62 protein-coding genes, 3 tRNA genes and 1 pseudogene (1 of these 66 running past the window's edge) are annotated in these 55034 nt (G+C 64.0%); 49 read left to right on the forward strand and 17 right to left on the reverse strand.

The window, feature by feature from the left end; translation table 11 throughout:
- Window positions 1–73, forward strand: a pseudogene (locus IEY38_RS18820) (IS6 family transposase); the annotation flags it as partial.
- 624 nt (window positions 74–697) lie between these two features.
- Here IEY38_RS18820 and coxB read toward each other — a convergent pair.
- Window positions 698–1459 carry a cytochrome c oxidase subunit II gene (gene coxB / locus IEY38_RS18825; protein ID WP_188980224.1) on the reverse strand — a complete coding sequence of 254 codons (762 nt, stop codon included), beginning with the start codon at window positions 1457–1459 and terminating at the stop codon, window positions 698–700.
- A 142-nt stretch (window positions 1460–1601) separates the two neighbouring features.
- Between coxB and IEY38_RS18830 the strand changes: the two genes are divergently transcribed.
- The 5 genes from IEY38_RS18830 to IEY38_RS18850 all read left to right on the forward strand — a co-directional run bounded on the left by IEY38_RS18830 (window position 1602) and on the right by IEY38_RS18850 (window position 5913).
- Window positions 1602–2993 (forward strand): heme o synthase, encoded by a 1392-nt coding sequence (locus IEY38_RS18830; RefSeq protein ID WP_188980226.1) that lies wholly within the window; start codon window positions 1602–1604, stop codon window positions 2991–2993.
- Window positions 2990–3691, forward strand: a complete 702-nt coding sequence (locus IEY38_RS18835; RefSeq protein ID WP_188980228.1) for a DUF7546 family protein — start codon at window positions 2990–2992, stop codon at window positions 3689–3691. Before IEY38_RS18830 ends, IEY38_RS18835 begins: the two co-directional genes overlap by 4 nt.
- 31 nt (window positions 3692–3722) lie before the next feature.
- Window positions 3723–3962 (forward strand): SelT/SelW/SelH family protein, encoded by a 240-nt coding sequence (locus IEY38_RS18840; RefSeq protein WP_188980229.1) that lies wholly within the window; start codon window positions 3723–3725, stop codon window positions 3960–3962.
- Window positions 3963–4234: 272 nt separating this feature from the next.
- Entirely contained in the window at window positions 4235–5176 is a 942-nt protein-coding gene (locus IEY38_RS18845; RefSeq protein WP_188980231.1) for an ABC transporter ATP-binding protein, read from the forward strand.
- Window positions 5173–5913 carry an ABC transporter permease gene (locus IEY38_RS18850; protein ID WP_188980233.1) on the forward strand — a complete coding sequence of 247 codons (741 nt, stop codon included), beginning with the start codon at window positions 5173–5175 and terminating at the stop codon, window positions 5911–5913. The genes IEY38_RS18845 and IEY38_RS18850 overlap by 4 nt, the downstream gene beginning before the upstream one ends.
- Before the next feature lie 17 nt (window positions 5914–5930).
- Here the strand turns inward: IEY38_RS18850 and IEY38_RS18855 are convergent, their stop codons facing one another.
- Window positions 5931–6470, reverse strand: coding sequence for a protein-tyrosine phosphatase family protein (locus tag IEY38_RS18855; protein WP_188980235.1), 540 nt, complete (start codon window positions 6468–6470; stop codon window positions 5931–5933).
- Between the two features lie 161 nt (window positions 6471–6631).
- Here IEY38_RS18855 and cofD point away from each other — a divergent pair, with 161 nt between their 5' ends.
- From cofD to IEY38_RS18880, 5 genes are all read left to right on the forward strand, one after another.
- Window positions 6632–7624, forward strand: coding sequence for a 2-phospho-L-lactate transferase (gene cofD / locus IEY38_RS18860; protein ID WP_188980237.1), 993 nt, complete (start codon window positions 6632–6634; stop codon window positions 7622–7624).
- Window positions 7624–8370, forward strand: coding sequence for a tRNA-dihydrouridine synthase (locus IEY38_RS18865; RefSeq protein ID WP_188980240.1), 747 nt, complete (start codon window positions 7624–7626; stop codon window positions 8368–8370). Before cofD ends, IEY38_RS18865 begins: the two co-directional genes overlap by 1 nt.
- On the forward strand, window positions 8367–9206 hold the full coding sequence (locus IEY38_RS18870; RefSeq protein WP_188980242.1) for a triphosphoribosyl-dephospho-CoA synthase: 840 nt from the start codon (window positions 8367–8369) through the stop codon (window positions 9204–9206). Before IEY38_RS18865 ends, IEY38_RS18870 begins: the two co-directional genes overlap by 4 nt.
- Entirely contained in the window at window positions 9203–9829 is a 627-nt protein-coding gene (locus IEY38_RS18875) for a DUF447 domain-containing protein (protein ID WP_188980244.1), read from the forward strand. Before IEY38_RS18870 ends, IEY38_RS18875 begins: the two co-directional genes overlap by 4 nt.
- A 190-nt stretch (window positions 9830–10019) precedes the next feature.
- Complete coding sequence (locus tag IEY38_RS18880) at window positions 10020–10211, forward strand: 30S ribosomal protein S17e (RefSeq protein ID WP_004516807.1); 192 nt, start codon at window positions 10020–10022, stop codon at window positions 10209–10211.
- Window positions 10212–10273: 62 nt separating this feature from the next.
- On the opposite strand, the gene IEY38_RS18885 is transcribed toward IEY38_RS18880, so the two are convergent.
- Window positions 10274–11335, reverse strand: a complete 1062-nt coding sequence (locus IEY38_RS18885) for an Mrp/NBP35 family ATP-binding protein (RefSeq protein WP_188980246.1) — start codon at window positions 11333–11335, stop codon at window positions 10274–10276.
- 165 nt (window positions 11336–11500) lie between these two features.
- Window positions 11501–11800: a hypothetical protein gene (locus IEY38_RS18890; RefSeq protein ID WP_170098241.1), complete on the reverse strand. Its 300-nt coding sequence runs from the start codon at window positions 11798–11800 to the stop codon at window positions 11501–11503.
- 216 nt (window positions 11801–12016) lie between these two features.
- Here IEY38_RS18890 and IEY38_RS18895 point away from each other — a divergent pair.
- The 24 genes from IEY38_RS18895 (at window position 12017) to IEY38_RS19010 (ending at window position 32676) form a co-directional block, all read left to right on the forward strand.
- A tRNA-Ser gene (locus IEY38_RS18895) sits at window positions 12017–12101 on the forward strand.
- Window positions 12102–12122: 21 nt separating this feature from the next.
- Complete coding sequence (locus IEY38_RS18900; RefSeq protein ID WP_005535607.1) at window positions 12123–12656, forward strand: 30S ribosomal protein S13; 534 nt, start codon at window positions 12123–12125, stop codon at window positions 12654–12656.
- Window positions 12656–13171, forward strand: a complete 516-nt coding sequence (locus IEY38_RS18905; RefSeq protein WP_004593562.1) for a 30S ribosomal protein S4 — start codon at window positions 12656–12658, stop codon at window positions 13169–13171. The genes IEY38_RS18900 and IEY38_RS18905 overlap by 1 nt, the downstream gene beginning before the upstream one ends.
- Window positions 13168–13557 (forward strand): 30S ribosomal protein S11, encoded by a 390-nt coding sequence (locus IEY38_RS18910; RefSeq protein WP_005535604.1) that lies wholly within the window; start codon window positions 13168–13170, stop codon window positions 13555–13557. Before IEY38_RS18905 ends, IEY38_RS18910 begins: the two co-directional genes overlap by 4 nt.
- A gap of 3 nt (window positions 13558–13560) precedes the next feature.
- Entirely contained in the window at window positions 13561–14340 is a 780-nt protein-coding gene (locus IEY38_RS18915) for a DNA-directed RNA polymerase subunit D (RefSeq protein ID WP_004593560.1), read from the forward strand.
- 104 nt (window positions 14341–14444) lie between these two features.
- A tRNA-Leu gene (locus IEY38_RS18920) sits at window positions 14445–14529 on the forward strand.
- Between the two features lie 24 nt (window positions 14530–14553).
- Window positions 14554–14904, forward strand: coding sequence for a 50S ribosomal protein L18e (locus tag IEY38_RS18925; protein ID WP_004516800.1), 351 nt, complete (start codon window positions 14554–14556; stop codon window positions 14902–14904).
- Window positions 14901–15338: a 50S ribosomal protein L13 gene (locus IEY38_RS18930; RefSeq protein ID WP_004593558.1), complete on the forward strand. Its 438-nt coding sequence runs from the start codon at window positions 14901–14903 to the stop codon at window positions 15336–15338. Before IEY38_RS18925 ends, IEY38_RS18930 begins: the two co-directional genes overlap by 4 nt.
- The gene (locus IEY38_RS18935; RefSeq protein WP_004516798.1) at window positions 15332–15730 is read left to right on the forward strand and encodes a 30S ribosomal protein S9; all 399 of its coding nucleotides are present in this window, start codon (window positions 15332–15334) and stop codon (window positions 15728–15730) included. Before IEY38_RS18930 ends, IEY38_RS18935 begins: the two co-directional genes overlap by 7 nt.
- A 12-nt stretch (window positions 15731–15742) precedes the next feature.
- A complete protein-coding gene (locus IEY38_RS18940; protein ID WP_004516797.1) occupies window positions 15743–15943 on the forward strand; it encodes a DNA-directed RNA polymerase subunit N in 201 nt (66 codons plus the stop codon).
- Window positions 15940–16113, forward strand: coding sequence for a DNA-directed RNA polymerase subunit K (locus IEY38_RS18945; protein WP_004516796.1), 174 nt, complete (start codon window positions 15940–15942; stop codon window positions 16111–16113). The genes IEY38_RS18940 and IEY38_RS18945 overlap by 4 nt, the downstream gene beginning before the upstream one ends.
- Window positions 16114–16115: 2 nt before the next feature.
- The gene (gene eno / locus IEY38_RS18950) at window positions 16116–17321 is read left to right on the forward strand and encodes a phosphopyruvate hydratase (protein ID WP_188980248.1); all 1206 of its coding nucleotides are present in this window, start codon (window positions 16116–16118) and stop codon (window positions 17319–17321) included.
- Window positions 17318–18136 (forward strand): 30S ribosomal protein S2, encoded by an 819-nt coding sequence (gene rpsB, locus IEY38_RS18955; protein ID WP_004593551.1) that lies wholly within the window; start codon window positions 17318–17320, stop codon window positions 18134–18136. The genes eno and rpsB overlap by 4 nt, the downstream gene beginning before the upstream one ends.
- A gap of 100 nt (window positions 18137–18236) precedes the next feature.
- The gene (locus IEY38_RS18960) at window positions 18237–18620 is read left to right on the forward strand and encodes a DUF5518 domain-containing protein (protein ID WP_188980250.1); all 384 of its coding nucleotides are present in this window, start codon (window positions 18237–18239) and stop codon (window positions 18618–18620) included.
- Window positions 18621–18678: 58 nt separating this feature from the next.
- A complete protein-coding gene (locus IEY38_RS18965; protein WP_188980252.1) occupies window positions 18679–19059 on the forward strand; it encodes a DUF5518 domain-containing protein in 381 nt (126 codons plus the stop codon).
- 70 nt (window positions 19060–19129) lie between these two features.
- Window positions 19130–20467, forward strand: a complete 1338-nt coding sequence (locus IEY38_RS18970; RefSeq protein WP_188980254.1) for a cytochrome P450 — start codon at window positions 19130–19132, stop codon at window positions 20465–20467.
- Window positions 20468–20841: 374 nt separating this feature from the next.
- The gene (locus IEY38_RS18975; protein WP_188980255.1) at window positions 20842–23022 is read left to right on the forward strand and encodes a PAS domain S-box protein; all 2181 of its coding nucleotides are present in this window, start codon (window positions 20842–20844) and stop codon (window positions 23020–23022) included.
- Window positions 23023–23089: 67 nt separating this feature from the next.
- Window positions 23090–24073, forward strand: a complete 984-nt coding sequence (mvk, locus tag IEY38_RS18980; protein WP_188980257.1) for a mevalonate kinase — start codon at window positions 23090–23092, stop codon at window positions 24071–24073.
- Complete coding sequence (locus tag IEY38_RS18985; RefSeq protein WP_188980259.1) at window positions 24070–24822, forward strand: isopentenyl phosphate kinase; 753 nt, start codon at window positions 24070–24072, stop codon at window positions 24820–24822. The genes mvk and IEY38_RS18985 overlap by 4 nt, the downstream gene beginning before the upstream one ends.
- 171 nt (window positions 24823–24993) lie before the next feature.
- Complete coding sequence (locus IEY38_RS18990) at window positions 24994–26484, forward strand: midas domain-containing protein (RefSeq protein WP_188980261.1); 1491 nt, start codon at window positions 24994–24996, stop codon at window positions 26482–26484.
- A gap of 264 nt (window positions 26485–26748) precedes the next feature.
- On the forward strand, window positions 26749–28095 hold the full coding sequence (locus IEY38_RS18995; protein ID WP_170098231.1) for a ribonuclease J: 1347 nt from the start codon (window positions 26749–26751) through the stop codon (window positions 28093–28095).
- A gap of 4 nt (window positions 28096–28099) precedes the next feature.
- A complete protein-coding gene (gene idsA3, locus IEY38_RS19000; RefSeq protein ID WP_188980263.1) occupies window positions 28100–29140 on the forward strand; it encodes a geranylfarnesyl diphosphate synthase in 1041 nt (346 codons plus the stop codon).
- A gap of 87 nt (window positions 29141–29227) precedes the next feature.
- Complete coding sequence (locus IEY38_RS19005; RefSeq protein WP_188980265.1) at window positions 29228–30163, forward strand: ArsA family ATPase; 936 nt, start codon at window positions 29228–29230, stop codon at window positions 30161–30163.
- Between the two features lie 773 nt (window positions 30164–30936).
- Window positions 30937–32676, forward strand: coding sequence for a glutamate--tRNA ligase (locus tag IEY38_RS19010; RefSeq protein WP_188980267.1), 1740 nt, complete (start codon window positions 30937–30939; stop codon window positions 32674–32676).
- On the opposite strand, the gene IEY38_RS19015 is transcribed toward IEY38_RS19010, so the two are convergent.
- On the reverse strand, window positions 32663–35110 hold the full coding sequence (locus IEY38_RS19015; protein WP_188980269.1) for a PAS domain S-box protein: 2448 nt from the start codon (window positions 35108–35110) through the stop codon (window positions 32663–32665). The two genes, IEY38_RS19010 and IEY38_RS19015, sit on opposite strands and share 14 nt — an antisense overlap.
- Window positions 35111–35365: 255 nt before the next feature.
- Here IEY38_RS19015 and IEY38_RS19020 point away from each other — a divergent pair, with 255 nt between their 5' ends.
- The 8 genes from IEY38_RS19020 to IEY38_RS19055 all read left to right on the forward strand — a co-directional run bounded on the left by IEY38_RS19020 (window position 35366) and on the right by IEY38_RS19055 (window position 42816).
- Window positions 35366–35737 (forward strand): Hsp20/alpha crystallin family protein, encoded by a 372-nt coding sequence (locus IEY38_RS19020; RefSeq protein ID WP_188980271.1) that lies wholly within the window; start codon window positions 35366–35368, stop codon window positions 35735–35737.
- A 167-nt stretch (window positions 35738–35904) separates the two neighbouring features.
- Entirely contained in the window at window positions 35905–36888 is a 984-nt protein-coding gene (locus IEY38_RS19025; protein ID WP_188980273.1) for an alpha/beta hydrolase, read from the forward strand.
- A 49-nt stretch (window positions 36889–36937) separates the two neighbouring features.
- Window positions 36938–37267, forward strand: coding sequence for a 4Fe-4S dicluster domain-containing protein (locus IEY38_RS19030; RefSeq protein WP_004593526.1), 330 nt, complete (start codon window positions 36938–36940; stop codon window positions 37265–37267).
- 202 nt (window positions 37268–37469) lie between these two features.
- The gene (locus IEY38_RS19035) at window positions 37470–38324 is read left to right on the forward strand and encodes an electron transfer flavoprotein subunit beta/FixA family protein (RefSeq protein WP_188980274.1); all 855 of its coding nucleotides are present in this window, start codon (window positions 37470–37472) and stop codon (window positions 38322–38324) included.
- Between the two features lie 2 nt (window positions 38325–38326).
- Complete coding sequence (locus IEY38_RS19040; protein WP_188980276.1) at window positions 38327–39991, forward strand: electron transfer flavoprotein subunit alpha/FixB family protein; 1665 nt, start codon at window positions 38327–38329, stop codon at window positions 39989–39991.
- The gene (locus tag IEY38_RS19045; protein ID WP_188980278.1) at window positions 39984–41645 is read left to right on the forward strand and encodes an FAD-dependent monooxygenase; all 1662 of its coding nucleotides are present in this window, start codon (window positions 39984–39986) and stop codon (window positions 41643–41645) included. Before IEY38_RS19040 ends, IEY38_RS19045 begins: the two co-directional genes overlap by 8 nt.
- Before the next feature lie 11 nt (window positions 41646–41656).
- A complete protein-coding gene (locus tag IEY38_RS19050) occupies window positions 41657–42016 on the forward strand; it encodes a hypothetical protein (protein WP_188980280.1) in 360 nt (119 codons plus the stop codon).
- A gap of 68 nt (window positions 42017–42084) precedes the next feature.
- Window positions 42085–42816 carry a GNAT family N-acetyltransferase gene (locus IEY38_RS19055; RefSeq protein ID WP_188980282.1) on the forward strand — a complete coding sequence of 244 codons (732 nt, stop codon included), beginning with the start codon at window positions 42085–42087 and terminating at the stop codon, window positions 42814–42816.
- Here the strand turns inward: IEY38_RS19055 and IEY38_RS19060 are convergent.
- From IEY38_RS19060 to tmcA, 5 genes are all read right to left on the reverse strand, one after another.
- Window positions 42813–43787, reverse strand: a complete 975-nt coding sequence (locus IEY38_RS19060; protein WP_188980284.1) for an LLM class flavin-dependent oxidoreductase — start codon at window positions 43785–43787, stop codon at window positions 42813–42815. The genes IEY38_RS19055 and IEY38_RS19060 overlap by 4 nt on opposite strands.
- 74 nt (window positions 43788–43861) lie before the next feature.
- On the reverse strand, window positions 43862–45463 hold the full coding sequence (locus IEY38_RS19065) for a class I adenylate-forming enzyme family protein (protein ID WP_188980455.1): 1602 nt from the start codon (window positions 45461–45463) through the stop codon (window positions 43862–43864).
- A gap of 123 nt (window positions 45464–45586) precedes the next feature.
- The gene (locus IEY38_RS19070) at window positions 45587–45751 is read right to left on the reverse strand and encodes a hypothetical protein (RefSeq protein WP_170098218.1); all 165 of its coding nucleotides are present in this window, start codon (window positions 45749–45751) and stop codon (window positions 45587–45589) included.
- Window positions 45748–46245: a DUF456 domain-containing protein gene (locus IEY38_RS19075; RefSeq protein WP_188980286.1), complete on the reverse strand. Its 498-nt coding sequence runs from the start codon at window positions 46243–46245 to the stop codon at window positions 45748–45750. Before IEY38_RS19075 ends, IEY38_RS19070 begins: the two co-directional genes overlap by 4 nt.
- Window positions 46242–48563 carry a tRNA(Met) cytidine acetyltransferase TmcA gene (tmcA, locus tag IEY38_RS19080; protein ID WP_188980288.1) on the reverse strand — a complete coding sequence of 774 codons (2322 nt, stop codon included), beginning with the start codon at window positions 48561–48563 and terminating at the stop codon, window positions 46242–46244. Before tmcA ends, IEY38_RS19075 begins: the two co-directional genes overlap by 4 nt.
- Here tmcA and IEY38_RS19085 point away from each other — a divergent pair.
- From IEY38_RS19085 to IEY38_RS19110, 6 genes are all read left to right on the forward strand, one after another.
- Window positions 48562–49575: an NAD(P)H-dependent flavin oxidoreductase gene (locus IEY38_RS19085; RefSeq protein ID WP_188980290.1), complete on the forward strand. Its 1014-nt coding sequence runs from the start codon at window positions 48562–48564 to the stop codon at window positions 49573–49575. The genes tmcA and IEY38_RS19085 overlap by 2 nt on opposite strands.
- A 213-nt stretch (window positions 49576–49788) precedes the next feature.
- Window positions 49789–50151, forward strand: a complete 363-nt coding sequence (gene rpl7ae, locus IEY38_RS19090; protein WP_004593501.1) for a 50S ribosomal protein L7Ae — start codon at window positions 49789–49791, stop codon at window positions 50149–50151.
- An 11-nt stretch (window positions 50152–50162) separates the two neighbouring features.
- Window positions 50163–50390 carry a 30S ribosomal protein S28e gene (locus tag IEY38_RS19095; RefSeq protein WP_004516764.1) on the forward strand — a complete coding sequence of 76 codons (228 nt, stop codon included), beginning with the start codon at window positions 50163–50165 and terminating at the stop codon, window positions 50388–50390.
- A 2-nt stretch (window positions 50391–50392) separates the two neighbouring features.
- The gene (locus IEY38_RS19100; protein WP_170098214.1) at window positions 50393–50749 is read left to right on the forward strand and encodes a 50S ribosomal protein L24e; all 357 of its coding nucleotides are present in this window, start codon (window positions 50393–50395) and stop codon (window positions 50747–50749) included.
- Window positions 50749–51213 (forward strand): nucleoside-diphosphate kinase, encoded by a 465-nt coding sequence (gene ndk, locus IEY38_RS19105; protein WP_005535544.1) that lies wholly within the window; start codon window positions 50749–50751, stop codon window positions 51211–51213. Before IEY38_RS19100 ends, ndk begins: the two co-directional genes overlap by 1 nt.
- 66 nt (window positions 51214–51279) lie before the next feature.
- Window positions 51280–51537 carry a glutaredoxin family protein gene (locus IEY38_RS19110; RefSeq protein WP_188980292.1) on the forward strand — a complete coding sequence of 86 codons (258 nt, stop codon included), beginning with the start codon at window positions 51280–51282 and terminating at the stop codon, window positions 51535–51537.
- Here IEY38_RS19110 and IEY38_RS19115 read toward each other — a convergent pair.
- From IEY38_RS19115 to IEY38_RS19145, 7 genes are all read right to left on the reverse strand, one after another.
- Window positions 51510–52223, reverse strand: coding sequence for a hypothetical protein (locus IEY38_RS19115; protein WP_188980294.1), 714 nt, complete (start codon window positions 52221–52223; stop codon window positions 51510–51512). The two genes, IEY38_RS19110 and IEY38_RS19115, sit on opposite strands and share 28 nt — an antisense overlap.
- 48 nt (window positions 52224–52271) lie before the next feature.
- Window positions 52272–52676 (reverse strand): peptide-methionine (R)-S-oxide reductase MsrB, encoded by a 405-nt coding sequence (gene msrB, locus IEY38_RS19120; RefSeq protein WP_188980296.1) that lies wholly within the window; start codon window positions 52674–52676, stop codon window positions 52272–52274.
- Window positions 52677–52711: 35 nt separating this feature from the next.
- A tRNA-Thr gene (locus IEY38_RS19125) sits at window positions 52712–52785 on the reverse strand.
- 32 nt (window positions 52786–52817) lie between these two features.
- Window positions 52818–53285: a GNAT family N-acetyltransferase gene (locus IEY38_RS19130; protein WP_188980298.1), complete on the reverse strand. Its 468-nt coding sequence runs from the start codon at window positions 53283–53285 to the stop codon at window positions 52818–52820.
- Between the two features lie 87 nt (window positions 53286–53372).
- On the reverse strand, window positions 53373–53948 hold the full coding sequence (locus IEY38_RS19135; RefSeq protein WP_188980300.1) for a CBS domain-containing protein: 576 nt from the start codon (window positions 53946–53948) through the stop codon (window positions 53373–53375).
- A 67-nt stretch (window positions 53949–54015) separates the two neighbouring features.
- Window positions 54016–54789 (reverse strand): GTP cyclohydrolase III, encoded by a 774-nt coding sequence (locus tag IEY38_RS19140; protein WP_005535527.1) that lies wholly within the window; start codon window positions 54787–54789, stop codon window positions 54016–54018.
- 108 nt (window positions 54790–54897) lie between these two features.
- Window positions 54898–55034, reverse strand: partial view of a DUF7344 domain-containing protein gene (locus tag IEY38_RS19145; protein ID WP_188980302.1) — the final stretch only. 202 nt of this gene lie beyond the right edge of the window; only the last 137 of its 339 coding nucleotides appear in the window; its start codon lies beyond the right edge, outside the window; its stop codon occupies window positions 54898–54900.

The raw sequence follows: 55034 nt of genomic DNA on the forward strand, positions 1-55034 counted from the left end.
ACACCACTACAACCACGAACGACCGAACCAAGCACTCGACGGACGAACGCCAGCTGAGGAGATTCAGAACTAGACAGTGCCCATTTTACCAGTTGTTATGAATCGCCGACAGATCCTCTCAATCTCAGCACTTTCCATACCTCTCTCCGGTTGTGCCGAGTGGGATAGTAATGGCACAACCGAAAGTAACTCCCCAACACCGGAGGCGACAGAAACGCCGGGCAAAACCGCCACTGAGACCGGGACGTCGCCTTCCACGGTATCGACACCGGAGTGTTGGCCCTCGATGTGTGACGGGTCAAAGCTCGTAGAAGTCCAAGTCGTCGGTGGGTTCTCGGGTACTGTTGTCCTATTAGCCACATGCCAGAACAAGGAACTTTCAATTCCATCGGGGGAATCAGTCCAGATTAACCGCGATACGGACGCTCAGACCTGTCGAATTGTGCTCTCTGTTGACGGCAAGCAGGAATTCAGTGACACGGTCAACAGCCACCAGAGCGTGGATCTGACAGTCGGTTCCGACGGCGAAGTAACTGACAGATGGATCGTTCAGTAACGGACTGGCGGGCCGCTTTGGCTCTCTTACTCGACTTGGTCTGACTCCCAGTCACCGTACGGAAATACACGGTCTGCTGGACGGGTGGAATGGTCCGCAGTTCGGTCAGTTCTCGGACGGAAAAAGCCGCTCAGTTACGCGTTACTCGCCGCTGCTTTCGGAGTCGCCACCGCTCTTCTGCTCTGCCAGCCAGTCCTCGTATTCGTCCTGTGGGACGACCTCAACGGTCCCGAGCATCTGTGAGTGTCCAGAGCCACAGTATTCAGCACAGTAGAGCTGATAGGTGCCAGTGTTATCTGCGTTGGTCCGGAGGCGGTTGTACTGGCCGGGGAACGCGTCTGATTTCAGTCCAAGTCCAGGCACGTGGAACGCATGTAGCCAGTCTTTCGACGTAACCCGCAAGGATACGTCCTGATTGGCCGGTATCTTCAGGTCCGTCGTGGTGGTCACCTCCGCTTCACCGTCCCAGCTCGACTCGTTGTAGTAGAACGTCCAGCCGTACCGCTGGGCTTCGACAGTGATGAGTTCTGTGTCCTGTTCCTGCAGTGCGGCCTGGTCACCGGCCTCGGCGGTGACGTACGGGCTAGCCATCACCTGGTAGGAGGCGACGCCGACAAACAGGAGAATGATCGCCGTCGCGATGGTCCAGGTGACTTCGAGTCGGCGGTTCTCCTGCGTCGGAAGCGCCTCTTCCTGATTACGGAATCGCCAGACGGTATAGACCAGAATCCCTTCGACGAGGACCGTAATCGGGATCGCCACGTACAGGAGGTTCATGTTCAGCCCCCAGATGAGGCTATCCGTCGTCGAGTCCTGAATCTGTGCGGCGGCGGCCGGCTCGGCGGCGAGCGCGAGCAACGCAGCACCGAACAGAGCGACCAGACCGGCACGTTTCCGGGTCATGGATGCGGCTTAGGATTTCGGGGATAAATAACTGCTGTCTTCGCCGCAGGCTCCCGATTTGCAGCAATAGGGCAGCGGAGCGGCTCCAGACAGAGACAGCGGAATCGCGAGGTCTAAGTGGCCAGCATCGAAGGATACAATAATGGCAGAGAGCCGGACCTTCACCGGGCTGCTCGCCGCGACCGCCGTCGGCGTGTACTTGCTAGTTCTCGCCGGCGCGACAACGACGCTTACGGATGCGGCGGCAGCCTGTACTACATGGCCGCTGTGTGACGGACCGGTCGACGTAACGAACACGGCCCTATTAGTCGCCTGGGGACATCGACTCGTCGCAGCCGCCGTTGGACTCCTCGTTGTGGCTGTGGCCCTTATCGGGCTCCGATCCGGCTGCCGCGGCCGTGTCAAGGCAGCTATCCTCCTCGGCACCGCGCTGTACCCGGTCCAGATAGCGCTCGGCGCCGTCGTCGCGACGAGCACAGAGACGGCACTCCCCGGTGCCCACCTCGCTCTGGGAATGGGCATCTTCGGCTCGTTCGTGCTGGCTCTCGCGTGGCACCTCGAAGCTGAGACGGGCAGTGATGACGAGACCCCCGTGAAGAACCCGACGCCCGCGCCGGAACCGACCGCCGACGACACCCCCGACCGGACCCCGGCGCTTACGTTCCGCGAACGGCTCGTCGGGACTGCGTCTGCGTACTTCCGCCTGATGAAGCCCCGACTGATGTGGCTTCTGTGTCTGGTCGCTGCGGCTGGGATGGCACTCGCCGCCGGACAGACGCTCACTGTTCGGACGGTGCTGCTCACGCTCGGGGGCGGCGTCCTCTCTATCGGGGCGTCGGGGACGTTCAACCACGTCCTCGAACGCGACATCGACAAGCGCATGGACCGGACCTCGGATCGTCCCATCGCGACCCACCAGATCCCGGTCCGGAACGCGCTGGCCTTTGGCCTGCTCCTGTCGCTTGCGTCACTGTGGCTGTTCTGGCAGGTGAACGCGCTCGTAGCGGTCCTCGGACTGACCGCGATTGTGTTCTACAGCGTCATCTACACGCTCGTGTTGAAGCCCAACACCGTCCAGAACACTGTCATCGGCGGAGCCGCCGGCGCACTGCCAGCGCTCATCGGCTGGGTTGCCGCTGACGGATCGGTCGGCCTCCCGGGCGTCGTTCTCGCGGTGGTTATCTTCCTCTGGACGCCAGCCCACTTCTACAACCTCGCGCTCGCGTACAAGGACGACTACGAGGCGGGCGGTTTCCCGATGATGCCGGTCGTCCGCGGCGAGACGGAGACGCGCAAGCACATCGTCTACTATCTCGGGGCGACGCTCATCTCAGCAGGTGTTCTGGGCGTGCTCACGTCGCTTGGCTGGCTGTACGCCGTCACGTCGGTGTTGCTGGGTGCGGTGTTCCTCTGGGCCGTCATCCTGCTCCACCGCGACCAGACCGAAGCGGCGGCGTTCCGGGCGTTCCACGCGTCGAACGCATACCTCGGGGCGGTCCTGATCGCCATCGTCGTCGACGCACTGGCACTATGAGCACCACGACAGCGACTCTCAGAGATGCAGTCCCGGACACGCGCTCGCTGGTGACCTGGGCAGCCGTGTTGAACGCGGAGTTCATCCTCGTTCTGGGCTACGTCCTCAACACGGCCCAACCCGCGACGGACCCGTTCCTGCTGGTGTTCCCGTTCATCTGGCTCAACATCGCCGGTCTCGTGTTTCTGCGAGTGCGGCCGGAACTGACCGACCGCCGTCGGACGGTTGGCAGTGCGGTTATCGCTCTCGGCTATCTGCTCGTACTGGGGTACGTTGGCGGCGTGTACGGCACGGGTGGTCAGGGGACCGGCATCCGATTGGTCACGCAAGCCCCACCGGGATTCTCGCCGACGATCGTGTTCAGTGGTGCGACCCTCAGTGTGGTGCTCATCCCCTGGAAGGTCGCCGGCTATCTGGCGCTGTCGTATCTGGTGTTCGTGACCGCTGTCGACGCAAGCGGCGGTGCGGTGGGCGGCATCGTCGGCCTCTTTTCGTGTGTCTCCTGTGTCCTCCCGATCATTGCGTCGATACTGGGGGGCTTCGTGGGTGTCGGGGCAACACTGTCACAGGCGGCCCTGTCCCAGTCGTATGGGCTCTCGACGGTGGTGTTCGTCACCTCGGTCGGACTGCTGTACGGCGTCCACCGCTTCGATGTGACACTCGTCGGTCGGCTCCGAGCACTAATCGACCGACCATAGAGCTTTCAGGCCGACAGGCGTAAGGGCCGGCATGAGTTCTGTCGAAATCGAATACTGTGTTCCATGTGGGTTCCGCGAACGAGCGGTAAACGTCCAGCAAGCGATTTTATCCGGACTCGAGCGCGAACTCGACAGCGTCCGACTGGTCATGGGCGACCACGGCGTGTTCAGAATCAGCGTCGACGACGAAACCGTCTACGACAAAGCCGAGGCCAGCGACGAGTTCGACGTAGACGCTATCGTACGTGAGATCCGATCGCACGTCACGTAGCAGGCCCCACAGTGATAGTGTGCCCAATACCGCGGTGGAGCTACCAACAGTTTGTGACGACCTAGCGCACAACAAACTATTTATTGTTTTGCTGTGACATCTTCGGCAAATGGCGACGAAAACCGAGTTCTGTGACCACTGTGAAGAGACGAACCCGGTCGTCACGGACAAGCCGTGGCTCCCCGCTGTCTGTCTTGAGTGTGGCCGCAACGTGTAGCCGATAGTCGCGCGAGAACGGAACTGCTTTCGGCCACCCGACCGGACGAGGGCGCATGGACGAGGTACTGGTCGCGTCGGATGTCGGGCGGCGCTACGGCGAGACGGTCGCACTCGACGGCGTGTCGCTGACGGCGACCGCTGGAGAAGTGCTCGCGCTGGTCGGTCCCAATGGGGCTGGCAAGACCACGCTGGTACGAGCGTTGACCGGAACGACGGACGCGACTGGCGAGGTACAGCTGTTTGGCCAGTCGCCCAGAACGGTCGCCCGCGACCGAATCGGGCTGTTACCACAGTCGTTTTCGCCCCACGAGCGGCTGACAGCGCAGGAACTGCTGGAATACTATGCTGGCCTGTACGACGATACCCGCGATGTCGAGGCCGTGCTCGACGATGTCGGTCTGGCCGATACCGCGAGCACCACGTACGAGAATCTCTCGGGCGGGCAGCAGCGACGGACCTGCGTCGCGACGGCGCTGATCAACGACCCAGATCTGCTCGTACTGGACGAGCCGACGACCGGTATCGATCCGGCCGGTCGGCGTGACCTCTGGCGACTGTTGGAGGGACTCGCCGACCGCGGCGTGACGATACTCGTCACGACACACTACATGGAGGAGGCCCAGCGGCTCGCGGACCGCGTTGGCCTCCTCGCAGACGGGACGCTCATCGCACTCGACTCGCCGGAGCAGCTCGTGGCCGAGCACGGTGGCGACAGCCAGCTCATCGTCGATGGCTCCTTCGACGAAGCTGCCGTCTCAGCCATCGACTACCCGGCGGAGACAGCGATCCGGAACGGCCGGCTGGTCGTCTACGGCATCCGCCCGGAGTCTATTGGCAACATCACTGAGCAACTGGGGCAGGCGGGCATCGAGTACGACAGCCTGACCTGGAAACAGCCGGACCTAGAGGACGTGTACCTCGAACTCACCGGGACGGCTGTCGGCCAGCGCGGTGAACCACAGCAGACGGAACCGGTCGCGGGTGGTGCTCAATGAGCCGGTTGGGGCGACTCACGGCAGAGACGCGCGCGGCGTCGCTGGCCTTCCTCCGGCGACGGACGGCCGTCTTCTTCACGTTCTTTTTCCCGGTCATTATCGTCGTTATCTTCGGCGTACTGGTCCAGACTCAGCCGGGCGGTGGCGGGCTGTTCACGGAGCCGCCGAGCTTCTACGCGCCGGGGTATCTGGCCGTCGTCGTCCTGTTTACCCCGCTCTCCCGCGTCGGCAGCGAAGTGGCGCGACATCGGGACGGCAACCGCTTCGAGAAGCTGGCGACGACGCCGCTGACCCGGACCGAGTGGCTGCTGGCACAGACGCTCGTCAACGTCGTCATCATCGGTATCGCCGGTCTCCTGATTCTGGGCCTGATGGTGTGGCTCACCGGCGCGACCATCCAACCTTCGGGGCTGTTGCTCCCCTTCGTCGGCCTCGGCGTCGCGCTGTTCTGTGCCGTCGGCGCGATGCTGGGCAGTCTCGCGGACTCACAGGACGGCGTCATCGCAGCGAGCAACGGCCTCGCGCTCCCGCTGCTCTTTCTCTCGGAAACGTTCGTCCCACAGACACTCCTGCCTGCGTGGCTGCCGACGTGGCTCTCGCCGCTGACGTACTTTTCGCGCGGCGTCCGTGCGGCGACGACCGGCACTGGCGATGCGCTCGGCCCGCTTGCCGTTCTCACCGCCTGCGCTGTCGTCGGCTTTGTGATCGGTGCGCGGTTGCTCCCACGGACAGACTGAGCGCCGACCAGAATTTTCTACAGACGCGCGACTGATGATAGCAGGTCGGAAAGCTCTGCTGCAGTCGCGTTGCCCGATTTGATAGCGTCTCTGGGGTCACGACCCATCTCCTGGACGGTCTCGATGGCGCGGTCCGGGCCGTAGTCGTAATGATACACTAGCCATGCGGCGAGTACCTGTCCGGTCCTGCCGATGCCGGCCAGACAGTGAACGACGACCCGTTCCTCTGATTCGCAGGCGTCAACCAGAAACGGCAGGATCTCGTCGTGGAGGCGGTCTTGAGGAATAAGTCGGTGGTCGGGAACCGGTACGTGGCGGACTGATGACGTTCCGAAGGCCTCCCGATAGCGCCGGAGGTTAGCCCCAGCGTCGTCGAGCTGTTGGCCGGGAAGCAGACAGCAGATCCGCTCGATGTCGTGTGCCTGCATGTGTTCGATCCAATCATCGATAGCGTCCTGCTGCGTGGCGGCCGTATGCCAGCCGGGCGCACAGGAGCCGTAGACGTACTCTTCGTTGGAGGTTGCAGGCGCGAAGCGGTGTGGATTCACGATGGGCATAGCACCCGTTATCCTGCCTATCCTACCGACCCTCTTCACTCTACCCACCCAGTTCTCAGCTGTGATTCTTCGAATAGAAGTCGGTCTCTGCGGGACCACGTTCCAGCCACATCCAGTTTCAGTGACCACGTTTATACTGTCAGTTCCCCCTACGTCGAGACATGGTGACGTTTCTTGCCGGCGGGACGGGAACGCCGAAGCTCCTCGCCGGTGCCGACGACGTGTTTTCGCCGACGGCGACGACTGTCGTCGCCAACACCGGTGACGATATCGAACTGGGGGGCCACCTCGTCTGTCCGGACCTCGATACCGTCCTGTTCCTCGACGGTGAGGTGCTCGATCGAGAGACGTGGTGGGGGATCGCCGACGACACCGCCGAGACACACACTGAACTGACGCGGCTGGCCGACGCCGCCGGGCTCGACGGTGGCCCACGATACCTCCCTAACGACGCACAGACTGCGGGCCGAGACATCGCCCGCTGGCGGCGCTTCTCCGGCGTTGCGGAGTTTATGCATATCGGCGACCGGGACCGCGCAGTCCACGTCACGCGGACCTCGCTGCTTGATGAAGGGTACTCACTGACAGACGCGACGCGGACGCTTGCGGACGCGTTCGAGTTGGAGCGGACGCTGTTACCGATGAGCGACGACCCTGTCGCGTCTATCATTCACACCCCGAACGGCCAGATGCACTTTCAGGAGTGGTGGGTAGGACACGACGGAGAACCCTTGGTCGAAGACGTGGAGTTTCGTGGCTCCGAGGCGGCCAGTGCGACCGACGCAGTCCTGACCGCACTCGACGATACCGTTGTCATTGGTCCGTCGAACCCTGTGACTTCGCTCGGACCAATGCTCGCTATCGACGCCATCGAACAGGCACTGCACGAGACAACGGTCGTCGCCGTCTCGCCGTTCATCGAAGACACGGTGTTCTCGGGGCCGGCGGCTGACCTGATGGCCGGCGTCGGACTTGAGCCAAGCACCGCCGGCGTGGCCGAGGCCTACCCTTTCGCTGACGCGTTCGTACTTGACGACGACGATTCGACGCCGCTTGACGTACCGGCTGTCCGAACCGACACGACCCTCAACGACGCGGCCGACGCCGAGCGGGTGAACCGCACGGTCGAGACCGCTCTTTCGGAGGTGGCCTGATGTTCGAGCCGCGCGTTGCCCTCGCAAGTCTGAGCGGGGAGGCCGACGCGTCGTGGGCCCGCGCGGTCGAATCCCACGTCGGGTGTGCGTTCCTCGGCGGTATCGCGCTCGACGAGCGGACCCGCGAGGCCGCCCGAGCGATGACGGACCGCGACCGCTCCGAGTTCCTGCCGGACGATCCGGTCGCGTTCGTTAACGATCAATTGGCTGCGCTGGCGGATGCACCGCTGCGCCCGGCGTTCAATGTCCGAAGCGCGACACGTGACCCTGTAGCGCGTGCCGCCACCGTCTGTCAGCGCCACGACGCCATCATCGAGATCAATGCCCATTGCCGGCAGGACGAGATGTGTGCCGCCGGTGCCGGCGAGTCGCTGCTCCGGCAACCGGAACGACTGGCGGAGTTCGTGGAAGCAGCAGCGTCGACAGGGGCGCCAGTCTCGGTGAAGGGGCGTGCCGAACTCGATGGTGTTTCGCTCCCAGGCGTTGCACAGACCATCGAAGATGCCGGCGGTGACATGTTCCACATCGACGCGATGGACACGGAGTCAGTCATCGCCAACGTGGCTGCCGCCACCGACCTGTTCGTCGTGGCGAACAACGGCGTTCGCGGGACGGCGACCACACGAGAGTACCTCTCGTACGGCGCTGACGCCGTCAGCGTCGGTCGTGCGAGCGACAGGCCGGAACTACTCGGCGAAGTCCGAAAAACGACAGCGGAGTGGTTCACGTCGGAGGTGTCACCATGACCGAGCGGCCTGTTGCAGAGAACGCCCAGCTAGCACTGCTGCTGGAGGTCTCCGGCACGCCGAAACCGGGTAACGTCGACCGCGAGCGCGAGTACGACGACCTCCGGTTCGAGCACTTCATGGCCGGCGCTGTGGGGGCTCGGTCGGGTCTCGACCGTGCGGCCGAGGGCGACCCCATCGGCCCCGCGTTCGAGACAGCCATCGAAGGAATGGCAGGCCAATCCGGTGGGAATACACAATTCGGGGCGCTGCTGGTGCTCACACCGTTAGTGGCCACGGCCGCTGACGGGCGACTGTCACCGTCCGGCGCGGACGCCGTAGTCCGTGAGACGACCGTCGAGGATGCGGCGGCGTTCTACCGCGCCTTCGAGCACGTCGATGTGGCTGTCGACGACCCGCCCGACGGTCTGGAGCCGCTCGATGTCCGCCGCGGAAGCGGCGCGATCCCGGAACTCCGCGAGCGCGAGATGACGCTGTTCGACGTGATGGAGTCAAGCGCCGATGTCGATGGCGTAGCCGCCGAGTGGGTCTCCGGCTTCGAACGCGTGTTCGAGGCCAGCGAGAGGCTACTGGACGGGTCTGGGCCGGTCGCCGACCGCGCATCAGACGTGTTCCTCGAACTGCTCGCGGCGGAACCGGACACGTTCGTCGTCACGCGACAAGACCGCGAAACCGCCGAGGAGGTCCAAGAGCGGGCACAGGCCGTCCTCGACGGCGATGAAGACGCAACCAATCTCGCCGAGGAGTTCGTCCGGCGGGACATCAACCCTGGAACGACTGCGGATATCGTTGCCGGTGCGCTGTTCGTCGCGCTGGAACGGGGGCTCGACGTGTGACGGGGGCTCCTTCGACAGGCGATGGTCCGGCTTCTGGTAATTCTGAGACACAGTGGCCTGTCACGCTCGCTGGCGTCTCCGAGACCGTCGTCACCACACTGGGACCGAACGAGCGCTGGAACGTCGCGGCGCTGGGCGTCCATGCGCCGGACGGCGACGGCCCGGCCACGGCGACGACGTGGGGCCGGACCCGGACCTGGCGGAACTTCCGGGAGCGCGGGGACGGCTATGTTCAGTTCACGCGCGACCCAGTCGACTTCGTCGAGGCGGCGCTGTCGGTTCGGGAGGAAGACGACCCAGTTATCGACAGCGCGGATGCCTGGGTAGAAGTCAATGTCGAACAGCGCACTTCCGGGACGGAGGGCGACACGCAGTGGGTCGAGTGGGCGCTACACCCCGTCGATAGCACTATCAAGCGACGGGTCGTCCCGACGACGAACCGCGGCCACGCCGCCGTCGTCGAGGCGACCGTCGCGGCCTCGCGGCTGGACGTACCGAGCTACGACCGCGAAACGTTGCTGGACCGTCTCGCGTACTTCGAGTCCGTGGTCGAAACGGCCGGCAGCGAGCGCGAACGGGCGGCCTTCGAGCGCGTCCGCGATTTAGTCGACGCCGACTGGTAAGGATTCCACGCGGAATTTGGGGCAGACAGGCGACACACGGCGACCCGTGACAGACTGTGTCGCACTCCCGTGTACCCTGTCACGGCGACGGTCAGTGCATGGTTGCGGGTCGTCCCACCCCTACTGATAAACATTCGCGTGCGTGGTCCGTTCCGAACCCTTTTTGAGTGCGACCAAGCAAGTAGCGCGCATGGCAATCAAACCCGCCTACGTCAAGAAGACCGGGACGCTCCTCATGGAGCGATACCCTGACGCCTTCGGTGCAGACTTCGAACACAACAAAGACGTCGTCGAGGAACTGACCAACATCGAGTCCAAGGGTGTCCGCAACCGCATCGCCGGCTACGTCACCCGGAAGATGAACAACCCGGTCGAAGCGTAACTCGGTTCTTTCTCTCTGTCTCCCGCGATATCTGAGCGGCTGCTCCCCTCAGCCACTGCCCGCTACTGTTCGGGCTGGGCGCGCTGGCTGTCGCTCTGTCGCTTCCGGTGGATGATGCCCTGCATGTTCGCGGTGCGAGCGGCGATGTCGCGGAACGACTCGCCAACGTCGCTGTCCTCGTCGAGAACGAGCGGTTCCCCGGTCGAACCTCCCTCCCTGACTTCGGGGTCGAGCGGGATGTCGCCGAGGAACGGCATCTCCGTTTCGTCGGCGAACTCGCGGCCGCCGCCGCTGCCGAAGATGTCGTGCGTGCCACCACAGTCCGGACAGACGAACGACGACATGTTCTCGACGATGCCCAGCACGGGGGTTTCGTGGCGACCGAACATCCGGAGTCCCTTCCGGGCGTCGTCGAGCGCGACCTCTTCCGGCGTGGTGACGATGACAGCCCCGGAGACGGGCACCTGCTGGAGCATCGTCAACTGCGTGTCGCCGGTCCCCGGTGGCAGGTCGACGACCATGTAGTCGAGTTCGCCCCAGAGCACGTCATCCCACAGTTGCGTGAGGACGTTGTCGACCATCGGACCACGGAAGATGACCGGATCGTCCTTGCCGACGAGGAAGTCCATGCTCATCAGCTTCATTCCGTGTTTCTCGACGGGAATGATCTCCTCGTCCTCTGTCGCACGCGGCTGCTCGTCCGCATCGAGCATCCGCGGGACGTTCGGCCCGTACACGTCGGCGTCGAACAAGCCAACCCGGGCACCAAGCCGCGAGAGGCCGGCAGCGAGGTTCACTGCGACGGTCGACTTGCCGACGCCGCCCTTGCCCGAGGCGACGGCGATGACGTTCTTGACCTTCGGCAGCGGGTCCTCCGCTTCCGGGACGCCGCGGTCGACACTCGCCGAGAGGTCGATCTCGCGGTCCATGTCGCCCAGCGCCTCGCGGACCTCGTTCGCGATGCTCGTCTCCGTCGGCGAGTACGGCGCACCGAGCGCCAAGTCGATGCTGACCTCGTCGTCAGTCACGTCGATGCTGTTGATCAGCCCGAGCGAGACGATATCGTCCCCAAGATCCGGGTCCTCGACCGCTTGCAGGCGCTCGCGTACGTCATCTGTATTCATGCACAGGGTTAGGCTCCGGAGGTGCGATAAGGATTGTGACACCGCCGGACACGGCAGTAACCGAATTGGCGGCATCGAGATGTGCTGGCTCCAGTTATCGTAGCTCCCGCGTACGCAAGCGCACGAGGTCGAGTAATAAAGATCGGTACAGCAGCCGTCTCGGACTCAAGGGCGTCGAAACACGTAGACGCCGCCGTCGTCAAGTTCGGCGCGTAGCTCACCGCTGTCGTGGTCGAACACGAGCCGCTCCGGCGTCCCGGCAAAGGAGTGTAGCGGCATACCGGTGTCTATCGCGCCGTCGGGGGCCACTGTGACGTGTGTGCGGCCGCCGAAGTCGGCCCGGAGCGTTCCGTCGTCCGCCTCGGTCACGGCGTCCGGTCCCGCGAACCGTTCCAGCTGGCCGCGAACCGCCGTTCGGTCGGTCGGGTCGATGCCACCGCCGCCGTCGGTGATATGTCGGCGCATACGTTGACATGTGGTCCCAGTGACGAGTGTATTATGCCGGCCCCGTCAACGACCTGAGGCCTGCTACTCCATGCCCCAGTGGGTATGCCTTACAATCACGCGCCCGGACCCCTTCGTTGCGTTTAAATACAACCCCGGAATAGAATCGGATAGACTCGTGTAGGGGGACCGGCCCCCGAGTCCGCGTGCTGCGGGCGCGAGTGTCATAGAACGCGTGTCGTGGTAGCCAAGCCTGGCCCAAGGCGCAGGGTTGCTAACTCTGTGGCGTACAGCCTCCGGGGTTCGAATCCCCGCCACGACGCTCACCCATCAGTACCTACATATGAGTGCAGAAGACCCCAACGCGGGCGAGGACGCGGATGCCGAAGAGGAGGAGGACATCCGCTATTTCGTCCGTATCGGACAGACAGACCTCGACGGGACGAAATCCGTCGAGCGAGCACTGACAGAACTGAACGGTATCGGCCACCGGGCCGCCCGAATTATCGCCCAGAAGGCGGACGTCGACCGGCGCGCTGTCTTCGGCAAGCTCGACGACGACGTTATCGAGCGCGTCGTCGACCGCGTCGAAAACTTCGCCGACGATGTGCCCGAGTGGATGACCAACCACCAGAAGGACTACTTCACTGGTGAGACCACCCACGAGACCGGCAACGACCTCCAGCTTACCCGCCGGCAGGACATCAACCGCATGAAGATGATCGACTCCTACCGCGGTGTCCGCCACAAGCGCGGCCAGAAGGTCCGTGGACAGCGTACCAAGTCCACTGGCCGAACGGAGGGGACCATCGGCGTCAACGTCGAGGCGATCAAGGAAGAGCAGGCTGAGGAAGCCGCTGCGGAGGATGACGAATAATGGCGCTTGGTTCAAACACGAAGTTCTACGAGACGCCGAATCATCCCTTCCAGGGCGAGCGCATCGCCGACGAGGCCAACCTCATCGGCCGCTACGGCCTGAAGAACAAAGAAGAGCTCTGGCGCGCACAGTCCGAGCTCCGTGGCTACCGCCGTGAGGCCCGGAAGCTGCTGGGCAGTGCTGGCGAGCACGAGACCGAGTCCGAGGAGTTCCTCGCTCGGCTCAAGCGCTACGGCATCCTCAACGAGCAGGACCAGCTCGACGACGTGCTGTCGCTCGACGTGACCGACGTGCTAGAACGCCGCCTGCAGACGGTCGTCTACCGCAAGGGCTACGCGAACACGCCCGAGCAGGCTCGTCAGTTCATCGTCCACGGACACATCGTGCTGGACGACGCTCGCGTCACCCGACCCGGCATGACGGTCGAAACCGCCGTCGAGAGCTCGGTCGGCTTCGACGAGCACAGTTCGCTGTCGGACGAACTCCATCCTGAGCGCGCGGAGGCCCAAGAATGAGCGAAGACACCGAAGACATCTGGGGCATCGCCCACGTGCACGCATCGTTCAACAACACGATCATCACCATCACCGACCAGACCGGCGCGGAGACGCTCGCGAAGAGCTCCGGCGGGACGGTCGTCAAGCAGAACCGCGACGAAGCGTCGCCGTACGCGGCGATGCAGATGGCCGAGGTCGTTGCGGAGAAGGCCCTCGACCGTGGCGTCGAAGGCGTCGACGTTCGGGTCCGCGGTCCCGGCGGCAACCTCCAGACCTCGCCCGGTCCGGGTGCGCAGGCGACGATCCGCGCACTCGCCCGAGCGGGCCTGGAGATCGGTCGCATCGAGGACGTCACGCCGACCCCGCACGACGGCACTCGTGCACCCAAGAACTCCGGATTCTAACCAATGACACAGGACTACGAGGTTGAGTTCGTCGAACGCGGCGAGCGCGAGGCCCGCATCCTCGTGCGCGGCATCACGCCGGCTTTCGCCAACGGCATCCGGCGAGCGATGGTCGCGGACGTACCGACGTTCAGTATCGACACCGTCCGCGTCATCGAGAACACCAGCGTGATGTTTAACGAGCAGATCGGTCTCCGACTGGGACTGGTCCCGCTGACGACCGACCTCGACGACTTCGAGATCGGGGACGAGGTGACGCTGTCGCTGTCCGTCGACGGGCCGGCCACGGCCTACTCCAGTGACCTCGTCTCCTCGGACCCGATGGTCGAGGCGGCCGACGACAACATCCCGATCATCGATCTCAAGGAGGGCCAACGTCTCGAAGTCGAGGCCGACGCCGTCCTCGATACCGGTCGGGAACACGCCAAACATCAGGGCGGCGTGGCCGTCGGCTACCGACACCTCCAGCAGGTGGAGGTCGTCGGCGACCTCGGCGAGTTCGAGGACGACGATCCGAACATCCTGCGTGGCGTCATCGAAGAGCAGGCGGCCGAACACGCCGCCGGCGACGCTACCAACGGCGAACTCGTCGCGACAGACGAGTTCGACAACGACCTCCGGAACCGATACCCCGGCAAAGACGTCGAGGTCTCTGACGTGCCGAACGCGTTCGTGTTCCACGTCGAGACGGACGGGTCGTTCACCACCGAGGAACTGGTCCTGCGCGCGGTCGAGACGCTGCGTGACCGCGCGACCGAACTGAAAGACGCAGTCCAGCTGTAACGATACAATGCCCCGACACACCCCACCACTACCGATGACCGCCCGCTCCCCGAGCGCGAGGACCGAAAGGGGTTTTACGGGGCACGCAAAACGAACAATCGCGCGCAGGGATAGCCAAGTTTGGCCAACGGCGCAGCGTTCAGGGCGCTGTCCCGTAGGGGTCCGCAGGTTCAAATCCTGCTCCCTGCACTTTTCCCACAACGGAGGAATCATATGAGTAAGACGAACCCGAGACTCAGTAGTCTCATCGCCGACCTGAAGTCAGCCGCCCGCAGTTCGGGCGGTGCTGTCTGGGGCGACGTCGCCGAGCGCTTAGAAAAGCCACGGCGCACACACGCGGAAGTCAACCTCGGCCGTATCGAACGATACGCCCAGGAGGACGAAACCGTTGTTGTGCCCGGCAAGGTGCTTGGCTCCGGTGTCCTGCAGAAGGACGTCACCGTCGCCGCTGTCGACTTCTCCGGAACCGCCGAGACGAAGATCGACCAGGTTGGAGAGGCTGTATCACTCGAACAGGCAATCGAAAACAACCCAGAAGGCTCCCACGTCCGGGTGATCCGATGAGCGTCGCAGAGTTCGACGCGGATGTCATCGTTGACGCCCGCGACTGTATCATGGGCCGCGTCGCATCACAGGTCGCCGAACAGGCACTCGACGGCGAGACGGTCGCCGTCGTCAACGCCGAACGCGCCGTGATCACCGGCCGAGAGGAGCAGATCGTAGAAAAGTACGAGAAACGTGTCGACATCGGTAACGACAACGGGTACTTCTACCCCAAGCGACCGGACGGCATCTTCAAACGCACCATCCGTGGCATGCTGCCCCACAAGAAGCAGCGTGGCCGCGAGGCGTTCGAGAGCGTCCGTGTCTACCTCGGCAACCCATACGACGAGGACGGCGAGGTCCTAGACGGCACGTCGCTTGACCGACTGTCGAACATCAAGTTCGTCACGCTGGGCGAGATCAGCGAAACGCTTGGAGCGAACAAGACATGGTAACGAACACGTCTGGCAAGAAGAAGACCGCCGTCGCCCGCGCAACCGTTCGTGAGGGCGAGGGCCGCGTGCGTATCGACTCGCAGCCGGTCGAACTCGTCGACCCCGAGCTGGCGCAGCTCAAGATGCTGGAACCGTTCCGCATCGCAGAGGACGATCTCCGCGGCGAGGTCGACGTCGAAGTGTCCGTCGAAGGTGGCGGCGTCATGGGGCAGGCAGATGCCGCCCGAACCGCCATCGCTCGCGGACTTGTCGACCACACTAACGATGCCGAACTCCGTGACGCGTTCATGGAGTTCGATCGCTCGCTGCTGGTCAACGATGTTCGCCAGTCCGAACCCAAGAAGTGGGGCGGCCCCGGTGCGCGGGCCCGCTACCAGAAATCGTACCGCTAAGGTGATACAGGTATGATGGTACCGGTTCGGTGTTTCACGTGCGGTAACGTCGTCGGCGAGCACTGGGAGGAGTTCAAGGCCCGCACCCGCGAGGCCGAGGAGCCTGAGGACCCGGAGAAGGTCCTCGACGAACTCGGCGTCGAGCGGCACTGCTGTCGCCGGATGCTCGTCTCGCACAAAGACCTCGTCGACATCGTCTCACCCTACCAATGAACGCACAGGAAAGCCGCTACGAGAAGGCCCGCAAGCTCGGCGCGCGAGCGCTGCAGTTGGCCCACGGTGCTCCCGTGCTCATCGAGACGGAACACACCCAGCCGATACTCATCGCCGCCGAGGAGTACGACGCTGGCGTCCTACCGTTTACGGTCAACAGGAGTGACTAACGATGACGCTCATCACTGACATCCGACTCCGCCGCGTCCTCGACTCCCGCGGGAACGCGACTGTCGAGGCCGACGTCCTCACCGAGAGTGGGGGCTTCGGTCGTGGCAAGGCACCGAGCGGCGCAAGCACGGGCGAGTACGAGGCCATCGAGCTCCCCGCCAACGAGGCCATCGCCAAGGCCCGCGAGGAGGCACTCCCGCGACTCATCGGTGAGGTCCACGCCGGGAACCAGCGCGATGTCGACGCGGCGCTCCACGCCGCCGACGGCACCGACGACTTCTCCGGCATCGGAGCCAACAGCGCCGTCGCCATCTCGATGGCGGCCGCCAAGGCCGGGGCCGACGTGTTGGGCGCACCGCTGTACCAGCATCTCGGCGGCACGTTCCGGGGCAACGAGTACCCGACGCCGCTGGGCAACATCATCGGTGGCGGCGAGCACGCCGCGGATGCCACGAACATTCAGGAGTTCCTCGCGGCCCCCGTCGGCGCGCCGAGCGTCGAAGAGGCTGTCTTCGCCAACGCCGCGGTCCATCAGGAGGTCTATGACATCCTGGCCGACCGCGACCTGCCAGCGGGCAAGGGCGACGAAGGAGCCTGGGCACCGTCCGTCTCGGACGACGAAGCGTTCGAGATCATGGACGAGGCCGTCGAGACTGTCGCCGACGACTTCGGCTTCGCAATCTCCTTTGGTCTCGACGTCGCTGGCGCGGAACTCTACGACGACGAGGCGGACGGCTACGTCTACGACGACGGCGTCAAGTCCACCGAAGAGCAGATAGAGTACATCGCCGGGAAGGTCGAGGAGTACGACCTCGTCTACGTCGAGGACCCACTCGACGAGAACGATTATGAGGCCTTCGCGGACCTGACCGCACAGGTCGGTGACCAGACGCTCGTCTGTGGCGACGATCTGTTCGTCACCAACGTCGAGCGCCTGCAGGCCGGTATCAACGCCGACGCCGGGAACTCCATCCTGATCAAGCCGAACCAGATCGGGACGCTCACCGACGCTGTCGACGCCATCGAACTGGCGACGGCAAGCGGCTACGAGTCCGTCGTCTCCCATCGCAGCGGAGAGACGGAAGACACGACGATCGCACACCTCGCTGTCGCCACTGACGCACCGTTCATCAAGACCGGCGCGGTCGGCGGCGAGCGCACAGCCAAGCTGAACGAACTAATCCGTATCGAGGACAACGCAGTATGAGCGGCAACGAAAAAGAAGGTCTCGACGCGTCCGATTCCGACTTCGACCCGTCCGACGAGGACGACGAAGCGGTCGACGCGGAGACCGAAACGGAAGCCGAACAGCCCGCCGACGACGCCGAAGAGGCGACAGAGGCCGAACCAACCGACGACACGGACGCCGATGAAGCGGCCGACGCCGACGAGGCCGCCGGCCCACAGTTGGACGAGGACGTCATGCCCGACGAGCAGTCGGAAGCCGACCTCCTCATCCCTGTTGAGGACTACCTCGGTGCCGGTGTCCACATCGGGACCCAGCAGAAGACCCAGGACATGGAGCGGTTCATCCACCGCGTCCGGACCGACGGGCTCTACGTGCTGGACGTTTCGATGACCGACGAGCGCATCCGCACCGCCGCGGACTTCCTCGCCAACTACGAGCCGGAGCAGATTCTGGCCGCGTCGTCGCGCCAGTACGGCCGGTTCCCGGCCGAGAAGTTCGCCGAAGCGATCGGCGCGCGCGTCCGCACCGGCCGGTTCATCCCCGGCACGCTGACCAACCCCGACTACGACGGCTACATCGAGCCTGACATCGTGGTCGTCACCGACCCGATCGGTGACGCCCAGGCTGTCAAGGAGGCCATCACGGTCGGCATCCCGGTCATCGCGATGTGTGACTCCAACAACACCACGTCGAACGTCGATCTGGTGGTCCCGACGAACAACAAGGGGCGCAAAGCGCTGTCGGTCGTCTACTGGCTGCTGGCCAACGAGACGCTCGACCGCCGCGGTGCCGAGCCGACGTACGGACTCGACGACTTCGAGTCCGACCTCTAACGTCGCTGAACTGTTTCGTTTTCTCAATACTGGGGTGCGAGTCGCAACGCCGGAGACACCAACACAAAACCTACCACGAGCCCCGGAGTAGCTCTGGGCAATGGGAGAGGGAGACACCTTTGTCAACGCCGTTATCGGAGCTGTCGCGACTGCGCTGCTGAGTGGGTTCGTTCCGCTCGCGCCGTTGCTCGGTGGTGGCCTCGCCGGCTATCTCGAAGGCGGTAAGCGAGCCGACGGGGTTCGCGTCGGGTTCCTGTCCGGCGTCATCGGACTGGCCATCTCGCTGGTCTTCTTCGTAGTCGTATTCGTCTTTCTGGCCGCGTTGCTGGCGTTCGTTCCCGATGCTCTGGGCGTGTTCGGCGCGATGGGGCTGTTCGTACTCGTTCTGGGAACACTTACGACGGCCGCGTACTTCCTTGGTCTGAGCGCCCTCGGCGGCTGGCTGGGTAACTACGTCAAGTACGACACGACCATCGGCGACTGACTGGCCAGTTGCGCTGTCGGTAACTACATCACTGCGGCCGCCACTACTGCGAACGCATATGCGCGAGTCGGTGACAAACGCCGGTATTGGGGCACTGGTGACGGTTGCACTGTCGTTTATCCCCTTTTCATCCGTGGCTGGCGGTGCTGTGGCCGCGGCGAACAACGGCGGCGGCTACTGGACAGGGCTCTGGCTGGGAACGCTGGCCGGCGTCTGCGCGATGGTCCCCCTGCTTGCGCTCTTCATTCCGGCGCTGTACATCGCCGGCCTCCTCGGGTTCGGGATTCCGCCCGGAGCACCCGGATACGACCTGTTTCTGGCGCTTGTGTTCGCGTTCTTTCTGCTGTACACTGTCGGTCTCAGTGCCCTCGGTGGTCTCGGCGGCGTCTGGGTAAGGGGACACACCGACTGGCAACTAGACGCCGATCGCTGGCTCTAAACGTGCCTGAACCGCTCTCTTCCCGACATTTGGCATACCATTCAAGCGTGTCCGACACTAACGGTAGTCGATGTCAAAGACGCCGCCCGGACCGAAGGGCGAACCGTTGTTCGGCAGTAGTCGCACGTACGCTCGGGACCCGTTCCGGTTCATCTCGGCGCTGGAGCGGGCCTACGGCGACGTGGCCCGATTCGACATGGGGCCGATGGATACGGTCATGCTCTGTGACCCGACAGCAATCGAGCGCGTGCTGGTTTCGGAGGCAGACCGGTTCCGCAAACCCGACTTTCAGGGAGATGCGCTCGGGGATCTGCTGGGTGACGGACTGCTGTTGAGCGAAGGCGAGACGTGGGAGCAGCAGCGAAAGCTCGCCAACCCCGCGTTCTCGATGGCACGACTGTCGGGGATGGCCGACCGCATCACCGACCACGCGGAGGACCGTATCGCCGACTGGTCACACGGTGATGTCATCGACGCCGAGCAGTCGATGACCCGGGTCACGCTAGACGTGATTCTGGACCTGATGATGGGCGTTGAACTCTCCGAGCAGCGAGTCCAGACCATTGAGGAGCAACTGCTGCCGCTGGGTCAACGGTTCGAACCGGACCCCATCCGGTTCGCCATGCCAGAGTGGATGCCAATGCCCGACGACGCCGAGTTCAACCGCGCCGTGCGGACACTGGACGAGGTGCTGGACGACATTATCGATGTCCGCGAGGACTCGCTCGGGACGGATGAGGACGGTCCGATGGACTTCCTGTCGGTGCTCCTGCGTGCCCGCGACGAGGGGAACCAGTCGCCCGAGCAACTCCGCGACGAGATGATGACGATGCTGCTTGCGGGCCACGACACGACGGCACTGACGCTGACCTACACCTGGTTCCTGCTGTCGGAACATCCCGAGGTCGAACAGCGCGTCCACGAGGAACTGGACGAGGTCATCGGCGACGACCGGCCGGGGATGGAACACGTCCGCGAACTGGACTACCTCGAATGGGTGATCCAAGAGGCGATGCGGCTCTACCCGCCCGTGTACACCATCTTCCGGGAGCCGACCGAGGACGTGACCCTGTCCGGCTACGAGGTCGAGGCGGGAACGACGCTGATGGTCCCACAGTGGGGCGTTCACCGCTCCGAGCGGTTCTACGACGACCCCGAGACGTTCGACCCGGAGCGCTGGAAGCCCGAGCGGGCCAGCGAACGCCCGCGGTTCGCCTACTTCCCGTTCGGTGGTGGCCCGCGCCACTGCATCGGGAAGCACCTCGCCATGCTTGAAGCGCAACTCATCACCGCAACGACGGCCAGCCAGTACCGACTAGAGTTCCAGGGAGAGACACCCCTTGAGCTGTTGCCGTCGCTGACCGCCCATCCCCGGCAGAAAATGTCCATGCGCGTGCAGGAACGGTAACACGCACGCCGACACGACCGCTCCGGCGTCGTTGCCGGTTGCTACAGAGTAGGTTCGGCGTGCCAGTTGATTTGGTCACCAGCTATTTACTGCAGAGTCCCGTGTAAGCGTGCAAGAACAGCGGCCCTGCACGTCGCACCGGTGACCGATTTCAGCCTCGGTCACTACGGGAAGACCACGACCGCAACTAATTACCTACCCATCATGACACTGCTGCAGACCATCTCTGGCGACAATCGTCACACGCTGTTTGCAGTCGTCCTGCGCCCGGCCCTGTCTATAGACCGTTCACAGAGCTACATCGCTCCGGTAATCCTTGGTCAGTGGAGTGACAGCTATCCCGGCGCAACCACCGGACTTGAACGGGATTCCGAATGACGCCTGAAACCGCTGGCGTCGGGGACGCCAGGGTCAAGGTCCTCTACGTTGGCACCGATTCGGACGACACCGTGACGCTGTCGACGGCTCTCGAACGCGAGTGCGACAGTCTCACGGTCGAAACGGTGCGTACTGCTACCGAAGCTGTGGCGAGGTTGGCTGACGATACCGTAGACTGCCTCGTCTCCGACTACGACCTGCCCGAACGGAACGGCATCGAGCTTCTGGAAACGGTCCGCGACGAGTACCCGGCCCTGCCGTTTATCATTTACACCGCACAGGGGAGCGAGGCAGTCGCCAGCGAGGCAATTTCGGCCGGTGTCACGGACTACCTCAGGAAAGAGCCGGGTGCTGAACAGTATGCCGGGCTGGTGAACCGAATCAGAGACGCCGTCGACCACTCCCGCTCACAGCAGGCGGTCAGCGAGCGGAACCGAGCGCTCCAGAGCTACGAGCGGATGGTCAACTCCATGCAGGAGGCAGCCTGTATTTACGATGCCGAAGACCGGTTCGAAATCGTCAACGAGACCATCGCAGAGTGGTACGACACGACGCGCAATGAGCTCGAAGGACAGACCAGTAGACTCGTTCCGCGTATTCGAGCCGAGGGTGAGACAGACTGGTATCAGGAACTGCTCGACGGAACGCGGGAGAAACTTAGCGGCGAAATCGAAACGGAGTTCCCCGGCCACGGACACGCGGTGGTCGCGTACCAACTAACGCCGCTGGTCGTCGATGGTACTATCGACGGCATCGTCGGCGTAGCTCGTGATGTTACCGAGCAAAAAGAGCGCGAACAGGAGCTACTCCGGAACAAACGCGCGATAGACGAGGCCCCGGTCGGCGTCACCATCACTGACCCCAACCGGCTGGACAATCCGCTGATCTACGCTAACGACCACTACCGAGAGCTGACTGGCTACTCGCTCCCGGAGCTGCTCGGGAAGAACTGCCGAATACTCCAGGGCGAGAACACCGACCCGGAGCCTGTCGACGCACTACGGGACGCTATCGACGCAGGGGAGCAGGTGTCGGTCGAACTCCGGAACTATCGAAAGGACGGGACGGAATTCTGGAATCGGGTTCGGGTCGCGCCGGTTCGCGACGACGACGGCACAGTCGTCAACTACGTCGGGTTCCAGCAGGATATCACTGAGCGGAAACGTCGTGAGAAACGGTTAGAGGAAACGTCGTCGCGGCTCGAAGCCCTCTTCGAGAACTCGCCCGACATGATCGACGTGTTAGACGCCGACGGCACGATTTGCGACGTGAACCGGCGGTTCTGCGCGGAACTGGGGTACGACGAAAGCGAGGTACTTGGACGGCCGATCTGGGAATTCGACCAGACGTTCGACGCCGAGGACGTGCAGACCCAGCTTTCCGGGTTCAGTATCGACGAGCGCTGCAAGTTCGAAGGCCTGTACGAACGCCGCGACGGGTCGACGATGCCGGTCGAAGTACATCTGCTCCGACTTGCCCTCGACGGCGAGGGCCGGTTCCTGGCGATCAGCCGTGATATCACGGAGCGCAAGGAACGCGAGCAGGAACTCGAACAGCAAAACGAACAGCTCGAACAGTTCGCAAGCGTCGTCAGCCACGACCTGCGGAACCCGCTGACCGTCGCGCGCGGACAGCTCGAACTACTGCGTGAGGAGTCCGATAGCGAGCATATCGACGCAATCGACAGCGCACACCAGCGCATGGATACGCTCATCGACGACCTGCTCACGCTCGCACGCGACGGCGCGTCACCTGCGTCGCCCGTCGTGGTCGACCTCGAACCGTTCGTCCAGACGTGCTGGCAAAACGTCGATACGAGAGCCGCGACGCTTCATACTGACATAGACCGGTCCATCCGCGCCGACGAGAGCCGCCTCCGACAACTGTTCGAGAATCTCGTCCGCAACGCGATCGAACACGGCGGTGACGATGTGACCGTGACCGTGGGCGAACTGCCCGACGGCTTCTACGTCGCGGACGACGGTCACGGCATCCCTGTGGCCGACCACGGAGACGTGTTTGACGCCGGCTACTCGACAGCAGCCGAGGGGACGGGCTTCGGCCTGAGCATCGTGAAACAGGTCGCTGACGCCCACGGCTGGACGGTCCGGGTAGTCAGTGGGACCGACGGCGGCGCACGGTTCGAATTTACCGACGTTGACACTGTGTCTGAATAGGGCTCCGACAGTCGTCCCGACTGTCGACTCCGAAAACGCCTAACGCCCTGGGTGCACACGGGCGGATATGGTCACGTCGAGCGCTCCCGGGAAGGTGTACCTGTTCGGGGAGCACGCGGTCGTCTACGGCGAGCCGGCGGTACCCTGCGCCATCGAGCGGCGGGTGCACGTGACGGCAACCGAGATCGACGAGGGATTGCGTATCCACGCAAATGACTTGCAACTGGATGGCTTTACCGTCGAGTACTCCGGTGACGGGGAAAGCCATCCGGACGTGGATGTCGCCGAATCGCTCGTCGAGGCCGGGATGGGATACGTCAACGAGGCGGTATCACAGGCCCGTGACGCGGCTGATGCGCCCGAAGCGGGCTTCGAGATATCTGTCGAGGGCGACATCCCGCTCGGAGCGGGGCTGGGCTCGTCGGCCGCGCTCGTCGTCGCGGCAATAGACGCGGCGACGAGAGAACTCGGTGTCGAACTGTCGGCGAGCGAGATCGCCGACCGCGCCTATCAGGTCGAACACGCGGTTCAGGACGGGCAGGCCTCGCGCGCAGATACGTTCTGCTCGGCGATGGGCGGGGCAGTTCGTGTGGAGGGCGACGACTGTCGGCGTCTGGACGGCATCGACACCCTGCCCTTCGTCATCGGCTACGACGGCGGAGCCGGCGATACCGGGGCACTGGTCGCTGGCGTCCGGGACCTGCGCGGGAAGTACGATTTCGCCGCCGACACCGTCACGGCAATCGGCGACATCGTCCGTGAGGGGGAGTCAGTGCTTGGAACGGGCGACTACGAACGGCTCGGGGAGCTGATGGATTTCAACCACGGACTGCTTTCGGCACTGGGCGTCTCCTCGCGGTCGCTGGACTCGATGGTGTGGGCGGCCCGCGACGCCGACGCCCACGGCGCGAAACTCACCGGGGCCGGCGGTGGCGGCTGTATCGTCGCGCTGGACGAGACGGATGACGCACTCACGGCGCTGAAGTACACGCCGGGGTGTGAGGACGTCTTCCGGGCCGAACTGGACACCGACGGAGTCCGGCAGGAATGACGGTCGTGCTTAAACTCGGCGGGAGCGTCATCACAGAGAAAGACGAACCTGAGACGGTCGATCGAACTGCGCTGTCGGCCGCCGTGTCAGCCATCGCCGACTCGGCAGTCGGCGAGGATATCGTCGTCGTCCACGGCGGCGGGAGCTTCGGCCACCACCACGCCGCCGAATATGGCGTTAGCACGACCGAGGGGACTCACGATGTCGACGGCGTGCAGGCCATCCACGGCGCGATGTGCCGGCTCAACGCCGCCGTCGTAGATGCGCTCTCCGAGGCAGGTGTTCCGGCCGTTCCGGTCCATCCGTTCTCGGCGGGCGTACGCGACGCCGACGGCGACCTCTCGTTGCCGACAGCGCAGGTCACGACGCTGCTGTCGGAGGGGTTCGTCCCGGTCCTCCACGGCGACCTCGTTGCACACGCCGGCGCGGGCGCGACGGTTCTGAGCGGCGACGAACTGGTCGTCGAACTCGCGCCCGCCGTCGACGCGGACCGGGTCGGTGTCTGCTCGACTGTTCCCGGCGTCCTCGACGAGGCCGGGACCGTCGTTAACCGTATCGCGGCGTTCGAGGCCGTAGAATCGGCACTGGGTGGGAGCGACGCGACGGACGTGTCGGGTGGGATGGCCGGTAAGGTCCGTGCGCTGCTCGCACTCTCGGCCCCGGCACTCGTGTTCGGTCCTGACGCACTTCCCGCCTTTCTCGCCGGTGAGAATCCGGGGACGACTATCGCTGGTGATGTCGACTTGTGAGACTGCTACTGCTGTCGGCGACTGGTCAGTCCCGGTGCGTGATGTCGTCGATATCGAGCCAACACTGGCTGACGAAGCGGTAAATCTGCTCGGTCTCGACAGACTAGTAAATTAAATATCACTTCATCAACTGTCGTAACATATTTGTCCTCTGTTATCAATTATGCGACTATGTCTGCAGTAGGTCTGACCGACGTCTATCGATACGGAACGAGGTTCCTCGGGATATTGCTTGTCGTCGCCGGCGTCGGTGGCGGCCTCATCGCTGCAGGGTACGTGTTGATACAGAACGGCTCGCTCGGCTCGCTCTCTGGGAACGCGGGCTATCGTGCGGTACTTGGCATCGTCGTCGGGGCGCTCGGTGGACTCCTGTTGCTCTCCGGCGTGCTCGGCTTGACCCACAAGCTCATCGCCGACGCAACGATGGCGGGAACGCTCGCGGCACAGACAGCACGGCGTGATGCGAGCGATGTGGCAGCCGCCAGTTCCTCGGCAAGCGACCAGCCAGCAACTGAATCAACCGATGACAGTGTTGCACCCGCTACCGAACCGGCTTCGGAGCCCGACGAGCCGACGCCAGAGCCGGCTGGGCCTGAGCCGGCGGTTTCTCAGGATACCGAGCCGGCTGCTGACCCGGCGGCTGCCGAGCCGGCGACCGACGAGCCCGAAGTGTCGGAACCGGTTGCTGACTCCGAACCGGACACTGACGCGTCCAGAGAATCGGGAATCCACGCATCCGCACAGCAACACTCCGACCCTTCCGACGCGGCAGCGCCGTCTGCTACGTCTGACACTGCGGCGGCCGGGATTGACGACGCTGCGGTGACGGCGGCCGACGAAGATCCGCTGAAGGATGCTGACTCGGCGACGGCTGATGAGCCGGTGGCAGACGATACCTCAGTGACAGATATGGGCCCCTTGGAAGCCGACGACACGTCAGAACCACCGTCGGCCGACGAGACGATGGCCCCGGCGACAGACGAAGACGCAGTGGAGACAGCCACGGCGGCCCAGGACGAACAGACATCGGAGCAACAGCCGGCCGAAAACGTTTCCCGACCGGACCCTGAGGCGGTGGACGATACCACTGCAGAGCCATCCCCGACGGATCTCGCTCGCGATTCGGAAGCGGTAGAACCCCAGTCCGAACCCAACGAGCAGTCGGACCGCGACCTACTTACTGAGGACACCGCCGAGGAACCGGAGCCCAGCACGGAACCACAGGAATGGACGCCGCCGGACCCTGCGGAGTTCGACACGGGGAGCGGGGAAGCCGCGGCGGCTGACGACTGGGGGGAGGACGAGCCAGCACCAGCCGACGACCGGAACACCGAACCTGAAGCCGATACCGAACCCACCGGCGTCGACCCATCCGATGCTGACGAAGCGGAACAGCACGACGCCGTGACTCGGGACACCCGACTACTCGATGACTCCGGTGAGACGGACACGTCCGGTGGCCCACGGACGACGGACGACCTGTTCGGCGGCGCTGATGATGACCAATCCGGAGCCGAGATTGACGAAAGCATACAGGACGATGCGGAGTCCCAGGACACGGAGACGGCTGACGAGGACTCGACGCTCGCAGACGACGGCGTCACTGGCTTCGACGTCTCCAGTGACGGCGATCCGCTCTCGGACCCCCTAGACGACGAGTAGCGACGAACCCACACCGTTTTAAGAAGCGCCGTTGTAGACCGACGTAACCGAGCGCACGGCCGCCCGTGGACTGCGGTTCGGCGGCCGGCAGACGGCGGATGTAAGTTGCGGGACGGAAGTCCCTCCCACTGCGGTTGCACAGGCTACGGGCGTACCCGACTGGCCTGGAGCGCCGACGCGGACGAAGTCGCCTACATTGCAGATACCGTCGTTGCCGTGCCCCACCGGATGCCCGCGGCCGGCTTTCCACTCGGAGCTACAACCATGGAAGTCGAAATTGCGACAATTGGCGGTTACGAGGCTGTAGGCCGACAGATGACGGCCGTCCGTGCAGGGGACGACGTCGTCATCTTCGACATGGGCCTGAACCTCTCGAAGGTACTGATTCACGACAACGTCGAGACGGAACGGATGCACTCGCTGGACCTCATCGACATGGGTGCCATTCCGGACGACCGGGTCATGTCCGACCTGGAAGGCGACGTGAAGGCTATCGTGCCGACACACGGTCACCTCGACCACATCGGCGCGATATCCAAGCTCGCCCACCGCTACGACGCACCTATCGTTGCGACGCCGTTCACCATCGAACTCGTCAAGCAGCAGATCAAGAGCGAGGAGAAGTTCGGCGTCCAGAACGACCTCGTGAAGATGGACGCCGGTGAGACCATGTCCATCGGCGAGCGCAACGAACTGGAGTTCGTCAACGTCACCCACTCCATCATCGACGCGATCAACCCCGTCCTCCACACGCCGGAAGGGTCGGTCGTCTACGGGCTGGACAAGCGGATGGACCACACGCCGGTCATCGGCGACCCCATCGACATGAAGCGGTTCCGCGAGATCGGCCGCGAGGGCGAGGGCGTCCTCTGTTACATCGAGGACTGTACGAACGCGGGCAAGAAGGGCCGTACGCCCTCCGAATCCGTGGCACGTCGCCACCTCAAAGACGTGATGGACAGCGTCGCCGACTACGACGGCGGTATCGTCGCAACGACGTTCTCCTCACACATCGCTCGTGTCAAGAGTCTCGTTGAGTTCGCCGACGACATCGGCCGCCAGCCGGTGCTGCTCGGTCGCTCGATGGAGAAGTACTCCGGCACCGCCGAACGGCTCGACTTCGTCGACTTCCCGGAGGACCTCGGGATGTACGGCCACCGCAAGTCCGTCGACCGGACGTTCAAGCGGATCATGAACGAGGGCAAGGAGAACTTCCTCCCAATTGTCACCGGCCATCAGGGCGAGCCACGCGCGATGCTTACCCGCATGGGCCGCGGCGAGACGCCATACGAGCTAGACGACGGCGACAAGGTCATCTTCTCGGCCCGGGTCATTCCGGAGCCGACAAACGAGGGCCAGCGCTACCAGTCCGAGAAGCTCCTGGGCATGCAGGGCGCCCGCATATACGACGATATCCACGTCTCGGGCCACCTCCGCGAGGAGGGTCACTACGAAATGATCGAGGCACTCCAGCCGAAGAACATCATTCCGGCCCACCAGAGCCTCGAAGGGTTCGCACCGTACGTCGACCTCGCCGAAGACATGGGCTACAAAGCCGGACGGGACCTCCACATCACCCGCAACGGCAACATGATCAAGCTCACCGAGTAAATCGATGTCCGAACGCCATCAGCAGGTCGAAGACGCGATTGTCGCCCGACGAGACCGGGTCAACGACGCCCTCCCCGAGGACCTTCCGGTCCAGAAGCCGGACCACCTCTACGAGGCGTCGCGATACCTGCTGGACGCGGGCGGGAAACGACTCCGCCCGACGGTCCTGCTGCTGGTCGCGGAGTCGTTGCTCGATGTCGACCCGCTGACGGCAGACTACCGTGACTTCCCGACGCTCGAAGGCGGGCAGGCCGATATGATGTCGGCTGCCCTCGCCATCGAGGTCATCCAGACGTTCACGCTTATTCACGACGACATCATGGACGACGACGCACTCCGCCGCGGAGTGCCGGCCGTCCACAAGGAGTACGACCTCTCAACGGCGATTCTCGCCGGCGACACGCTGTACTCGAAAGCGTTCGAGTTCCTGCTCGATACGGGCGCGGCCCCCGAACGAACCGTCGACGCGAACAAACGACTCGCGACGACGTGTACCCGCATCTGCGAAGGCCAGTCACTCGACATCGAGTTCGAGCAACGCGAGGTCGTCACGCCCGAGGAGTATCTGGAGATGGTCGAACTCAAAACGGCCGTGCTGTACGGCGCGGCCGCCTCGATCCCGGCCACGCTGCTGGGGGCCGACGAGGAGACAGTCGACGCCCTGTACAACTACGGGCTCGACGTGGGGCGTGCGTTCCAGATTCAGGACGACCTGCTGGACCTGACGACTCCCTCGGAGAAACTCGGCAAGCAACGGGGCTCGGACCTTGTCGAAGAAAAGCAGACGTTAGTGACGCTGCACGCTCGCCAGCAGGGTGTCGATGTCGGCGATCTGATCGATACGGACTCCGTCGAGGCCGTCTCGGAAGCCGAAATCGACGCCGCCGTCGAGCGCCTCCGAGAGGTGGGCTCAATCGAATATGCCCGCCAGACCGGGCAGGACCTCATCGCGAGCGGCAAGCAGAACCTCGAAGTCCTCCCGGACAACGAGGCCCGCTACCTGCTTGAGGGCATCGCGAACTACCTCGTTGAGCGCGACTACTGAGCGCGCCTGCGGTCAGTTTTCTCGCGTCGCTTCGACCCTGACTGGTGCTGGTCAGCAACTAAGACACGTCGCTCCCTAGCGACGCCTGTGACCCGATTCCTCCTCTACGGCGGCAAGGGCGGTGTGGGCAAGACGACTGTGGCGGCAGCGACGGGCCACCGGCTGGCGGCGGCGGGCCACGAGACACTGGTCGTCTCCACTGACCCTGCCCACTCGCTGGCCGACGCCGTCGAGACCGAGGTCGGCAGCGACCCGACGGAAATCCGGTCGGGGCTGTGGGGTGTCGAGGTCGACCCACAGACTGGCATCGACCGCTACCGGTCGCTGTTCGAGGCGCTCGCGTCGGAATTCTCAGATGCCGGCATTCGGATGGACGAAGAGGAGATCGCCGACCTGTTCACTACTGGCGTGATGCCCGGCAGCGACGAACTAGCGGCTATCGAGGGCATGGCGACGTACATCGAGAGCGACCGCTGGGACCGCGTGGTGTTCGACACCGCGCCGACCGGCCACACGCTCCGACTGCTCGACCTGCCGTCAGTGATGGACCGCGGTGTCGCGACGGCGATGGACCTCCGGGATCAAGTACGCCGGAAGGTCAACACCGCTCGGACGATGATGTTCGGCCCGATGGCGAGCCGGCGCGACGACGGCCCGGACGACTTCACGGAGATGCGCACGCGGATGGAGCGGGTCGGCACGGTGCTCCGGGACCCCGAACAGACGGCGTTCAGGGTCGTCACCATCCCCGAGACGATGGCCGTCCGCGAGACGGAGCGGCTGGTCGGGAAACTCCGCGAGTTCAACGTGCCGGTGACGACACTCGTCGTGAACAAGGTCATCGAGGACGTCGACGACTGTCAGCGGTGTCAGGGTAGGCAGGCGGTTCAGGAAGATGCTATCGCGCGGCTTCGGGAGTCGCTTCCCGAACTGGATATCTGGACGATTCCCGACCAGTCCGGCGAGGTAACTGGACTGGCCTCGCTGGAGCAGGTCGCGGACTCGTTGGGTGCTGTTGAATGACCACTCTTCGTTTGCGGGGAACCGTCCTGCGTAGAATACACAGCCCGTCTGCGAACGTACCAACCGGAAAACACATGCGGCCAGAGATGAGTTGCTTGCGTCATGAATCTGCGTCCGCTTCTTGCGGTGTTTCTCATTATTACTGTCGGCATCGTAGCTTCGCTACTCCTGTTTCCAACCCTTTCTGCCCACAGCGGCCCGCCAGATGTAACGACGACTGACACGCCGACGATTGATCCATCTGTTCCAGCACCATACCAAGGAACGAAAGCTGACCCCTCTGTCGTCATCCAAGTCGGTACAACTGGGAATGGGTTGCCGATTCAGGTTTGGAATGATAGCCCGATGAATCAAACCGTATCCGTCGAACTAGTACATAATGACAGCGACTCTTCAGTCGTAACCCGTACAGAAACACTCCCACCGAACGGGACACTTTGGTTAGAAATTCCATCTCCAGGGTACCTCCTCACAGTGACGGACGAGTCAACACAGACGACTGGAACGTACCCAGTAACAACTGACCATTTCGACTGTAATTCCCGGTTTGCAGAAATCCGTATCGATAGCAACGGAACAGTCGATTCTCGGACCGTCTCCACCAGTGTGGGCTGTTGACGGTGCTCGCTGTACTAACCAGTGTGACTGCACCCCGTACTGAGTGAAACGAATCGTTGTCGACATAGGGCTACGTGAACTGCTTGCTGACACCCCGCCCCCATAGCTGGCCCAACCCGACGGCGTTTTGACCCTCCCAGTCGCAGGTCCCGGTAATGGACGACGAGCTGCGAGACCGAATCACGGAGGCAGCGGAGACAAACGCCCTCCTCAACGCGGTCAAACACGACAGCGAGGCACAGGTCGGCGCAATAATGGGCCCGCTCATGGGTGAGAACCCGGAGTTCCGCGAGCATGGCGACGAGATTCCGGGCGTCATCGCGCCGGTCGTCGAGCGGGTCAACGGGATGGACGCCGACGAGCGCCGCGAGCGGCTGGCAGAGTTAGCGCCGGACAAACTCGAAGAGTTAGAGAGCGAGGACGAGGGCGATGACCACCCGCTGCCGGACCTGCCCAACGCTGAGGAGTACGACACCGTTCGAATGCGCGTCGCGCCCAACCCCAACGGCCCGTGGCACATCGGCCACGCACGGATGGCTGCCGTCGTCGGCACGTACAAGCAGCGCTACGACGGGGAGTTCATCTGCCGCTTCGACGACACCGACCCCGAGACGAAGCGACCGGACCTCGACGCCTACGACGCGATTCTGGACGCCATCGACTATCTGGGCTTCGAACCTGACGACGTGGTCAACGCCAGCGACCGTGTCGAGACGTACTACGAGTACGCCCGCGAACTCATCGACAAGGGCGGAGCCTACACCTGCTCGTGCCCGCAGGGAGAGTTCTCTGACCTGAAGAACAACGGCGAAGCCTGTCCCCACCGCGACAAGGACGCCGAGACCACGCGCTCGGAGTTCGAAGCGATGGTCGACGGCGAGTACGACAGCGGCGAGATGGTGCTTCGGGTCCGGACCGATATCACCCACAAGAATCCCGCGCTGCGGGACTTCGTCGCCTTCCGGATGGTCGACACACCCCATCCGCGCGAAGCGGCCGAAGAGTACCGCTGCTGGCCGATGCTCGACTTCCAGAGCGGGCTGGACGACCATCTGCTGGGTGTCACGCACATCATCCGCGGCATCGACCTGCAGGACTCCGCGAAGCGCCAGCAGTTCGTCTACGACTACTTCGACTGGGAGTACCCCGAAGTCATCCACTGGGGCCACGTTCAGGTCGACGCCTACGACGTGCCGCTCTCAACGTCGAGCATCGCCGAACTCATCGAGGATGATGAACTGGCGGGCTGGGACGATCCGCGAGCGCCGACCGTCGCCAGCCTCGAACGGCGCGGCATCCGCGGTGAGGCGGTCGTCGATGCGATGATTCAGTTGGGGACGTCCACCTCGAACGTCGACCTGGCGATGTCGTCGATCTACTCGAACAACCGTGACCTCATCGACGATGACTCGGACCGGGCGTTCTTCGTCCGGGACAGCGACGACCACGGTGGCCTCGTCGAGCGTCAGATCGTCGGCGGGCCGGACGCCGGCGAACCGCCGCTGCACCCGGACTACGAGGAGCGTGGCCGCCGCGAGATTCCGGTGACGAACGGCGTCGCCGTCGAGGGCGACGACTTGCCGGACCACGGCGAGCGCATCTGGCTCAAGGGGTACGGCTGTGTACGCCACACCCGCGATGCGTTCGAGTACACCGGTGACGACATCGACGCGGTCCGCGAGGAGGGCGTCGACGTGATTCACTGGGCACCGGCCGACGGCCCGCGGCTCCGCCTCCGGACGATGGACGGCGACGTGTCAGGCGTGGCCGAACCGGGGCTGTTCGGCTACGACGCCGACGAGGTCGTCCAGTTCGAGCGTATCGGCTTCGCCCGACTCGACCAAGTTGCCGACGAGGCCGAAGCGGAGTCCGTCGCGTACTTTACACATCCCTGAGGCTGTCGTCGCGGTCCGTGGCCAGGTTCTCTGTCTCGACGCCGCTGAACTCGAAGCGAGCACCGCCGTCTTCGCTATCGGTGATCGTTAGCTCCCAGCCGTGGGCCTCGGCAATCGTCTTCACGATCGCCAGGCCGAAGCCGGTGCCCTCATCGTCGGTACTGTAGCCCGATTCGAGGACGTCGTCGCGCTGGTCCGGCGGAATCCCCGGGCCGTCGTCGGCGACGTAGAACCCATCTTGCGTAGCGCCAAGCGTGATGGTAACCGTCCCTGCACCGTCGGTCGCCGGGCCTGCTTCGGGAGTGGAGTCGTCCCTGCCGTGTTCCACGGCGTTCTGAATGAGGTTCTGGAACAGTTCGGCCAGACGTTCACGGTCGGCCAGCACGCGTTCTGGCGGGTCCTGAACGCGACGTTCGGCCGCGTTCGTGGGTGCGGCGTTCCACGCCTGTACGAACGTCTCCCGAAGCGCCACCGGTTCGGGATCGCTGATGTCACGCCCCTCGCGGGCCAGCGTCAGGGTGTGGTCGATAAGTCCCTCCATCCGGTCCAGAGCATCCGCCGCGGCCGTTATCGACTCGCGTACCTCCGGGTCGGCGTCCTGTGAGGCCAGCTCCAAGTGACCGCTGGCGACCTGCAGGGGGTTCCGGAGATCGTGGGAGATGAGGCTGGCGAACTCGTCCAGCCGTTCGTTCTGGCGTTCCAGCTGTCGCTCCCGACGCTTCCGCTCGGTGATGTCCGTCACCACAGAGACGCTGCCGACCACGGAGCCGCTGAGGTCGCGAATCGGTGCGGCGGCAAGGCTCACGTCGACACGGCTTCCGTCCTTTCGTTCGAGTTCCGTCTCGTGGCCCGACAGGCGCTCGCCTTCGAGTACCCGGGCGTGACGTTCGGCCGTCCGCCGTCGGTTCTCCTCCGGGATAACCGGAACCCTGTCGCCCAACACTTCGTCGGCACGCCAGCCGAACAGCTCCGTCGCGGCGGGGTTCCAGACCTCGACCGTCGCGTTGGCGTCAAGTGCAACGATCGCGACCGGGGCAGCCTCGACCAGCGTTTCGAGCCGCTCAGTCGTCACTGCGAGTTCGGACTCGATCTCCTTCCGCCGTGAGATGTCTCGGACGATACCGACGCGGCCGGACTCACCGCCGGCCAGCTCGATGTCCGCCGCGTCGACTTCACAGGGGACCTGTTCGCCGGTAGCGGTCCGGATCAGGAACTCCGCCGAGCCGTCGTCCAGCGGCTCGGTTTCCATCTGTCCCAGCACCGTCCCGAAGCGCTCGCCGACGAGACTGTCCTCGACGGTGCCGACCAGCTCGGCGAACGGGTCGTTGTACGTGACAAATTGGTCGTGCTCGTCGAGGACGTAGACGGGTTCGCTGACGCCCTCGAAAATCGTCTTGTACTGCGTCAGCCGTTGCTCGCGTTGCTTCCGCTCCGTGACGTCTCGGAGAACGACGAGCCGGCCAACGAGCCCGTCGAACCGGTCGGTAAACGGCGTCACTTCGAGTTCGACGAACCGCTGCTGACCGTCCACGGAAAGTGCGAGTTCTGACCAGTCCGACTGCCCGTCGTCCGCAATCGTGAGACTGTCCCAAGTCGGAATGACGGCGTCGACCTGCTGGCCCACGAGCTTCTCCTCGGGGCCAGCGAGGAGGGTTTCGGCCGCCGGATTCGCATGGCTGATGCGGCCGTCGGTGTCCACGACGAGCGTTCCGTCGCCCATCTGTTCGACGATAGTTTCTTGAGCCGCCGGCACCGGGTCGAGTGTCTTGAACGTGTAGAGGCCGGTCGTCATCGCTATTCCGGAGACGCCCCAGGCGAAAATCGTGGCGTCCTCGGGGATCTGTAGGAAGTACTGCTGGGTCAGCGCAATGGTCCACGGGGCCAGCGCCGCGACGAGGACGGCCGCGGCCTGTGTCCGGTACAGGTGTCGCGAGCGGACGAACAACTGTATGAGAACGATTGTTCCGGCAAGCGCCGCGATCAGAATCGTTGCCATGTGGGCGATAAACACTGCCGTGAGGCCAGTCCCGGGTGCCACCACCAGCGACCCCACGGAGCCGCTGGGTGGGAGTTCGAACAACGAGACGCCCGGAAAGACAAACACGACCACCAGCAACACTGGGTCAAGCGATAGTAGCCCGACGGCTCGCCGCGTCACCGTTCGGTCGAAGTCGGCGTACTGCAGTGCGGCGGACAGCCACGCGATGGCAACCGCACCCTGCGCGATGGTCGCGACCTGCCGGGCAGGCAACTGCGTCGACAGCGTCGTCGCAGTGATGTCGACAGCGTAGCTGGCCGCACCGACCGCTAGAGCGAGATGAAACACCACCATCGGCGTCCCGCCAGGCTCCTCGCGTTTGCGCCACGCGAGCAACAGAAAGACCGCAGAAAGTACCGCTAGAGCCCACAGAACCGTCACAAAGCGGCCGTACATCGTTCCACAGTTTATTGCCGTGTTATCACTTTATTTTATCGGTCGATGGCCTACCGATAATAAAAAGCCGCTTGGCTGTGGTCAATTCCCTGTTTCCTCGAACCTGGTGTGCTATTTCGATACGGGGGATCGGACTACAGCAGCACTTCTCTGACTGCTGATGTGTTACTAAGTGATATGATATTCAATCTCTTGATTAACAAGATTTTTGTAGAACCGCAACACTAGTGTCAAATGGATGCGAGGTGATGGCCAATGGCCCTGCCAACAACCACACCGAGTTCCTGGATGCGTGGTCTGGACCTTCCGTCCCGCCTGTTCGAAACCGGTAGTGACGACTACGAACTGTACGAGGAAGACGACGAGTTCGTCCTCAACGTCGAACTCCCGGGCTTCGACGTCGCGGACATTGACGTCTTCTGGGACGACGGCATGCTAAACATCGCTGCCGAGCGTAAGGACGAACAGCGCGGCGAGCGTCGGACCTACCACCGACGCTTCCGGTTCCCGAAGCGCGTCGACGACGAGGGAATCGCCGCGAACTACACGAACGGTATCCTCGAAGTGCGCCTGCCCGTCGAGACGGGTGCGGTAGCCCGCGGTAAGCAGATCGAGGTCGAAGGCTGACCGTCGGGACGCAGGCGTACCGCCCGATAACCGACTTTTTCGCCTCGTTCAGCACGATACAGCTGACTGTCAAGCAAGTCACCAACAGATAGCGAGTGGGATGGCGGTGTCGACACGGCATTCCACCCCGACTCTGCCGAGGGTCGAGAGCTGATAGCGTCGGGCTTATGTCCGCGACGGCCCGACTGTCGCCCGTGACAGACCGCGCCCCGGAGTCAGTGACAGTGCAGCGTGATATCCCGTTCCACGAGGTGGACGGCGAGACGCTGACGCTCGACCTGTACGACGCAGCGGCGGCTAGCGGCCCGAAACCGGTCGCCGTGCTCGTCCGCGGCGGCGCGTTCACGTTCGGCGACAAGGGCGAGTTCGCCCGGCACGCGCTCGATCTCGCCGCGGACGGCTTTCTGGTCATCGAGCCGCAGTATCGCCTCGCACCGGAATCGACGTTCCCGGCGGCGCTGGTCGACGTGAAAGCCGCTATCGAGTGGGCTCGGACGGAAGGCGAAAGCTACGGCGCAGACACGAGCCGTATCGTCGGTGTCGGCCATTCGGCGGGCGCGAATCTCGTCGTTCTGGCTGCGCTGACGGCGGACGAGCCCGGGTTCGAACCCGAACTGTACCCCGGCGCGTCCTCGGCGCTGTCGGCCGCCGTCGGCTACGCCGGCGTCTACGACTTCCACGCGCTCGACAACGCTACCGACGTTACCGAAGGCGAGGGCCACCGCGCGTACCTCGGTGGCGGGCCCGATGACGAACCTGCGGCCTACGACCTCGCCTCACCGGTCGGGCAGGTGAACACCGACGCCCCACCGACGCTGTTGCTCCACGGCACCGACGACGATGTCGTGCCGCCAGCCCAGTCCGAACTGTTGGCCGACGCCCTCGGTCCCATGACCGATGTGGTTCACGAGACAGTGCCGTCGGACCACGGCTTCCCCTTCCATGGGGCCCAGTACGACGACGTGTACGAGCGGACTGTCGAGTTCATCCGGCGAGTCGGAACCGGCGGGCCGGACACTGGCGACGCGACAGGGACGGGCGAGGACACCGGCTTGCCTGGCGGCAACCTGCCCGGGCCGACCGACCGCATCGACGACCTCGGACCGGCAGACACTCGTGGACCGGATCGCCGCGACGGCCCCGGATTCTGACGGTCAGGTCGAAAAGTTAAGTAGCTCGCAAAAGTGAGATAAGATACCAATGGCCATAGACCCGGAGTTCGAGGAGAACCGCGACGTTGTCGAACAGCACGATGGACATGATGTCTGGGGACCGGTCGACGAACCCGAGGAACTGGGCATTCATGGGACACACGTCGCCGTCGACTTCGATATCTGCATCGCCGACGGGGCGTGTCTAGAGGACTGCCCCGTCGACGTGTTCGAGTGGGTCGACACGCCGGACCATCCGGAGAGCGAAATCAAGGCCGACCCCGCCCATGAGGAGCAGTGCATCGACTGCATGCTCTGTGTCGACGTGTGTCCGGTCGACGCCATCGACGTGGACCCGGGCCGCGCCGGTCGTATCTGAGCTGCCGGACCCAACTATTTTCGCGAGTTCGCAGTAGCCACATCCCGAATATAAGCGGTTTGGGGCCGTCAGCCCGTGAGAATACTTTGCGTTGACGGATTCTGCGTCCCCTGAGACAGGGCCACCGACATGTCACTTGTATTGTAAACATACATTTATTACATATTCTTGTGTGACATTCACATACGAGGGTTATGGTACCATGCATACAGTCGTTATGACAAAGGGCGTTCCGGACTTCCGCGAGGGACAGGTGTCGTTCGACGAGGACGGTCACCTCGAACGGGGGAAGACACCGACGGTGATGAACCCCAACGACAAGCACGCGCTCCGGGCGGCGTTCCAGACAAAAGTCCGCAACGGCGGCCACGTCTCGCTGATGAGCATGGGGCCGCCGGGCTACGAGGAGGTCCTGCAGGAAGGGATGCGAGACGTGTACGCCGACGACCTGTATCTCCTCTCGGACCGCGAGATGGGGGCCGCGGACACCTGGGCTACCGCGATGACTGTCGCGACCGGCCTCCAGAACCTCGACGAGCAGCCCGATCTGGTGTTTGCCGGGTTCAAAACGGCCGACGGTGAGACGGGCCACACCGGCCCACAGACCTGCTGGTGTCTGGACTGGCCGATGATAACTCACGTCCTCTCGCTCGATATCGACGAGGACGCCGGCACCGTCCGGGCTAAACGGCTGGTCGACGGGGATATCTCCGAGATCGAGACGGTCGAAGCACCGATGCCGTGTTTCATCGTCGCCGACCCCGAGTTCGAACCGACCTACCGAAAGGCGAGCCACCGGCTGAAGCACAAGGACCTCCGCGAGGAGACCCAGCAGCGGGCCGAGGAGTACGAGGAACACCTCACGGTCTGGGACCACGAAGACCTCAACCTCGACCCGGACTACATCGGTCTAGACGGCTCACCGACCATCGTCTCCGGCGTCGACCCGATTCCCAAGGCTCCCTCCGAGCGGGAGGCGACGATGATCGAAGCCGACGAGCGCGAGGCGCTGGAACCGGTGCTGGACGAACTTACCCCCTACGCGGCGGGTGACTGACCATGCCTGAAATCGACCCCACAGAACACGAGATCGCCGAGCTGGGCCCGAAAATCAAAGACGTCGACGACGCCGACGAGCTCCGGGCGATGCTGGAACTGGAGGAAGACGGTGAGGACCGCATGCCCGTCAAGACGCTCATCGAGGACCGCATCGACAAGGTTGAGAGTGACGACGACGGCGAAATCGATCCGGAAACCGTCGACCTGTCGGCCCTCACTGTCGCCGACGTGGCGAACATGGTGCGAGAGGTCGACGACGCCGACGTGCTCCGGGACCTGCTCGAACGCGAGAAAGCGGGCCAGGACCGCAAGACGGCGAAATCGCAGATCGAGAGCCGCATCGAATCTGTCGAAGGAACCGGTGAGGGCGAGGGTGAGGAGACGGCAGAAGTCGAGTACGTCCCACCGGCGGAGAAGTACCCGGACCTCGACCACCCGACCAACGACAAGCAGTGGGTCGAGGGGACCGTCGGCGCGGAGTACCGCGACATGTGGGTGTACTGCGAGACCCAGGCCGGCGAACTCGTCGACGTGTCGAAGGAGATGCTCGGGAAGGCTCGCGAACTGATGGACGACTACAACGCAGCGTACGACGAGGAGGAGCGCGTCGTCGCCGTGCTTATCGGGGCCAACGCGAGCGACCACGTCGAGGATGTCGTCGCCTGCGGCGCGGATCTCGTCGTCTATCACGAGGACGACCGCCTTGATCGCTTCCGCCACCAGCCCTACACCGAAATCTTCTGTAACATGGCTCGCGCCGGCGGCGACCTGGCCGTCGAGGGCCGTGAGGAAGTCGAGTGGAAGGACTACCACGAGCCGCGCTACACCGTCTTCCCGGCCACGAACAACGGTCGGGACCTCTCGGCGCTCGTCCAGGGCGAACTCGACTCCGGATTAGCGTCGGACTGCTCGGGGCTGTACATCGAGAGCGCGATGATCTCGAACCCCGCGAAAGTCGGCACCGCCGGGGACAAGAAGGAGTTCGAGCGCGTGCTGCACATGAAGCGCCCGGACTTCTCCGGGTTCGAGTATTCGACGATTCTCTGTATCGACAAGCCCAACCGGGATTTCCACCCGCAAGGGGCGTCAGTGATTCCGGGGAGCTTCGAGATGCCCGAACCGGACTACGAACGCGACGGCGAGGTCGTCGACTACGAGATGGACCTCGACGAGGCGTGGTTCCAGGTCGAGGTCGAGGAGTACGACCGTCTCTCCGGCGATGTCGACCTCACCGGCCACGATGTCATCGTCGCTGTGGGCCGCGGCATCGGTGACGACCCGACGCGGGGCATCGAGCAGGCGCTGGACCTCGTCGACGCCTTCGAGGACGCCGATCTGGGACTATCCCGCGGGGTCATCACCTCGTCGTACTCCTTCGACGGCCACGTCGAGCAGTACGTCACCGAGGAGCGCCAGATCGGCGAGTCCGGGCAGGAGGTCGAACCGGACGTGTACATCGCTACGGGCATCTCCGGGGCGATCCAGCACAAGGTCGGCTGCGACGAGTCCGATACGATCATCGCGATCAACACTGACCCGGACGCCGATATCCGCGACTTCTCGGACTATCTCATCGAGGGTGACCTGTTCGAGGTCCTGCCACAATTGACCGAGGCGGTCGAATCCGGTGAACTGGGTGCGATGATGGAGGCCAGCGATGACTGACGCCGCCGAGGAGTACGAGGCTGTCGTCGTCGGCTGTGGTCCGGGTGGGGCCGCCGCGGCGGCGACGCTCGCGCGGAACGGCGTCGAGACGCTGGTGCTCGAACGCGGCGTCGATGCCGGCTCGAAGAACGTTTCTGGCGGGCTCATCTACGCCGAGGAGTCGGCACCCTACACCATCGACGGGCTGTTTCCGGACTTCCGCGAGGAAGCGACGGAGCGACCGGTGACGGAGAACATCATCCACAACATCGCCGGCGACAAGGTGAAATCCTTCGACATCGGCGACCTGCACCACCACGACACGGCGTGGGCCGACGCAGTACTCCGTCGGAAGATGGACTCATGGCTCGCCAAGCAGGTCCACGAGCGCACCCGGGAGACCGGCGGCGGCCTGCTGACCGAGGTCCACGTCACCGGCCTGCTGCGTGAACGGGGCGAAATCGTCGGCGTGACGACCGAGGAACTGGACCCGATCAAGGCCGACATCGTCGTGGCGGCTGACGGCGTCAACTCCGAACTCGCCCGCGATGCCGGGCTGATGGACTGGGAAGAGCCGGAGGAGTGGTTCCAAGGCGTCAAGGCGGTCGTCGATATGGAACCGGAAGTCATCAACGACCGGTTCGACGTGGCCCCCGACGACGGCGCAGCCCACCTGTTCTCGGGCGACCTGTTCGACGGCGTCCGCGGCGGCGGCTTCCTCTACACCAACGAGTCCTCGCTGTCTATCGGCACCGTGTTCCACCTCGATTCCATCGCCGAGGAGCGGGCTGAACCCCACGAACTGCTCGACAGCCTGCTCACGCATCCGCTCATGGCCCAGTGGCTCAGCGACGAGTACGACGAGCGCGAGTACAGCGCGAAACTCGTCCCGGACTCGAAGAAGGCGGCCCATCCCTCGCCACACGAAGACCGCCTCGTGCTGGTCGGCGACGCTGCCGGCCAGATGCAGGCCCAAGGCCCCATCATCAAGGGGATGAACCACGCGGTCACCGCCGGAGCGCTGGCCGCCGAGGCCTTCGCCGACGCGAGGGCACGAGACGACCCGTCTCAGGCCGGCGACCTGTACGAAAAGAAACTCCACGACGAGGGCGTCATGGACAAGCTCCGGCCGACCGGGTACAAGGTGTTCGGACAGCTCGGTGAACTCGGTCCCGTCGACGACCTCTCGAACGCTATCGCCGAGTCCGCCGTCGGCCGGTTCGGGGTTCGCGCGGCGGCCGGACTGCTCGAACGGGCCTACGCCTCGCCGCGCATGGTGTCGATGATCCCCGACACCAAACTGCCATACGTGACGCTACCGACGGTCATCGCCGAGGAACTGGGCGAGCCCGTGACCGACGAGAACACCGTCTCGCCACCGGATCTGGGCGACCGCATCGGCGACCTGACCTACGACGTGGGCGACCCGCACATCGAACTGGTCGACAAGTCGTTCGAGGCCTCGGGCACCGCTGTCACGGCCTGTCCGGTCAGTGCCGAGGACTTCGGCGGCGGCTGTTACCGCGACGAGATGGTCCAGACCAACGGCAGCGAGGAACACCTCGTGAGCCTCGACACCCAGCCCTGCGTCGAGTGTGGCACCTGTGCCATCGTCGCCGACACCGAGTGGGAACACCCCGCTGGCGGGAAAGGCGTGGAGTTCAATCAGGGGTGACCCGTTCGGTGATGAGTGGCCAGTACGACGACCGCCTTCGGACGCTCTCCCGCCAAGCGGAGCAGACCCGCGAGTCGCTGGACCCCGACCCGCCGGACGAGGAGCGCGCGATGGAATTCCTTCGGGAAGGGTTCGGCCCCACGGTAGCTCTGTACTGTGAGGCCCGGACCGGCGGGTCGTGGGTCCGCTTCTCCGAGTCGGAGTTCAAGCGGCTCGAACGGACGATGAACGACTGGCTGGACTGCTACGCCGCCTGCTACGGCGTGGAGTTAGCCGGCACCTACAGCGTCAGAGCGGCCGCAGAGCTGCTCGTCGATACACACAACGCTCGCGACGTGGCAGTGCTTCTGACCGGCGTTCCGGACCAGTAGCGACCGTTTGCCTAGATGTGAATGGTTTTTGATAAAGGATTAAGTACTGTGTCGTGGTAGCTAATACCATGGAGCTAACAGAGCCACTGCAGTTCGACCACGAGGATCGACGGGACATCTACGAGTACGTCGAATCACACGGGTCCGTCGAACCGAGAGCGGCCCGGTCGGCGCTGCAGATGGACCCGCGGCCGTTCGGCCATCACGTCGCGATACTCAAACGCGACGGCGTGCTGGAGGATATCGACGGGGAACTCCGCGTCGCCTACAACGACACTGTCGAAGAGGAGTTCGAGGCCGACGACATCGAGTTCACCATCCGCCAGGCGCGACAGGAGGATCTGACCGGACTCGTTGGAGCCATCCGGGCCGCAATCGGCGGCGGTGAGTACGTTGACGCGGAGACCGTCGCCGACGTGGTGGACAGCGAGGGTGTGTTGCTCCGACACAACGAACTGGAGTCGCGCATCTTCTTCGTCGCCTGCATCAACGACGACGTGGTCGGGTGGGTCCACCTCAAACATCCCGAAGTCGAGAAGCTCAGCCACACGGCAGAGCTAACGCTGGGTGTACTCGAACGGTATCGTGGCCACGGCATCGGCTCGCAGTTGCTCGCCCGGGGGACCGAGTGGGCGTCGTCGAACGGCTACGAGAAGCTCTACAACTCCGTCCCATCGACGAACGAGGACGCGATCGAGTTCCTCGAAGGCCACGGCTGGGACATCGAAGCCATCCGCGAGGATCACTACAAATTCGGCGATGAGTACGCCGATGAGGTGATGATGGAGGTCGACCTCTAACTCGGCCCCAGCGCCCGAATCGTCGTCCGAGCCAGCTCCCCGTCGACCTGCTGTGGCACAGTTAGCAGAAGCCGGTCGATGACAGCTCTGTCCGCAATCCTATCCCGTTTCTCCCGTGCCTGTTCCGGCGTCCCGGCGATGCCGAGGTCAGCCGTCAATTCGTCAGTGACGAGCTCCGTCGCCTCGCCGCGGTCACCCGCCTGCCAGGCGTCGGCGATGCGCTCCGCCCGGTCCGGATATGTCTCCGCGACCGCTCGACGGTATCCCTCGCCGCTGCCGACGTAGTAGGCGATGTGCTGCCGGAGTTCCTCGGTGGCTCGCTCGGCATCCTCGTGGACCACTGCCGGCACGTACGGTGCGACGGTGATCTCGCTTGGGTCGCGGTCGGCATCGCGTGCGGTCTCGGCGATGTAATCGAACGACGCTTCGAGTTCAGAGAAGGGAACCATGTGTGGGAGCCAGCCGTCGGCGAGTCTGGCGACGACCCGCCTGTTGGCCGGCCCGAGGGCGGCGTGGTACACTGGCACGTCACGATCCAGCGGCGGCACGCCGCTGACAGAGACCACCTCGCCATCGTAGGTCACTCGCTCGTCGCTGGTCATGAGTTGTTTGATGATATCGATAGTCTCGTGGGCGCGGCGGACCGGTCGTTCAAATTCCATGCTGTGCATGTTCTCTATCGACCGGGCTGTACTCGTTCCCAGACCCAGCACTGCCCGCCCGTCCGAGACCCTGTCGAGGGTCGTCGCTGTCATCGCCAGCACGGCCGGTGACCGCGAGAAGACGTTGAGTATCGCGCTTCCGATTTCGATGTTCTCAGTCCGTGTCGCGATGTCCGTGAGTTCGACGACGGAGCTAGCGCCCCACAGTTCGTTCAGCCAGACCGAGTCGTAACCGTGGTCTTCGGCTTCGACGGCCAGGTCGATTGTGCTGTGGTCCTCGACGCGTGGCACGACGACTCCCAGATGCATGGTGTGACCGACTGCTGGAAACCTAATAAAGAATCGTGTTAATACATCTCAGCGCTTCACAGCTACCGCCGCGCTCACTCCTGACCGATCATTCGTTCCTGCTCTTGCCAGTACTCTTCGCGGAGTTCGTACTTCTGGATTTTCCCGGTCGCCGTTTCAGGAAGCGAGTCCCGGAAGTCGATGCCGGCGGGGACCTTGTAGCTCGCGACGCGTTCTCTGAGGAAATCCAGAATATCCTGTTCGGTCACGTCGCTGTCGGCCGTCGGGACGACAATTGCCATCGGCGTCTCACCCCAGTCCTCGCTCGGAGCCGGAATGACCGCGGCTTTCAGCACATCGGGGTGGTCGTACAGTTCGTCTTCCAGCTCGATCGAGGAGATGTTCTCGCCTCCGGAGATGATGATATCCTTCCGGCGGTCCATGATCTGTATCATCCCGTCGTCGTCCCACGTCGCGAGGTCGCCGGTGTGGAAGTACCCCTCGATGCGGTCGTTGAATGCCTCCTCGGTGATCTCGGGCTTGTTGAGATAGCGGTCCATCACCTGATTGCCCTGCACCACGATCTCACCGATGGTTGCACCGTCGTGTGGTACGTCGTTGCCGTCCTCGTCGACGACGCGGATATCGGTACACAGCACCTCCGAGCCCTGCTTGACCTTGAGTTCACGGCCCCGTTCGGCGATGCGCCGCGGGGAGTTGCTGGTTGTGATGATCGGGGCCGTCTCGGTCAGGCCGTAGATGTGGATGATGCGCCAGCCGAACTCGTCTTCGACGCGCTCGATGGTCGCCGTCGCCGGGGCGCTACCGGCCGTCGCGATTCGTACGTCGTGGTCCCCCTGTGTCACTACGTCGCCGTCGTTTGCTCGGTAGTGCTGGATGAGTTTGTTCAGCACTGTCGGCGCACCACACATGAACGACACGTCGTACTCACGGACCCGGCGGAAGGTGTCCGCGGCATCGAAGGTCCGCTGGCAGACGTGCGTCCCGCCGGTTCCGGTGATGGCGTAGGTGTGGCCCCAGCCGTTGCAGTGGAACATCGGGAGCGTCCAGAGGTACGTGTCGTCGTCGCGTATCTCCATGTGCTGATTGAGGACCAGCGAGTGCCAGCTTTCGGTCCGATGGGTCCTGACCACGCCCTTCGGGTCCCCCGTAGTACCGGACGTGTAGTTGATGCTGGCGTCGTCGTCCTCGGTCATGTCCGGTCGGTCCGGTTCGGCAGTCGGCTGCCCGTCGAGGATACCGCTGTAGGCGTCCCATTCGCCGTCGATACGGTCGGGCTTGTAGCCGATGTACGTCTCCGCAGGGATGTCGTCCCGTACCGGCTCGACCTTCTCCGCGAAATCGTAGTCGGCGATGACCGTCGCAGCTTCACAGTCGTTCAGGATATACTCGATTTTCGCAGGGTCGAGCCGGTAGTTCAGCGGGACAAACACCGCGCCGAGTTTGTTCGTCGCGTACAGCGTCTCGATGAAGTAGTGTGTGTTCGGCGCGAGGAGGGCCACGCGACTCCCCTTGGAGACGCCCCGGTCCGACAGTGCGTGTGCCAACTGGTTGATTCGCTCGTTTACCTCCGCGTACGTGTACTCGGTGCCGTCGTGGGCGACGATGCTGGTCGCGTCGTCGTAGATGTCCGCTGCACGGTCGATGAAGTCGGTGGTGAGCATCTCGCGTTTCATGATAACACGCCTCACTTGTCGTATTCAATCCCAATTATTATTATATTTTCTTCGTGAACGTTTGGCAGCCCGCCGATCTAGTACCTACGTGTGAATTAAAGAGTCAATTCCGACGACAGCGGCCTACGGCCACTCGTCCTCGTGGCCGTCCATCGGCGACGGGACGACGCCGTCCTTCTGCGCCCAGACGCGGGCGTGGGCCGGACACACTTTCCGGTTCGCATCCCAGGGGATGTGGAGTTCGACCGCGGCTTCGGTTTCGCAGCCGTCCTCCGCACACTGTGTCATAGGAGCGCGACGGCAATCATAGTGACCAGTATCGATGCGGTCAGCAGGGCCTGAACGACGCTGGAGGCCAGCATCCCAGCGGTGGTTACCAGTGCTGCCTTCGCGCTCCCTCTCGCGTCCTCCTGCCGATAGAACTCGACGACAAACACCGTCCCGGCGACGCCCAGCAGGATACCGAGCGGGCCGGTGACGAAAAAGAGGACGAGCGCCACGACGCCAGCGAGGGCCGCCGTCCAGTTCGACGCTCCGCCGACGCGCGCGGCGACGGCCCCGCCCGCGATGTCGACGGCCCACGTCAGCAGGCCGACCAGCGTCAACAGGGCCAGCAAAAGCGTCCCGGGGTTAGTCATGCCGCTGGCGATCCAGTACAGGTACACGCCGGCGAGCGAGACGAGCGCGCCGGGGACTTGGGGCGTGAGGCTACCGATGACACCGCCGACCAGTAGGGCGAACGCGAGTACAAACAACAGCGTTTCGAGGCCAACCAGGCTCATAGGTGTCTGTCGAGTTCCTCCTGTACCCAAGGGTCGCCGTACAGACGCGTCAACCTTTCGACTATTCCGCCGAGTGTGCGCATACACTCACGCTCGGAGACGAACGCCAGCTCCTCGGCGACGGCCGACCATGGATGTGCCTGCAAGACTTTTCGGACGAGCAGGCGTTCCTCCTGCGCTGAGAGCGCGGTCGCGTCGGCCGGGTCCGACAGACGTCGGCGGGTGAGTTCACGGAACGGTTTCGGGTTCGTGTCGAGGACTGACGCGCCGCCGGGGACGCCGGCGACCAGCCGCCAGTCCCACTCCGAGAGCGATACCGGCCGCTCGCCGTCGGTCGCTCGAAGCACGGCCCGAACAACGTCAGGGTCACAGTCGTCGAGTGGGTCCGACAGTACCGCCGCGATTCGGTTCTGGAACCACTCCCCGTGACGCGCCGCGAGCGCCGCCCCATCGTCGGAACAAGGGTCGAGCATTACCACGGAGTACTCGCCGCTGGTCGCGTTCCGCGAGGTTGCGAGGTGGACGGTGTTGTAGCCGTTGTCTGCCCAGAAGCGGACGAGTTCCGGCGTTGCACCGTAGCTGACTCCAAGCCAGTCCACGTGGTCGGTGAACTCCGCCTTGATCTCCGAGAGGAGTTTGGAGCCGAGCCCGCGAGACCGGACCGCGGCGTGGGTCGCGATGCGGAGGACCCGTTGGCCGACCGGAACCCCGGCGGCTTCGTCACGGAGTTGTGTCGACAGCACGTCCGGGAGCATATTCCCGCGGACCCGCCCGCCCTCGTACATCGTGGCCCGGGTCGACGCCGAGAGCCCGCCTTCCTGTGCCAGCAACGCCACTGCCACGACGTGGCCTTCGTGGGTCAGCGCCCTGACGGTGAGGTTCGGTGCATCGAGCAGTCGGGCCAGGTCCGAGGGTTCCGTCCGGTAATGCGCCAGCACGAGCAGGCCAAACACCTCCCGGAGTAGATGTTCGTCGGGGAGCAGGTCCGCCGCTGACAGGCGCCGATACTCGACGGTTTCCGGCGTCGCATCTTCGATGAGCTGGTCGACCGGCGGGCGAGCGTCCAGCAACAGCGCCCGGAACGCCCACACCTCCACGGGGTCGGCGTCGCCATATCGAATCGGTGTCGTCATCGACACGTCGGTGACGGCGAGGTCGCTTTCGGCAAGTCGGTCACGGAACCGGACGGAGAAGCCCCGGCCTGCCCCCTCGTAGCCGTGGACGGTCGTGGTGAAGGCGACCGCTGGCGCGTCGAGGAACTGTTCGAGTCGCCGGACCGGCAGGGCCGCGGCCTCGTCGACGATGACCACGTCGGGACCATCCGGAAGCGATGCCGCTTCGTCCGGTGGCGCGTACCGCACACAGCCCGCCCCTGCAACGCTGAGCCGCTGGGGGTCTGACGAACGGTCGCGCGTGAAGTCGACGCCGAGCGTCTCCAGCAGATGTCCCGCCCGCGCGAACACCTCGGCGGCGCTCCGGTACTGCGGCCCGGTCACCAGTACGTCCCTGTCCGCCGCGGCGAGGTTGCCGGCGGCCAGCCCGGCGGCGCTTGACTTCCCCCGACCACGGTCGGCCTCGACCACGACCGCCTCGCCGTCGGTCTGCAGGTACTCGAACGCCTGGACCGCGTCCCGCTGGTCATCAGTGAGACACTGAGCGTAGGTCTCGGATCGGAACCACGCGTCGGTGGGTAGTGTCGGGCTCGGAACCGGACGGCTCGGTGGCGGGTCCGTCAGGCCGTCCTGCTCGATAGTGCCTGTGTCGACGATAGCGATACCTCGGTGTGCTCGCAACGTTTCGACGAACCGACGACGGAAGTGCCCGCTCACGTCCTCTACGCTGAAAGGCGGGACTGCGAGCGAGGCGTCGAACCCGTCGCGCTCCTCGGGCCACGTCTCCAGCGGCGGCGCGAGGAGGACGTAGAGGCCGCCGCCGTCGACGGCACCGACGGTCCGCCCGACCGCGTCCGGCCGCAGTTCCTCGTGCGCATCGAGGACGACAGCCGTCCGAGTCCGACCGAGAAGCTCCTCGGCGCGGGACTGCTCGTGGTGTTCACAGTCGAGGAACGATTCCGGGCCGACGACGGTCGTTTCGGCGCTGGAGATGCCTGCCGCGTCGAGCGCTGCTGCCGCTCGCTCCCGCGTCCGGTCGGGGTCGCCCGCCAGCACGAGCAGCCGGCGCTCGTTCGCACGGCGGGCCTCCGCTCGGAGCGAGCGCGCGATGTTCATACCGGAGGTGGCGGACGCGCCAGTATGGACCTGACGGTCATGGCGCTCCCTAGGTACGCTTTTTACCGGACAGGACACAGTCGCCGGCATGGCTCCCCTCCAGACCCCGCTCTGTTCCGAGATCGGTATCGACCACCCAGTCGTACAGGCTCCAGTCGGAAGCGTCTCGACACCGTCCCTTGCCGCGGCAGTCGCTGACGCGGGCGGCCTCGGAATGCTGGCGATGTCGTGGCGTGAGGCCGACGCGATCCGTGACGCGTACACGGACGCCGCAAACGCGACTGACGGCGTGGTCGGCGTCAACGTCGTCCTCGACGAGTCGACGGGCGTGCTCTCACCGTCGGCGTGTCTCGATGCCTGTCTGGACGCGGGCGCGTCGGTCGTCTCCTTCTCGTTTGGCGATGCCGGGCCGTACATCGACCGGGTCCACGAAGTCGGTGGCACAGCGATGGTAACGGTCGCCAGCGCCGCCGAGGCTAGAGCCGCTGCCGATGCTGGAGCCGATGTCGTGGTCGCTCAGGGCCGGGAGGCCGGCGGCCACGTCCAGAGCGACGTGACGACTTTCGCGTTGCTTCCGCGGGTAGCTGACTCGGTTCCAGTCCCGGTCGTCGCGGCCGGCGGTCTCGGCGACGGTCGCGGCCTCGCGGCGGCGCTGACGCTCGGAGCTGATGGCGGCTGGTTCGGCACTCGGTTCGTGGCGACCGAGGAATCCGGCGCGCACGAGAGATACCGGCAACGAATCGTTGACGCGCCCGAGACGGCGACGCGGTTTACCGACCTGTTCGACCGAGGCTGGCCGGACCAGCCACACCGGGTCCTCGAAACCGACGAGGTCCAACGGCAGGCAGGCCACGATTCGGACGAAATGGACGGCCCCAGTGACGCCGATCAAATCGCACAGATGCCCGACGGCGAGCCGATTAGTCGGCTTGCTGATATGCCACCGCTTGCGGGGATGACTGGCGATGTCGAGGCCCTGCCACACTACGCCGGCCAGAGCACCGGCCTCGCACAGGACGTACGGCCCGCTGGTGAGGTGGTGGTCCGTCTCGTCTCGGACGCGCGGGCCGCGCTGGCCGATGCGTCGGCGGCCGCGGAATAGGCAGACCCCCCGACAGCACCCGTGTGGCGGGCTGGCACGGGATTTCGGCTTCGAAAGCGCTTTTAGGGCCGGTAGCACAGAATGGGGTACAGCCTGCGCCGAGTTGATGATGCTCCCAGCCTTTTCAGGATACACACCGTCACGGTGTGACGGGCCTCGCGGCCCGGACACGGCGGGGGAGCCTGAGCTCGCGCGCAGGAGGTGAACATACAAATGCCAGTATACGTAGATTTCGACGTTCCCGCGGACCTCGAAGACGACGCCCTTGAGGCGCTCGAGGTTGCCCGGGACACAGGCGCAGTAAAGAAGGGTACAAACGAGACGACCAAGTCCATCGAGCGCGGCTCCGCCGAGCTCGTCTTTGTCGCTGAAGATGTCCAGCCCGAGGAGATCGTCATGCACATTCCGGAGCTTGCCGACGAGAAGGGCGTTCCCTTCATCTTCGTCGAGCAGCAGGACGACCTCGGTCACGCCGCCGGGCTCGAAGTCGGCTCGGCCGCTGCAGCCGTCACCGACGCCGGTGAGGCTGACGCCGATGTCGAGGACATCGCCGACAAGGTCGAGGAGCTTCGGTGAGGTGACCTCGGATGAGCGCTGAGGAATCCGAAAGCAGCGGTTCCACGCCCGCCGAGGTTATCGAAGTCGTGGGCCGGACGGGGATGCACGGTGAGGCCATGCAGGTCAAGTGCCGCATCCGCGAAGGCGAGAATCAGGGGCGCATCATCACGCGCAACGTTCTCGGCCCGGTCCGCGAAGGTGACGTGCTCCAGCTCCGTGAGACGGCTCGCGAGGCCGACACCATCGGAGGGCAGTAACCATGCCCCGGACACGCGAATGTGACTACTGCGGCACCGACATCGAGCCCGGCACGGGCACGATGTTCGTCCACAAGGACGGCGCGACGACGCACTTCTGTTCTTCGAAGTGCGAGAACAACGCCGACCTGGGCCGCGAGGCCCGCAACCTCGAATGGACCGACACCGCACGCGGTGACGCCGGTGCGGTCGAGGATGAGGCCGAAGAAGTCGAAGCTGACGCTGACGAGGCAGAAGCAGACGCTGAGGCGGCTGCGGACGAGGAAGCAGACGCGGAAGAAGCTGATGCCGACGCCGACGAGGCCGACGCGGATGCTGAAGACGACGCTGACGAGGAAGCCGAGGAGGCCGAGGCCTGATGTCCGAACACGAGCGTACGTTCGTGATGGTCAAGCCCGACGGCGTCCAGCGCGGCCTCATCGGGGACATCGTCTCCCGCTTCGAGGACCGCGGCCTGAAGATGGTCGGTGGCAAGTTCATGCAGATCGACCAGGAGCTCGCCGAGGAGCACTACGGCGAGCACGAGGACAAGCCGTTCTTCGACGGGCTCGTCGACTTCATCACCTCCGGCCCCGTCTTCGCGATGGTCTGGGAAGGTCAGGACGCGACCCGGCAGGTCCGAAACATGATGGGCGAGACTGACCCCGCCGAATCGGCTCCTGGCACCATCCGCGGCGACTACGGGCTCGATCTCGGTCGGAACGTCATCCACGGTTCCGACCACGAAGACGAGGGCGCAAACGAGCGCGAAATCGAGCTGTTCTTCGACGAGGACGAGCTCGTCGACTGGGACCAGATCGACTCGTCCTGGCTGTACGAGTAACGTCAGGTCGACCGCTGCGTTTTTTGGAGCACAACCACCTTGAGGACGGCGTCCGTACCGCTCAGTATGAGCCTGACGCTCTACCAGCTCGACGGCTGTCCGTACTGTGAGAAGGTCGCCGACCGACTGGACGACCTCGGAATCGAATACGACAGCGTCTGGGTCGAGGCGCTGCACTCGAAACGCGACGAGGTGAAGCGGGTCTCAGGCCAGCGGGGCGTCCCGGTTCTGGTCGATGAGGACCGCGGCATCACGATGGCTGAGTCCGAGCGTATTCTCGAATTTATCGAGACGACTTACGCGCCCGAAGCCCAGTCGGCGTAGAGATACCGGGCGGCCGCGCCGAGACTCGCAAATAGCAACGGGAAGAAAAACAGCAGGATGAGGAGCCACAGCACCGCCGGTGCGGCCTGTCCCTCGCCCCCGCCGTCGAACATGACCGTCCGGACGAACACGAAGCTCCCTGCGAACCCCGTTGCGACATAGCCGAAGCCGATGCCAGTGCCGACGAGCGCCGCCTCTTCGAGCAGGCTGTCAGACCGGGTATCGCCGCGATAGCGTTCGAACAGTGCGCCGACGACGACCAGCGCGACAATCGGAATCAGGAAATAGACGATGGGTGGCACGCTCGCACCCTGTGCGCCGTACAGGACGTTCCGGGCGGCAGAGCCGTACACCTCTGCGTCCGATGCCGTCACCAGCGTCGGCACGTGATGAGCGTTGTACAGCACGAACCCGTACTGGACTAACCGATCCGACAGCTCCGGCAGGTCGATCGACGACGGTCCGACGAGAAACAGCAGTGCGACGAGCAGGTATTCGACAGCCAGCGTCCCGACTGCGACGCCGGCCGCGCGAAGCCACGGAAACGTTCGGAGGCTCTCGGCTAGCAGGTGACTCTCCGGCGGTGGCTGTTCGGCGGTCGCAGTCGGTGGCTCGTCGACCAGCGACTCGTCGACCGATGTTCCGGCTCCGTCGTCGCCCGCCTCGTCGGTCCCGTGTTCAGTCACGTCTAGCCGTATCAACTTCAATGACGGAAAAAAGGGTTCCGGTGGTCGCTACTCCGACTCGAAGTCGAGCGCCGCGCCGTTGATGCAGTACCGCTTCCCGCTCGGCTCCGGCCCGTCGTCGAACACGTGGCCCAGATGACCGCCACACTCGGCACAGATGACTTCTGTTCGCTCCATCCCGTGGCTGTTGTCCGCCCGCGTTTCGACGTTGCCTTCCTGATACACGTCCCAGAAGCTCGGCCAGCCGGTTTCTGATTCGAATTTCCTGTCGCTATCGAACAGTTCCGTCCCACAGCCGGCACAGGTGAATACGCCCTCGTCCTCTACATCGATGAGCTCGCTGCTGAACCGCGGCTCTGTTCCAGACTCGCGGAGGATTCGGTACTCTTCGTCGGAGAGAATTTCGCGCCACTCTTCGTCGTTGTCCGGGAGTTCTTCTTCGGATTCACTCATGCTCTGCCGTACGCCCTCCAGCGGTAAAAGCGTAAAGCCAGGGGTGGGATTTGAACCCACGAACTCTCGATTACAAGTCGAGTGCTTGGACCACCCAAGCTCCCCTGGCGCGGTTGCATACCTGCGTTGTGTGGGGACCGTTTAGAGAGTATCGTTTTCGGTCGGCTTTTCGAGCTCGATCCGGTGTGGTGCGTAGCCCTGTGCTCGATAGAACTGCCGGGCGGATTCGTTGTCCGCCATCGCCTCCAGCGCGAGGATATCCGCACCGGCCTGGCGGAGTAGCTCTTCCGCCGTATCGAGCAGTTCGCTGCCGATTCCCTGGTTCCGGTGGACTGGTTCGACGAAGATATTCTCGATGATGCCCCGCGTCTCGTCTTGTTCGTACCGGCCGCTGTCGATAGTCACCATGACGAATCCGACGATGTGTTGGTCTATACAGGCGATACGGACGTTTTCGGCGACGACACGCTGTACGACCGTCTCTCGGACCGCAGTCCGGTTCCGGTCCCCGAACAGATGTGACCCGTGGGCACGCTGGCTCTCCGCCAGTCGGACCCACAGGTCGACGATGGTGTCCACGTCATCCATCGAGGCGGTGTCGATTTCCACGGTGGTACTCCGTGTCGTACGATGAAAACAGTTCGGCTACGCCGCCGTATCCGTCCGCTGTGAGAGACGGAGACCGGTGGGAGTGGCTCAGACGTCACGACAGTCCGCACAGAGGAGCTGCCCGTTGAACGACGCCAGATCTCGTGTAAACGTGCTACAGGCGGAACAGATGCCCTGATTGTCGAACGAATCCTCGGCGGCGGACTGCATCCCGTCGGTGGTGGCTTCCTGCCCGGTCGTCGCAACCGTCGAGGGCTGTTCGGCGACGTCTGTCGACTCGCTCTCTAGCCTCGCGGTCGAGAGGATGTCGTGCTCGGTCAGCGTTCCGAGCGGCTCTCTCTCAGCCGTTACCAGAAGGAACTCGGCGGACCGGCTCGCCATTCGGTCCCGGGCCGCCGGAAGTCCAGCATCGGGGCCGATTGTCGGAATGGATTCACGCATCACGTCGCCGACGGTGGCCGTTTCTGGGTCGCCGCCATCGACGATGTACGCCAGCACGTCCCTGTCCGTCGCGACGCCGACCGGTTCGTTCCCTCGTAACACGAGAATCGGATGTTGGTCCTCTCGGATCAGCAACTCCGTCGTTTCGAGGAGGTCGTCGGACTCGCTTGCCCCGACGTACTCTCTGTTCATAACCTCCCGCACAGTGACCTCATCGTTCATGCGTATGATTACCACATGGCTGGTCTAAAAGATACCTCCACTACGTTTATATCGTTTGACTCACAAATTACTCAGTTGTCTCGGTTTCGATGGTGACGGCCTCGCCGGTCGCCCGACAGGTCTCTAATGCGTGTTTGGCGTCCATTCCGGCCGTAGCTGCCGTCCGTCCGCGTCCGACACCGACTTTCAACTCCACGTCGACTTCCTCGCGGACGTGGTCGATGGCGTCGTGGTAGTCCGCTTCGTCCAGGTCCGGGCAGACTGCGATGACGTTATCGCCGCCGACGAAAAACGACAGCGAGTCGTGGGCCTCGCGCATATACTTCATGAGTGCTGCGTATCCCTGTTCGATCTGGATGAACGTGTCGAACTCGTTGAGCTGGTCGGTGTACTTTTCGGTGGCGTCGTCGACATCGAAATGCGCGAGTTGTACGTCTGTGGGCTTCCGGAACTGCTCGTCGATCGTCTGGCCGCGTAACACTTCTCGTCGGCCCTTGTCCTGTGCACTCCCGGCCTCTTGTAGCTGCTCCGTCGCTGTTCCCAGCGCAGAGACGGGCGTCGTTCCCGTCGCGACCGAGAGGCTCATCGTCACCGGGTAGCGATTGCCGACGGATTCCTGAATGAGTGCGTGTGCCGCTTCGTCCAGTCCGTTCGTCACGGCGATCATATTGTCGAACCGCGAGAAGAAGATGTAGCCGTCGCGGTTCCCGAACAACTGTGCGAGATCAGCGTACAACCGGGACTGGAGCGTCTGCAAGTCGACTTCACGGCGGGGCTCAGGCGTCACAGTCCACGGCCCGTAGTTGTCAATCTGTATATGGGTGATCTGGGTGTTGGTCACTGTCCATCGTTCGTTTCGAAGCAACGGGTATTGCTCTATCGAAATGTACCGGCAGCGTAGACTGTGGTCCGGTCCGACCGGTGTCGGATCCCGGACATGGGAGCCGATTCAACGGAGCTCAGTCGGTACTGCATCACGTCGCTGAAGCTCGACGGTTCCGATCATCGAATCGTATGCGACGACGTCCGTTGCCGTCAGTTTCGGGAGGTGCTCGGTGAACAGTTCCTCGGTGAGTTCGTCCCTGG

It is taken from the genome of Haloarcula sebkhae, assembly GCF_014647415.1.
GTDB classification, from domain to species: Archaea; Halobacteriota; Halobacteria; order Halobacteriales; family Haloarculaceae; genus Haloarcula; species Haloarcula sebkhae.

Coding starts and splice junctions, on each gene's coding strand:
- IEY38_RS18915 (WP_004593560.1), top strand. CDS start 13,561: ATGACACAGGACTACGAGGTTGAGTTCGTCGAACGCGGCGAGCGCGAG.
- IEY38_RS18970 (WP_188980254.1), top strand. CDS start 19,130: ATGTCAAAGACGCCGCCCGGACCGAAGGGCGAACCGTTGTTCGGCAGT.
- IEY38_RS19015 (WP_188980269.1), bottom strand. CDS start 35,110: ATGTACGGCCGCTTTGTGACGGTTCTGTGGGCTCTAGCGGTACTTTCT.
- IEY38_RS19075 (WP_188980286.1), bottom strand. CDS start 46,245: ATGAGCCTGGTTGGCCTCGAAACGCTGTTGTTTGTACTCGCGTTCGCC.
- IEY38_RS18975 (WP_188980255.1), top strand. CDS start 20,842: ATGACGCCTGAAACCGCTGGCGTCGGGGACGCCAGGGTCAAGGTCCTC.
- IEY38_RS19010 (WP_188980267.1), top strand. CDS start 30,937: ATGGACGACGAGCTGCGAGACCGAATCACGGAGGCAGCGGAGACAAAC.
- msrB (WP_188980296.1), bottom strand. CDS start 52,676: ATGAGTGAATCCGAAGAAGAACTCCCGGACAACGACGAAGAGTGGCGC.
- idsA3 (WP_188980263.1), top strand. CDS start 28,100: ATGTCCGAACGCCATCAGCAGGTCGAAGACGCGATTGTCGCCCGACGA.
- IEY38_RS18855 (WP_188980235.1), bottom strand. CDS start 6,470: ATGCCCATCGTGAATCCACACCGCTTCGCGCCTGCAACCTCCAACGAA.
- IEY38_RS19085 (WP_188980290.1), top strand. CDS start 48,562: ATGGCTCCCCTCCAGACCCCGCTCTGTTCCGAGATCGGTATCGACCAC.
- rpsB (WP_004593551.1), top strand. CDS start 17,318: ATGAGCGGCAACGAAAAAGAAGGTCTCGACGCGTCCGATTCCGACTTC.
- IEY38_RS19035 (WP_188980274.1), top strand. CDS start 37,470: ATGCATACAGTCGTTATGACAAAGGGCGTTCCGGACTTCCGCGAGGGA.
- coxB (WP_188980224.1), bottom strand. CDS start 1,459: ATGACCCGGAAACGTGCCGGTCTGGTCGCTCTGTTCGGTGCTGCGTTG.
- IEY38_RS19110 (WP_188980292.1), top strand. CDS start 51,280: ATGAGCCTGACGCTCTACCAGCTCGACGGCTGTCCGTACTGTGAGAAG.
- IEY38_RS19030 (WP_004593526.1), top strand. CDS start 36,938: ATGGCCATAGACCCGGAGTTCGAGGAGAACCGCGACGTTGTCGAACAG.
- IEY38_RS18925 (WP_004516800.1), top strand. CDS start 14,554: ATGAGTAAGACGAACCCGAGACTCAGTAGTCTCATCGCCGACCTGAAG.
- IEY38_RS19040 (WP_188980276.1), top strand. CDS start 38,327: ATGCCTGAAATCGACCCCACAGAACACGAGATCGCCGAGCTGGGCCCG.
- IEY38_RS19065 (WP_188980455.1), bottom strand. CDS start 45,463: ATGAAACGCGAGATGCTCACCACCGACTTCATCGACCGTGCAGCGGAC.
- ndk (WP_005535544.1), top strand. CDS start 50,749: ATGTCCGAACACGAGCGTACGTTCGTGATGGTCAAGCCCGACGGCGTC.
- IEY38_RS19020 (WP_188980271.1), top strand. CDS start 35,366: ATGGCCCTGCCAACAACCACACCGAGTTCCTGGATGCGTGGTCTGGAC.
- IEY38_RS18995 (WP_170098231.1), top strand. CDS start 26,749: ATGGAAGTCGAAATTGCGACAATTGGCGGTTACGAGGCTGTAGGCCGA.
- IEY38_RS19045 (WP_188980278.1), top strand. CDS start 39,984: ATGACTGACGCCGCCGAGGAGTACGAGGCTGTCGTCGTCGGCTGTGGT.
- IEY38_RS18960 (WP_188980250.1), top strand. CDS start 18,237: ATGGGAGAGGGAGACACCTTTGTCAACGCCGTTATCGGAGCTGTCGCG.
- IEY38_RS18865 (WP_188980240.1), top strand. CDS start 7,624: ATGTTCGAGCCGCGCGTTGCCCTCGCAAGTCTGAGCGGGGAGGCCGAC.
- IEY38_RS19055 (WP_188980282.1), top strand. CDS start 42,085: ATGGAGCTAACAGAGCCACTGCAGTTCGACCACGAGGATCGACGGGAC.
- IEY38_RS19025 (WP_188980273.1), top strand. CDS start 35,905: ATGTCCGCGACGGCCCGACTGTCGCCCGTGACAGACCGCGCCCCGGAG.
- IEY38_RS18905 (WP_004593562.1), top strand. CDS start 12,656: ATGGCGCTTGGTTCAAACACGAAGTTCTACGAGACGCCGAATCATCCC.
- IEY38_RS18985 (WP_188980259.1), top strand. CDS start 24,070: ATGACGGTCGTGCTTAAACTCGGCGGGAGCGTCATCACAGAGAAAGAC.
- IEY38_RS18880 (WP_004516807.1), top strand. CDS start 10,020: ATGGCAATCAAACCCGCCTACGTCAAGAAGACCGGGACGCTCCTCATG.
- IEY38_RS18845 (WP_188980231.1), top strand. CDS start 4,235: ATGGACGAGGTACTGGTCGCGTCGGATGTCGGGCGGCGCTACGGCGAG.
- IEY38_RS19070 (WP_170098218.1), bottom strand. CDS start 45,751: ATGACACAGTGTGCGGAGGACGGCTGCGAAACCGAAGCCGCGGTCGAA.
- IEY38_RS18990 (WP_188980261.1), top strand. CDS start 24,994: ATGTCTGCAGTAGGTCTGACCGACGTCTATCGATACGGAACGAGGTTC.
- IEY38_RS18890 (WP_170098241.1), bottom strand. CDS start 11,800: ATGCGCCGACATATCACCGACGGCGGCGGTGGCATCGACCCGACCGAC.
- cofD (WP_188980237.1), top strand. CDS start 6,632: ATGGTGACGTTTCTTGCCGGCGGGACGGGAACGCCGAAGCTCCTCGCC.
- IEY38_RS18830 (WP_188980226.1), top strand. CDS start 1,602: ATGGCAGAGAGCCGGACCTTCACCGGGCTGCTCGCCGCGACCGCCGTC.
- IEY38_RS19095 (WP_004516764.1), top strand. CDS start 50,163: ATGAGCGCTGAGGAATCCGAAAGCAGCGGTTCCACGCCCGCCGAGGTT.
- rpl7ae (WP_004593501.1), top strand. CDS start 49,789: ATGCCAGTATACGTAGATTTCGACGTTCCCGCGGACCTCGAAGACGAC.
- IEY38_RS19100 (WP_170098214.1), top strand. CDS start 50,393: ATGCCCCGGACACGCGAATGTGACTACTGCGGCACCGACATCGAGCCC.
- IEY38_RS18940 (WP_004516797.1), top strand. CDS start 15,743: ATGATGGTACCGGTTCGGTGTTTCACGTGCGGTAACGTCGTCGGCGAG.
- IEY38_RS19060 (WP_188980284.1), bottom strand. CDS start 43,787: ATGCATCTGGGAGTCGTCGTGCCACGCGTCGAGGACCACAGCACAATC.
- IEY38_RS18840 (WP_188980229.1), top strand. CDS start 3,723: ATGAGTTCTGTCGAAATCGAATACTGTGTTCCATGTGGGTTCCGCGAA.
- IEY38_RS18835 (WP_188980228.1), top strand. CDS start 2,990: ATGAGCACCACGACAGCGACTCTCAGAGATGCAGTCCCGGACACGCGC.
- IEY38_RS18965 (WP_188980252.1), top strand. CDS start 18,679: ATGCGCGAGTCGGTGACAAACGCCGGTATTGGGGCACTGGTGACGGTT.
- eno (WP_188980248.1), top strand. CDS start 16,116: ATGACGCTCATCACTGACATCCGACTCCGCCGCGTCCTCGACTCCCGC.
- IEY38_RS18900 (WP_005535607.1), top strand. CDS start 12,123: ATGAGTGCAGAAGACCCCAACGCGGGCGAGGACGCGGATGCCGAAGAG.
- IEY38_RS18850 (WP_188980233.1), top strand. CDS start 5,173: ATGAGCCGGTTGGGGCGACTCACGGCAGAGACGCGCGCGGCGTCGCTG.
- IEY38_RS18935 (WP_004516798.1), top strand. CDS start 15,332: ATGGTAACGAACACGTCTGGCAAGAAGAAGACCGCCGTCGCCCGCGCA.
- tmcA (WP_188980288.1), bottom strand. CDS start 48,563: ATGCCGGCGACTGTGTCCTGTCCGGTAAAAAGCGTACCTAGGGAGCGC.
- IEY38_RS19050 (WP_188980280.1), top strand. CDS start 41,657: ATGAGTGGCCAGTACGACGACCGCCTTCGGACGCTCTCCCGCCAAGCG.
- IEY38_RS19135 (WP_188980300.1), bottom strand. CDS start 53,948: ATGAACGATGAGGTCACTGTGCGGGAGGTTATGAACAGAGAGTACGTC.
- IEY38_RS18930 (WP_004593558.1), top strand. CDS start 14,901: ATGAGCGTCGCAGAGTTCGACGCGGATGTCATCGTTGACGCCCGCGAC.
- IEY38_RS18910 (WP_005535604.1), top strand. CDS start 13,168: ATGAGCGAAGACACCGAAGACATCTGGGGCATCGCCCACGTGCACGCA.
- IEY38_RS18945 (WP_004516796.1), top strand. CDS start 15,940: ATGAACGCACAGGAAAGCCGCTACGAGAAGGCCCGCAAGCTCGGCGCG.
- IEY38_RS18870 (WP_188980242.1), top strand. CDS start 8,367: ATGACCGAGCGGCCTGTTGCAGAGAACGCCCAGCTAGCACTGCTGCTG.
- mvk (WP_188980257.1), top strand. CDS start 23,090: ATGGTCACGTCGAGCGCTCCCGGGAAGGTGTACCTGTTCGGGGAGCAC.
- IEY38_RS18885 (WP_188980246.1), bottom strand. CDS start 11,335: ATGAATACAGATGACGTACGCGAGCGCCTGCAAGCGGTCGAGGACCCG.